Source organism: Nonomuraea sp. B5E05 (assembly GCF_039880665.1).
Taxonomy (GTDB): Bacteria; Actinomycetota; Actinomycetes; order Streptosporangiales; family Streptosporangiaceae; genus Nonomuraea.
Genome location: NZ_JBDPMJ010000014.1, coordinates 168,907 through 225,560 on the forward strand (window position 1 = coordinate 168,907; position 56,654 = coordinate 225,560).

Genomic DNA, 56,654 nt, shown 5'->3' on the forward strand with positions numbered 1-56,654 from the left:
CCTCGGTCCACAACTCGGCCACGGCCTTGGCGCGGGCCTGCGGGTCGGTCTCGTTCCAGGCGGCGATGTAGCGTTCCACGAGGGTCATGTCTTCTCCTTGGTCAGGTGGTGCGGGTCCTGCGCAGGCCGACGATCTGGAGCTCGGCGAACACGGCCACGAGCAGCGCCTGGGCGATGACCCAGACGGCGCCGGCGGTCGTGAGGTCCAGCGCCCCGGTGACGACGGCGGCGATGCTGCCGAGGGTCCAGCCGATGTTCAGGGCGATCACCGCTCTGGTGGCGGCCGGGCTGATCGTGCGGCGCAGCCCTCGGCCGGCCAGCAGGCCGACCGCGGCGCCGTACACGAGGAGGAAGGCGCCGATGCCGCGCAGCAGGGCAGCGTCGGGGCCGAGCAGGGCGCCCAGGGGTACGGCCGCGGCCAGGTAGACCAGCCCGTTGCCGCCGGTGACGACGGCGTCGGCGGTCAGGACGAGACGCAGGAACTTCGTCCGGTCGGTGGTGACGGTCAGAGCGGTCATCTCGGCTCCTCCAGTGGTCGGTGCGACACCTGAACGATGTCAGCCACGGGATAGGGGCCGCGATTACGCGTGAGGTAAGCGGGCACGCGAGCGGGCTCAGTGAAGGCGGCTCGACCTGCGGAAACTCCGGCTCTGTGAGGACCGTCACGTCGGCGGCGGACGTGACCGGGAGCGCCCGGACACCCCGGAGGAGGGCGGCCGGGCGGGCCGGTCAGGCTCCCAGGATCTCCCTGCGCAGGCGGGTCTTGAGGATCTTGCCGCCGGGGTTGCGGGGCAGCTCGGCGTCGCGGAACCACACGTGCACCGGGATCTTGAACGTGGCGATCCGGCCGGTCAGGAACGCCCGCAGCTCCCCGGCCGTGACCGCGGCGCCCGGCGCGAGGCGGACGACCGCGCCGACCTCCTCGCCCAGCTCGTCGTGCGGCACGCCGATGACGGCCACGTCGTCCACCGCCGGATGTTCGAACAAAGCCGCCTCCACCTCGGCGCAGTAGACGTTCTCGCCGCCCCTGATCACCATGTCCTTGGCCCGGTCGACGATGTAGACGAAACCCTCCTCGTCGATCCTGGCCAGGTCGCCGGTGTGCAGCCAGCCGTCGATGAACGTCTGCGCCGTCGCCTCCGGCTTGTTCCAGTAGCCCATGATGACGTTGGGGCCGCGGACGCAGAGCTCGCCCACCTCGCCGGGCGGCAGCTCGCCGCCCGCCGGGTCGACCACCCGCACGTCCACCACGGGCAGCGGGCGGCCGATGCTGTCGGGCCTGGCCTGGTAGTCGGCGCCGCCGTTGCCGATGGCCAGGGCGCTCGTCTCGGTCATGCCGTAGCCGTTGGAGGGCGCGCGGTCGGGCAGGTTCTCGCCGATGCGCTCCAGCAGCCTGGGCGGGGCGGGGGCGCCGCCGTAGCCGAGGCTGGTCAGGGACGACAGGTCGTACGTGCCGAAGTCGGGGTGGGACATCAGCTGCCAGGCGTTCGTCGGCACCCCGACCATCCCGGTGACCTTCTCCCGCTCGATCAGGGCCAGCGCCTTGCCGGGGTCCCACTTGTACATGAGCACGAGGCCGCCGCCGCTGAACATGGAGGTGGTCAGGGCCGAGAAGGAGCCGGTGACGTGGAAGAGCGGAACGGTCAGCAGGGTGACCCGGCGGGCGCCCGCCGAGGCGGCGGGGTCCTTGCCGGCCATGGCGAGCGCGCGCATGTGCCCGTAGCCGACGGTCATGGGGGACTGGCCCAGGTTGCGGTGGCTGCCCAGGGCGCCCTTGGGGCTGCCCGTGGTGCCGGAGGTGTAGAAGATCGTGGCCGGGTCCTCGGGGGACAGCTCGACGTCGGGCAGCTCGACGCCGGCGGTGACCTCGCCGAGCACCTCCGCGAACGCGCGTGCCCCTTCCGGCGCCTCGCCCCTGGTGACGATCATCGGCACGCCGGTCGAGGCCAGCCTGGCGGCTCGCTCACCGTCCGCGATCAGCACCTTGGCCCCGGAGTCGCGTACGCCGTAGGCCAGCTCGGCCTCCGTCCACCAGGCGTTCAGCGGTACGGCGACGGCCCCGGCCGCCAGCGCCGCGGAGAACGAGACCACCCACTCCGGGTAGTTGCGCATGGCCACCGCCACCCGGTCGCCCTTGCGCACGCCGTAATCGTCGACGAGGCGGTGGGCGAGGGTGGCGGCGCGGCGGAAGTGCTCCTCGAACGTCATGTGCTCGTCCTCGTAGACGAGGAAGTCCTTCTCGCCGTGGAGCCTGCTCGTCTGCAGGAGTGCGCGGAAGTGGCCTGGAGCGTGTTTCCAGGTGCGGATCCCGGTGTCGCCGATCTCCTCGATCTCGAACAGCTGGCCGGGGCCGGTGAGCTGGTCCTGGGCCTGGGCGTGCGAAAGAGACATGCGCAGAACTCCCGCAGTGGACGATTATTCCGGAAAACACAGTACCGACCGGTAGGTACGTCACGCTAGACCAGGAAAAATAGGCAGATCGGGGGTTTCTGTAGCGGCCCGATCGGGGAAAGGTGCGTGATGCCGTGGCGACCGGGAATCGGAGCGTGGCGCCTCCTGGCGATGAAAGTTTCACGTTCGCTCCGATAGTTTCTCCCTCCCAACTGCCCTTATGTGGCGGGCTCGGGCTCGGCGTTGACCGCGTGGATGCCTGTCCATACCGTCTCCGGTGCGATCCTGTCCGGGTCGAAAACTTTCGGAACCGAGTGCCTGCCTCCGGAGGTAGATGTCCGTGCGTTCGTCCTCGCTCATCAGAGCCCTCACCCTGGTGGGGATGCTCCTGACCTTCCTCCTCCCCGTCACCTCGGCCGAAGCGTCCGCGCCCCTGCGGACGCACGCGCAGAGCCGGGGCAAGTTCATCGGTGCGGCGCTCGCCACCAGCCCGCTGTCCAACGAGAGCGCGTACCGCACCATCGCGGCCACCGAGTTCAACCAGATCACCGCCGAGAACGTGATGAAGTGGGACACCACCGAGCCCAACCCGGGCCAGTTCAACTTCTCCGGAGCAGACGCCATCGTCAACTTCGCCACCCAGAACAACCAGCAGGTCCACGGCCACACGCTCGTGTGGCACAACCAGACGCCCGGCTGGGTGCAAGGCCTCGGCGCCGGCGCCATGCGCGAGGCGATGGAGAACCACATCGCCGAGGTCGTCGGGCGCTACGCCGACAACCCGGCCGTGGTCTCGTGGGACGTGGTGAACGAGATCTTCGACGAGAACGGCGGCTGGCGCTCGTCTTTCTGGTACAACACGCTCGGCCAGAGCTTCGTCGCCGACGCCTCCAGGGCCGCGCGCGAGGCCGACCCCGACGCCCGGCTGTGCATCAACGACTACAACGTCGAGAGCATCAACGCCAAGAGCACCGCGATGTACAACCTGGTCCGGTCGCTGCGCCAGCAGGGCGTGCCCGTCGACTGCGTCGGCTTCCAGGGCCACCTCTCCATCCAGTACGGCTTCCCGAACGACCTGCAACAGAACCTGGAGCGCTTCGCCGCCCTCGGTGTCCAGGTGCGCATCACCGAGCTGGACATCCGCATGCAGCTGCCCAGGAACTCCTCCAAGGACGCCACGCAGGCGACCTACTACCGCAACGCCGTCAACGCCTGCCTGGCCGTCAGCGCCTGCGCGGGCGTGACGATCTGGGGCTTCACCGACAGGCACTCGTGGGTGCCGGACACGTTCCCGGGAGAGGGAGCGGCGCTCATCTATGACGAGAACTACCAGAGCAAGCCCGCCTACGACGCCGTGCACGACGCGCTCGACGACGGCTCGGGCGGCGACGACACCACGGCGCCGAGCACGCCCGGCACACCGTCGTCGAGCAACGTCACCGCCAACTCCGCCAGGCTGACGTGGACCGCCTCGACCGACAGCGGGGGCAGCGGGCTGGCCGGCTACAACGTCTACCGTGAGCAGGGGGCCAACGACACGCAACTCGGCACGACCACCACCAACTCCATCACCCTGAGCGGGCTGAGCCCCGAGACCGAGTACGTGGTGTACGTACGGGCGCGCGACGGCGCCGGCAACCTGTCCGGCAACTCGCCCACGACCACGTTCACCACGGCCGAGGGCGGCAGCGGAGGGGACGGCTGCACCGCCACGGGCACCGTGCAGACCCAGTGGGGCAACGGGTACGTCGTGCAGCCGGTGACCGTCACCAACACCGGCACGTCCGGCATAACCGGCTGGACCGTCACCTTCACCCTGCCGTCCGGGCACACACTGGCCGGCTCGTGGAACGCCGCCGTGACCGTCAGCGGGCAGACCGTCACCGCGAGGAACGCCGGCTACAACGGCACCCTGGCACCGAACGCCAGCACCAGCTTCGGCTTCCAGGTCACCCGGCCGAACGGGAACACGCAGACGCCGTCCGGCTACACCTGCGCCTGACGGCCGCCGGATCCTCCGGGGGTGACCCCTCGGGGGATCCGGCGCGCTCACGGCTCCAGGGTGACGCCTTCGCGCCGGAGATCCTCGATGATGCCGTCGACGAGCTTCGTCGCGGCCGTGTGGTGGAGGCGGCCGTCGTCGCGCAGCTCGCGGACGGCGGGCACGGGGTCGGGGTCGGCGAACAGCCGCTCGTCGGCGTGGTCCGCGGGGCGGCCGGTCGGGTCGAGCGTCCACCAGGAGGCCTCAAGGGCGATGCCGTTGGGGTCGCTGAAGTAGATCGAGCGCAGGAAACCATGGTCGATGACGTCGGTGACCTCGCAGCCGTGCGCCTTGAGCCGGTCGCGCATCCGGTTGAGCGCGTCCTCGTCCGGCAGGTGCAGGGACAGGTGGTCGAACTGCGCCGCCCTGGCGTACGGCACGCCGGCGGGTTTGGCGAAGCTGTCGATGGGCTGGTCGGTGTATTCGAAGAAGGCGACGGTGTTGCCCGGCCCCACCTCGAAGAAGTAGTGCCTGAACGCGGGGACGGCGAGGGTGGCGACCAGCCGGGCATCGAGCACGCCGTGCCAGAAGCGCACGGTGGCGTCCATGTCCGCGGTCACCAGGGCGAGGTGGTGCACGCCGCGCCAGTGCACCGTTTCTGGGGTCGCAGCCATGCGACAACCGTACGCCTTTCAACCATCCCTGTTCGGCCAGAATGTCCTTCCGGTGGCGCGCTCGTCACGGGGCGGTGGCGCAGTGTTCGCCGCTGCCGCCGGCGTAGCTGAGGCACGCTTCGTCTCCGCTGACCAGCGGTGTCACGGGCCGGAACTCTCCTTCGATTGCCTCGCCGACGACCTGCGTGGAGACGGAGCCGGAGGCGGGGGAGCCGTTGACGGTGAAGGACAGGGCCACGGGAGCGGGGGCGTTGTTGATCTTGAACCAGAGGCGGAAGTCGCCGGGCGCCCCGCGGACCTCCTGGCAGACGGGCGTGTCCGGCAGGCAGACCAGCACCGACGAGGGGGAGGGCGGCGCGGCCAGCGCGGCCGCGGGAGAGAGCGTCGCGGCGAGAGCGAGCATCCCGGCCGCCGTGGCCGTCACGGCCCCGAGGGCTCGCGGGAGACGGGGGCTCGGACGCGAACTGGCCTGCGAGGGCATAGAAGCTCCGTTCTCTGCCGAATGGTGACACTCATGTCTAACGTTCAGTCAGTTTTTCGGCAAGAGGCCACGGACCCCCGCAGGCCGGATCGTACGCCCGGCAGGCCTCAGCCCTTCACCGAGCCGGCGAAGCTGAACGAGCCGGCCAGATACTTGTTCACCGCCACGTAGAGGATCACCGCCGGGGCCGTGTAGAGGATGGAGAACGCGGCCAGCTGGCCGTAGGCGACCTGCCCGTACTGGGAGAAGAAGGTATAGATGGTCACCGCGGCCGGCTGCTTCTCCGGTGTGTCCATCAGCACGAACGGGGCGAAGAAGTTGCCCCACTGCCCGACGAACACGAAGATCGCCACCACCGCGATGCCCGGCGCCATGAGCGGGCCCACCACGGCCGTCAGCGACCGCACCCAGCCGGCGCCGTCCACCCATGCCGCCTCCTCCAGGCTCACCGGAACCCCGTCCATGAAGTTCTTCATCATCCAGATCGAGAACGGCAGCGAGCTGGCCGTCAGGAACAACACCATCGCCGGCACGGAGCCGTACAGGTTGAAGCGGAAGAACATCGCGTAGACCGGCACCAGGACCGCCGTCATCGGCAGGCCGGTGGTGAACAGCAGCGTCAGCATGAAGTGCCGGCGGTAGCGGAGCTGGTAGCGGGAGAGCGGGTAGGCGGCCAGGCCGGCCACGAGCACCGTCAGGATCGCCGTGGACCCCGAGATCACGATGGAGTTGATCAGCGGGAGGATCAGCGTCTCCCACGTCAGCACCGCCGTGAAGTTGTCCAGCGAGAAGGTCAGGGTCGGCTGCGCGGCGAGGGTCGCCTCCGGCTGGACCGAGGAGATCACCACCCACAGGAACGGGCCGAGGAAGGCCAGGCAGATGATGAGGAGCGACAGGCCCGCCGCTGCGCGGGCCGCGAGCCTGGTCACGCGTCCTCCACTTTGATCAGGCGCAGGTAGATCAGCGAGAACAGGGCGCCGATCACCAGCATGACGAGGGCGATCGCGGAGCCGTAGCCGATCTCGAAGTAGCGGAACGCCTGCTCGTACATGTAGAGCGGCGTGGTCTGGCTGGCCGTGCCCGGCCCGCCGCCGGTGAGGGCGTAGATGAGGCCGAAGCTCGCCAGGGTCTGCAGGGTGATCAGCATGAGGTTGGCCATGATGGATCTGCGGATCAGAGGCAGGGTGATGTGCAGCAGGCGGCGGCCCGGGCCCGCTCCGTCCACGGCGGCGGCCTCCACCAGGTCCTTCGGCACCTCGGAGAGGGCGGCCGAGTACACCAGCATGGAGAACGCGGTGCCGCGCCAGACGTTGGCCAGGATCACCGCCAGCATCGGGGCCGTGTAGAGCCACTCCTGGGAGATGCCGAGCACCGAGTTGAGCGTGCCCTCCTCGGCCAGGAACGAGAACCAGCAGGCCGCCGCCACCACCTCGGGCACCACCCAGGCGGCGATGACGACGCCGTTGACGACGCTGCGCGTCACCCGGCCGCGCCCGCGCTGGAGCAGGGCGATGATCAGCCCCAGGGTGTTCTGGCCGATGACGGCCGACCCGATCACGAAGACGAACGTGAGGACGAACGAGTTGATGAAGTTCGGGTCGTTGAAGAGCCTGGTGAAGTTGGCCACGCCGACGAACTCGGAGTTGACCGAGGCCGAGCCGGTGAGCGTCTCGTTGGTGAAGGCGACGTAGACGCTCCACAGGATGGGGCCGGCGAGGAAGAGCGCCAGCAGGACGACGGCCGGCCCCAGAGGGAGCAGCCAGCGCAGCACCCCGCGCCGCGACGAGCCGCTGGGGGGCGGGCTCGTCACGGGCGGGGCCGGCGCTGTGGCGACCGTCATTTGGCCAGCACCTTGTCGGGGCCGCCCACGGCGGTGGGCAGCGCCTTCGCGTAGGTGGCGGTGGCCTCCTCAGGAGTCTGCGCCCCCGTGGTGACGGACTCCAGGGCCTCCTGGATCTGGGCCGACACCTTCGGGTACTCCTCGAACGCCGGCCGGTAGTGGGTCACCGAGGCCAGGTCGGTGAAGAACTTCACGCTCGGGTTGTCGCCCGTGTACTTCGGGTCGGCCGCGACGTCCTTGCGGGGGGCCAGGTCGCCAGAGCCCAGCGCGTACGTCAGCGAGTTCTCCTTGTTGGTGGCCACCGCGATGAAGTCCCACGCCTCCTGCTTGTTCTTGGCGTAGGAGCTCATCGCCATCACCCAGCCGCCCGACATGCTGACCGCGCCCGGCTCCTCGCCGTTCTGCGTCGGCATGGCCGTCCAGCCCATCTTGTCCTTCCACTCCGCCCACGGCTTGGTGCTGGTCGGCTTCCACGCCGAGGCGGTCCACGCACCGTCGAGCGCGATGCCCAGCTTGGCGTTGGGGAACCACTCGTAGTTCACCTTGTCGGCCAGCTTGGCGTTGTGCGCGTCGGCCTGCTTGGGCCCGAGCTCCTCGCGGTAGATGGTGTTGACGAACGTCAGCGCGTCGGTGAACTGCTTGCCGCCGGCCACCCACTTCTTCTGCGCCTCGTCGTAGAGGGTGCCGCCGGGGGTGCCGTACAGGAGCATCTCGAAGCCCTGCATGGTCGACGCCTCGCCGTGGATCTTCGTCGAGTACATGGTGAAGGGCAGAACGCCGGGCAGCTTCTGCTTGATCGTGCGGGCGGCCGTCAGGACGTCGTTCCAGGTCTTCGGCTCCCACGGGACGGGCAGGCCGGCCTTGGCGAAGACGTCCTTGTGGTACCAGAGGCCGCGCGTGTCGGTGCTGATCGGGACGCCGTAGATCTTGCCGTCGCCACCCTTGGCGGCCTGCTTGACCGAGTCGGGGAACTGCTCGCTCCAGTCGGGCCACTTGGCCAGGTAGTCGTCCAGGGGGGCCAGCTTGCCCGCCGCGACGTCGGCGTTCACCTGGAACGTGTCGTGCAGGTAGACGTCGGGAGCCGAGTCAGGAGAGCGGTTGAGCAGGGCCAGCTTGGTGTAGTAGGCCTCGTTGTTGCCCTGGACGGGCGTGAGTTTGATGGTGACGCCGGAGTGAGCGGCTTCGTACTGCTTCTTGGCGTCCGTGAGCATCTTCTCCAGATGCGGCCACGTCGGCTCGACCTTGTAGAGGACCTCGAGTTCCTTGCTGCCGGAGGCGTTCTGCTCGGTGTCGGCGCCACAGCCGGCCACAGCTGTCAGCAGCAGGAGGGAACCGGCCAGCGTACGTCTCATCACGGGCTCCCGGTGGTTCTTGGGTTGCCAGGGAAGTTTCCTTGGGGTTGCCGAGAAGCTAAATCCATTTGATTTACAAAGTCAACAGTCTGTGTGATATTGGCGACATGCAGCTGGGCACGAACCTGCCCAAGGTGGGGAGCTACAACCGGGCCGTGGTGCTGGAGGCGATCCAGGCCTCCGACGGGATCAGCCGCGTCCAGATCGCGGCCCGCACCAGGTTGACCGCGCAGACCGTGTCGGTGATCGTCCGTCGGTTGCTGGAGGAGGGGCTGGTCATCGAGGACGGCTCCGCACCGTCCAACGGGGGCAAGCCGCGTACGATCCTGCGGGTCGACCCGGGCGCCGGCTACGCCATCGGCGTGCACTTCGATCCCGGGGAGATCTCCTGCGTGCTCGCCGACCTGGCCGGGCGGCCGGTCGCGCGGCTGCGCCTGCCGGTGCGGCCGGGGCACAAGCCGGACGCCGTGGTGCGGCAGATGGCCAGGGCCGCACGGCGCATCCTCAGGGAGGCGGGGGTCGCCGACGGCAAGGTGCTGGGCGTGGGCCTGGCCTGCCCAGGGCCGCTGGACGGCGACGGCGTGATGGTGTCGCCGCCGCGCCTGCCCGGCTGGGACCAGATGCCGATCAAGAGCCTGCTGGAGGAGCACACCCGTTTTCCCGTCACCGTCGACAACGACGCGACCGCCGCGGCGATCGGGGAGCGGTGGGCCGGGACCGCGCGGGCCACGCCGAGCTTCGCCTACCTCTACCTGGGGACGGGCATCGGGGGCGGGATCTTCCTCGACAACCAGGTCTATCGCGGGCGGTCGCTGAACGCCGCCGAGTTCGGCCACATGACGGTCGAACCGGACGGCCCCGAGTGTTACTGCGGCAACAGGGGATGCGTCGAGGCCGTCTGCTGCCCGAGCGCCATCGAGGCGGCGCTGGGCGACGGGTCCGACCACGCCGCCATCTGCGCGGCGGCCGCGCGCGGCGAGCCCGAGGCCCGCGCCGTGATCGAACGCGTGGCCGGGAGGCTGGCCGACGCCGCCGTGAGCGTGGTGAACATGCTCGACATCGACCTGCTCGTGCTCGGCGGGCCCGCGCTCAGGGAGGTGGGCGGGATCTACCGCGAGGTGGTCGCGGCGGCCGTGTCGAGCAGGTCGCTGGCCAGGCGGCTGCACGCGGTCCAGGTGGAGACCTCGCCGATCGCGGCGGACGCCGCCGCGATCGGCGCGGCCTCGCTGGTCTTCCACGCCACGTACGCGCCCCGCCTGGGGGCGCTGCTCAGCGGCTGAGCGGGCCGCCCGGCCCTCGCCGGGCGGCCCTGACCTGATCACGCGGCCTGATCACGCCCGCTTGAATCGCAAGGTCACCAGCTCGAACGGGCGCAGCGTCAGCGGCACCGGGCCGTCGTGGCGCCGCGGCTCGGCCGTGGGACGCTCCAGCAGGTCCGTCTCGACCACCTGCGCCACCGGGAAGCCCGGCGTCAGCGTGGCCCGCGCCCGGCCGCCCCTCGACTCGTGGAAGCGCACGATCACGTCGCCGCTCTCGTCGTCGGCGAGCTTGACGGCGCTCACCACCACCGCGTCGTCGTCCACCGTCACCAGCGGCGCCACCTCGGCGTCGCCGGGCACGCGGCGCTCGGGCAGGTTGACGACGTAGCCCTCGCGGACCGCGTCGCCGATCGTGGCGCCCGGCACGAGCGCGTGGCGGAAGCGGTGCACCCCCTGGTCGGTCTCCGGGTCGGGGAAACGGGGGGCGCGCAGCAGCGAGACGCGTACGGTCGTGGTCGTGCCCGCGTCACCGGCGGTGCGGGTGACGTCGTGGCCGTAGGTCGAGTCGTTGACCAGCGCGACGCCCCAGCCCGGCTCCTCCACGTGCACGAAGCGGTGGTTGCAGGCCTCGAACTTGGCCGCCTCCCAGCTGGTGTTGGTGTGCGTGGCACGGAAGACGTGGCCGTACTGGCTCTCGGAGGCGTACCGGTCGGCGTGCACGTCCAGCGGGAAGGCCAGCTTCAGGAACTTCTCCGTCTCGTGCCAGTCGACCTCGGTGTCGATGTCGAGCCGCCGGCCGGACAGCGTGAACACCTGCGTCACGCTCGACGAGCCGAAGGAGCGGCGGACACGGACCGAGCCGTCCACCAGGCTCACCTCGTCGGCCTCGGTCAGGTCGGTGCCCGTGTTGCGGTAGAACTCGTCGACGTCCCAGGCGTCCCACTTGTTGGGGAAGTCGGGGTGCACCTGCAGCAGCCCGGCCACCTGGCCCGGGGCGACCGTCTCCCGGTCGGCGGCCACGTCGTGGACCGACACGATCAGGCCGCGGGCGTCGATCTCCACCCTCAGCAGGCCGTTGTCCAGAACGTGACCCCCGCCGTCGCGGTCACCCGCGGAGGTCCGCACGCCGGCCTCCGGACGTGCCGCGCCGCCTGCGGGGACGCCGCGGCGGGCGTGCGGGGCGCCGTTGAAGACGAGCGTGCCGCCGGAGGCGTCGCCGGCCAGCGCGCGCTGCGCGGTGTCGATGACGGCGTTCAGCTCCTCCGCCACCAGCTCGTACGTCCTGCGCGCCTCCCGGTGCACCCACGCGATCGACGAGCCGGGCAGGATGTCGTGGAACTGGTGCAGCAGCACCGTCTTCCAGATCCGGTCGAGCCGCGCGTACGGGTAGGGCGCCCCGGCGCGCACGGCCGCGGTCGCCGCCCAGAGCTCGGCCTCCCGCAGCAGGTGCTCGCTGCGGCGGTTGCCCTGCTTCGTCTTGGCCTGGCTGGTCAGGGTCGCCCGGTGCAGCTCCAGGTAGAGCTCGCCGGCCCAGACCGGCGGGTGGGGATATTCCGCCTCCGCCTTGGCGAAGAAGTCGGCGGGCGTCTCCCACGTGACGGCGGGTGAGCCCTCCAGGTCGCGTACCCGGGCGGCCTTGGCGACCATCTCGCGCGTCGTGCCGCCGCCTCCGTCGCCCCAGCCGGTCGGCGCGAGCGAGTGGCGGGCGATGCCCTTGTCCTTGAAGTTGCGGGCCGCGTGGGCCAGCTCGCCGCCCGTCATCGAGCAGTTGTAGGTGTCGACGGGCGGGAAGTGCGTGAAGATCCTTGTGCCGTCGAGGCCCTCCCACAGGAACGTGTGGTGCGGGAACGTGTTCGTCTGGCTCCACGAGATCTTCTGCGTGAGCAGCCGCTTCGACCCGGCCGCCTTGATGATCTGCGGCAGCCCGGCCGCGAAGCCGAACGTGTCGGGCAGCCACACCTCCTCGTTGTCGACGCCGAACTGGTCGATGAAGAAACGTTTGCCGTGCACGAACTGCCGGGCCATCGCCTCCGAACCGGGCATGTTCGTGTCGGACTCCACCCACATGCCGCCCGCCGGGACGAACCGGCCGGAGGCCACCGCCTTGGTCACCTTCGACCAGACCTCGGGCCGGTGCTCCTTGATCCACGCCCACTGCTGCGCCTGGGACATGGCGAACACGAAGTCCGGCTCGTCCTCCAGCAGCGCCGTCATGTTGGACGCGGTGCGGGCCACCTTGCGCACGGTCTCGCGCAGCGGCCACAACCAGGCCGAGTCGATGTGGGCGTGGCCGACGGCGCTGACGCGGTGCGCCGACGGCACGGCGGGGGCCGACAGCACGCCGGTCAGTTCGGCCCTGGCGGCGGCGGCCGTGCCGTTGACGTCCTGGAGGTCCACGGCGTCCAGCGCCCGGTTGACGGCCCGCAGCACCTCGTAGCGGCGGGCGCCGTCGACGGGCAGCTCGTGCATCAGCTCGCCGAGCACCTCAAGGTCCATCACGAGCTGCCACACGGTCTCGTCGAAGACGGCCAGGTCCATGCGGGTCAGCCGGTAGAGGGGGTCGCTCCCGGCCGTCTCCTTGTCGCCGAGCCGGGTCGGCTGGAACGGGTGGCGGCCGAGGATGACGGGGTTGGAGGCGGCCTCGACGTGCAGGCGCACCTGCTCGCCGCCCTTGACGGGGGCGCCGACGCGGACCCACTGGTTGCGCGGGTTGAGCCCCTTCACCGGTGTGCCGTCGGCGAGGTAGACCAGACCCTCGCACTGGAAACCGGGCATGTCCTCGTCGAAGCCCAGGTCGAGCAGGGCTTCGACGGTCCGGCCCGCCCACCGCTCCGGCACCGTGCCGGTGACGGTGAACCAGCTCGTGCCCCACGGCGCGCCCCACGCGTCGCCCACCGCGATCGGCTCAGGCGTCGCGGCCAGCCCCTCGGCGACCGGTACGGGCTCGTCCGGCGCATGCCAGACGGCCACCTCCAGCGGCACCGACTCGGGATAAAGGGCGGGGCGGATCCGCTCGTTCAGCACACGCTTCAGGCGGGCTTCGACCAGGTCGCGGTCGTCGTGCATCAGGGACTCCTAACACAAAAAGGGGGATTGTCAGCCTTTGATGGCGCCTTCCTCCACGCCCTTGAAGAAGAAGCGCTGGAGTGCCGCGAAGACGATCACGATCGGCAGGAAGGAGATCATCGTGCCTGTCGCGATCAGCCGCGGGTTGGCGCTGAACGTGCCGTTCGAATACTGCAGGCCGACCGTGAGAGTGTAGTTGGCGGGGTCGGTCAGGACGATGAGCGGCCACAGGAAGTCGTCCCAGGCTCCGATGAACGCGAAGATCGTGACCACGCTGAGCATGCCGCGCACGTTCGGCAGGCCGATGTGGCGCAGCCGCTGCCACGCCGTCGCCCCGTCGATGATCGCCGCTTCGTCCATCTCCCGGGGGATCGCCTGAAACGCTGTACGCATCAACAGCACGTTAAGCATCCCGATCGCGCCCGGCAACGCCACCCGGAGCAGGGTGTCGGCCAGACCGAGCGAGCGGACGGCCCGAGCGCCGCGCGGAGATCGCGCCGGGCAGCGCCTTCCACGCCGCGTGGGTGCGGCTGCGCCAGGACGGGCCGCTGGCCATCGTCACCGCCGCCCGCGCCGGCGACGGGCGACCACACCCAGCCGCCCGCGTCCATGAGTTCGAAGCTTGGGTCACCCGACCCCCGGCCGCATCCGCGGACAGCGTGAGGATGCGCCCAGGGGGTGGCGGATCCACGACAAGTCGGGATCTGGCCACGCCAACTTCATAGACAACGCCAGCTCAGGGCCGCTAGGAAGTCGGGTATTCGTGCTTACCGATTTCTGGAGGTCGTTCATGCTGCATGGGTTAGGGCGCGCGAGACAAGGGCGGTGGCGGCGCGGGACGGTCATGGCCGCCACGGCCGCCATGACCGCCGCGCTGCTGTCGGCCCCTGGCGCGCACGCGACCGCCGCGCCGCCCGTGGAGTTCACGAGCGACGCTGCGCGCGACGAGATCACGCTGGTCACCGGTGATCGCGTACGCGTGCGCGCCGTGGACGGCGAGCACAGGACCGTGGCGGTCACGCCCGCGCCCCGGGCGGACGGCTCGGTGCCGACGTTCCAGGTGCTGGAGTCAGGCGGAGAGCTGAGCGTCATCCCCGACGACGTCGCCGCCCTGGTGCCCGAGCGGCTCGACAGCGCGCTGTTCAACGTGACGGCGCTGGCCGAGCAGGGGTACGACGACGCCATCCCGCTGATCTTCACCTACGCGGGGAACGCCCCCAAGGCCGCGGTGCCGTCCGTGAAGCAGGTCCGCACGCTGGAGAGCATCGGCGGGACGGGTGTGTCGGTGGCCGAGCGGGACGCGGCGGCGTTCGGGGCCGAGCTGGCCAAGCTTGACGGCCCGGGCGCCCGCGCCGCCGGGCCGCTGGCGGGCGTGTCGAAGATCTGGCTCGACCGCAAGGTGAAGCCGGTCCTGGAGCACAGCGTGCCGCAGATCGGCGCGCCCGAGGCCTGGGCCGCCGGGTACGACGGCGCCGGCACCACCGTCGCCGTGCTCGACACCGGTGTGGACGCCGCGCACCCCGACCTCGCAGGCAAGGTCTCCGGTCAGCGGGACTTCACCGGCGAGAACGTCACGGGCGACCCGCACGGCCACGGAACCCACGTCGCGAGCACGATCGCGGGCGCCGGCACGGACGGCGGGGGCAAGGGCGTGGCGCCCGGCGCCAGGCTGCTGAACGGCCGGGTCCTGGGCGGCGACGGCTTCGGCCAGCTGTCGTGGATCATCGACGGCATGGAGTGGGCGGCGGGCGAGCAGCGCGCCGAGATCGTCAACATGAGCCTGGGCAGCCCGGAGCCGGGCGGCCCGCTGACCGCCGCGGTCTCCCGGCTGACCGAGCAGTACGGGACGTTGTTCGTGGTGGCCGCGGGCAACGACGGCTGCGACTCGTGCGTGGGCACCCCCGGCGACGCCGCCGAGGCGCTGACCGTCGGGGCGGTCGACCGCGAGGACCGGCTGGCCGACTTCTCCAGCAAGGGCCCGATCGTCGCCGACCAGGCCGTCAAGCCGGACGTGACCGCGCCGGGCGTGGAGATCTCCGCCGCAAAGCCCGGCGGCGGCCACGCCGCGATGTCCGGCACCTCCATGGCCACCCCGCACGTCGCGGGCGCGGCGGCGCTGCTGCGGCAGGCCCGCCCCGGTGTCACGGGAGGCGAGCTGAAGTCGCTGCTCATGGCCACCGCCAGGCCGGGCCAGGACATCCCCGTCGACGCGCAGGGCGCGGGCAGGATCGACGTGGCCGCCGCCCTGAAGAACCCGGTCGCGGTCTCGGCGGGCTCGGTCAACTTCGGCAGGCTCGCCCCCGGCGAGGAGAAGAGCCTCACCGTCACCTACCACAACCTCGGGCAGCAGCCCGCGGAGCTGGACCTGTCGAGCGGCGGCGCGTTCGCCGTCGAGCCGGCCGGGCTCACCGTGCCCGCGTCGGGGACGGCCGAGGCCACGGTCACGCTCAAGGCGGACAAGACGGGCCTCGTGCGCCAGGAGCTGACGGCCGCCGTCGCGGGCGGCGCACCCGTGCGCACGCTGCTGACCGCCGAGGTCGAGGAGAAGCGCGTCGAGCTGCGCGTACGCGGCATCGCCAGGGACGGCCGCCCGGGCCGCGGCGGCTTCACCGTGCTCGACCTGGACGAGGGCACCCTGGTCGGCCGCGTGCTTCCCGGCGAGCCCGCGCAGCCGTGCACCGAGCAGAAGTACGGCAAGGGCACGTGCCTGCTCGTCAAGCCCGGCACGTACTCGGTGCTCGGCCACATCTTCACCATGCCGGCCACCCAGGACAGCACCGCCAAGGGCACGCCGCTCAACGAGAGCCTGCTCGGCGACCCCGAGATGACGATCACCGAGGACACCGAGGTGGTGCTGGACGCCCGCAAGGCCGTAGAGGTCGAGGTCGAGACGCCCGACCACAGGACCAAGCGGAACACCGGCTCGGCCGCCGCGCTGCGGTGGTACCGGGCGGGGGAGCAGGGCAGCGCGCTGCGCGGCGGCACCCACATCGCGCCCGGCGGCCAGGTCGAGGAGCGGCTGTTCGTCCAGCCCACCAAGAAGGTCACCAAGGGCACGTTCGCCGTCTCCACCCGGTGGCGGCTGACGGCTCCCGAGATCACCCTCACCACTCCCGGGCTCGAACTGGAGCCCCAGTACGTGGACCCGGTTCAGTTCAGCGACTTCGCCACCGAATATCCGCGTCTGGACGGCACCCGGCTGCTCATGGCGGCCGACGCGGGACGAGGCGGCCCCGGCGAGATCAAGGCCCGCGACCTGCGCGGCAAACTCGCCGTCATCCGCCGCACCCCCGGAGTCCCGGTCTCCACGCAGTCCAACGCGGCCGCGGCGGCCGGGGCGAGGATGGTGGCCGTCTACAGCGACCAGCCGGGCCACGACGTCACCACCGGCGGCAACGGTGTCAAGCTCGCCGTCCCGACCGTGCGGCTGACGCACGAGGAAGGGCTGAAGCTCGTCGAGCGGCTGCGCCGGCTGCCGGTGCCGATCGTGGCCAAGGGCATCGTCGCCAGCCCGTACGTCTACGACCTGTTCCTTCAGGAGAAGGGTCAGGTGCGCGACAAGCCGCGGTACGTGGTCAGGTCGAGGTCGCTGGCGAGGATCGAGACGGACTTCCACACCCAGCTCGCCGACGACGTGACGGTGAACGAGGCCAGGTTCGTCTTCCAGCCCTGGGACACCACGTCGGTCTCCACGAACCATCCGATGGCCAAGGCGCCGCGCACCAGGACCGACTACGTCACCCCCGGGCCCGACCTGCGCTGGACAACGTCGGCCGGCGTTCCCGAGCGGCACTACAACACCATGTGGCCGCACCCGGACACGCCGCGCATCGCGCTGTCCTCGCCGGACTTCCGCCCGTACGAGGCGGGCGAGCGGGTCGGACGCTCGGTGTTCAAGCAGCCGCTGCTGCCGGGCGTCAACCCGCGCAACCCCGTGCGCAGGGAGGGCGACAAGCTGCGCGTGTCCATGCAGGGCTTCGTGGACGCCGCCCGCAACTACGGCGACACCTACACCAGCAAGTTCGAGCACGGCATGACGACCGACTTCAGGCTCTACCAGGGCGACACGCTCCTGTGGCAGACGAACTACCTGCCGTCGGGCTCGGGCACGCTCTCCCCGGAGAAGGCTGGCTACCGGATCGAGTACGACCTGGCCAACGAGGCCGGCTGGGCGAAGTTGTCCACCCGTACCAAGGGGGTGTGGACCTTCGCCTCCGAGCGGGCCGCGGAAACGGCGGTGATCCCGCTGCTGCTGGCCACGTTCGACGCGCCGGTCGACCTGAAGAACCGGGCCGGGTCGCGCAAGCTGGGCCTGTCCCTCTACCACCAGGAGGGCGCGGAGCAGAGCGCGATCAAGGACGTCTCGCTGGAGGTGTCGTACGACGACGGAGCCACGTGGAAGACCGTCCGCCTGCGGGACAAGGGCGAGCGGAGGTATGAGACGACCGTCGGCCGGTCGCCGTCCGGGTTCGTCTCGCTGCGGCTGAACGCCTCCGACGTCAACGGCAACACCCTGGCGCAGGAGGTGATTCGCGCCTACGCCACCCGCTGAGCGTCCCGCGCGAGGGTGCTCGCGCGCCGAAATGAGGGGGGAGGGCCTCGCACGGCCCTCCCCCCTCACGCGTCGCCGGGGCTCACGTCGCCTGCCGCCCGAAGCTCGTTCGCCGGGCGACAGGCGACGTGCTCACGTGACGGGCCGGAGCGTGGGCGGCGCGTCCGTGCGCTTGGTGTGCCGTGCGCGGAAGACCTGCCTGCGGCCGCCCGCGGTGAAGGCGGCACGCGCGACGATGCGGCCGCGGCGCTTGGCGGGCAGCGGGAAGCCGACCGTGATCGCCGTGCCCGGCTCCAGCCGCGCCACCCGGTGCGCCCGCCGCTTGCGTGGCCCGTCGAGTCCCAGCTCGACCCCGCGCCACGGGCGGGACGACCCGTTGTGCAGGGTCACGATGACCTGGTCGTCCGTGAGCTGCGTGCGCAGCCCGTACGGGATGCGTGGGTCGGGCCCGATGGACGCGTCGAGGGTGGCCAGCAGCTCGGCGGTCAGCTCGGGACGGTCCGCCGCCAGGTCGAGCTTCTCGCCGGGGTCGGCGGACAGGTCGTAGAGCTCGACCCGGCCCTCGGGCCCGGCTCCGGCGATGTTCGGGGAGAACCGGACGACCTTCCACCGGCCGCGCCGGATGGCCTGGGCCTTGCGCGGCCGGTTCCACACCAGGTGGTCGTGCTCGGGCGCGTCGCCGCCGGTGAGCAGGCCGCGGAACGACCGCCCGTCGAGGTGGGCGGGCACCGGCACCTCCGCCAGGTCCGCCAGCGTCGGCAGCACGTCCCAGAACGCGACCGGCTGCCGCTCGACGCGGTGGCGTAACCCGGGCGACCAGGCGATCAGCGGCACGCGGATGCCGCCTTCGTACACGTCGCGCTTGTCGGCGCGGTACGGGCCGTTGGAGTTGAACAGCCGGGGCGTCACGCCCTTCTCACGGTGGGGGCCGTTGTCGCTGGTGAACAGCACGAGCGTGCGCTCGGCGACGCCCGCGTCCCGCAGCGCCCGCAGCAGGGCGGCGACGTCGGTGTCGAGCCGTGTCACCTGTGCGGCGTGGCGGCGGTTCGCATCGCTCCACGGCTCCTTCTCGTAGACGCCCGTGTCGCCGGGGATGGCGCTGGGCGCGTGCGGCAGGTTGCTGGCGTAGTAGAGCAGGAACGGGTCGTCGTCGCCCTTGGCGATGAACTCGGTCGCCTTCTCGCGGAACAGGTGCGGCGCGTACGACCGGCCGGGGATGGACACCCTCCTGTCGTTGTGCCACAGGTAGGACGGGAAGTAGTGGTGGGCGTGCCGGTGGGTGATGTAGCCGAAGAACTCGTCGAAACCGCGCACGTTCGGATGGGAGGCCTGCTGGGGCTGCTCCGGGCCGAAGCCCCACTTGCCGATGCAGGCCGTCCGGTAGCCGGACAGGCGCAGCAGCTCGGCGAAGGTGAGGTCGGCGTCGGTGAGCGAGTGTTGCGGCCCGCCTTCGGGGTTGTCGCGCACGGTGCCGTGGCCGGCGTGCAGCCCGGTGAGCAACGCGCAGCGTGCCGGCGCGCACAGCGGCGCCCCCGAGTACGCCGTCGCGAACCGCACGCCCTCGGCGGCCATCCGGTCCAGGTTGGGCGTGTGGATCTTGCGCTGTCCCTGGCTGCCGATCTCACCCCATCCGAGGTCGTCGGCCAGGACGAGCAGGATGTTCGGCCGTGAGGGGAGGCGGCCGCGGACGGCTGCCGCGCCTGCCGCCGAGGGGGCCAGGGAGGCCGCTGAGGGCGCCGCGAGGCCGGCGAGAGTTCCGGCGAACAAGGTGCGGCGGGAAAGCCCGTTGATCACGAAGGGCAACATATCGGAGGTTGCGGGGAACAGCGGGCAAATCACCGGCGAACTCTGTCACAGCATGGCATCCACGGCGGTGAGAAAAGTCACTCACCGGAGATAGCCCCACTGGCGGCAGATCTGGTGGAGCGCCTCCGGGATCTCCCCGGCCTCGGGCAGCGGGCGGGCGGCGACGACGGTGCCGGCACGGATCTTGTCCCGCCAGTCGCCGATGCCCTTGACGAAGGCGCCGTGGTCCTGGTCGCCGTAGGCGAGCATGGCGGGTTCGTACGCGACGTCCAGGAACGCGCAGAGCCGGCGCAGCTCGGCCTCGGGGTCGGCGACCAGGTCCTCGTAGCGCAGCGTCAGGCCCTCCAGGTGCCTGCGAGCCTCCTGAAGGTAGGTCATGTAACTCAGCGTGCGCGGCACGGCCTCCTCCATGGGCCGCTTGGGCGGGTCGGCCTCGTGCCAGGACTGCACGATCGACATGGGGTGGCGCAGCAGGAAGACGAAACGGGCGTCCGGCCAGCAGGTCGAGATCCGCCGCCAGGCGAACACGTTGCTCGGCGTCTTCTCCGCCAGGATCGGCTTGCCGCTGCGGCTCAGCTCCCGGTGCAGCAGCCGGTCCCAGACGATGTGCTCGATGTCGCTGTGGGTGTGGCCGAGCAGGTCCATGGCCTGCCGTACGGGATCGGTGCCGAGGCCGACGGTGACCCGCCGGAAGTGCGTCTCGATCGGCGAGTGGATCCGCGAGTGGCTGTCGAGCATGACGCGCAGCAGCGTCGAGCCCGACCGTACGGACGACAGCAGGAAGACCGGCTCGCGCAACAACCGGTCGTGCTCGCCGTCGACGGGCGGCCGTACCGCGTCGCCCGGCAGCCGCCGCAGCTCCGGCGGCGGCTTGGGGGCCGGTTTCGGCGCCTCCTTGCGCAGGCGGCGCGTCAACGTGTATCCCGTCAGGCCTTCAAGTGTGGCGTTGGCGCGGTACCTCCAGTTCATGGGGCTACAAGCTAGGGCGGCGCAGTGAACCCCAGGTGAATCGCGCCTGTGAACCTGCGCAGGTCGATCCCGTCGACGGTACGGACCTGCGGATCAGCGGCCAGTCCGATCGCGACGCCGTCGAGGGCCAGCAGGTTGCCCAGCGAGGCCGTCGGCGGTTGCACGCCCAGCCCGGCGAAGCTCAGGCCCGCCTCCCCCTCGTCACGGAGACCCGAGTTCCGGGGGTGCTTGATCGACCATGAGCTCTCTTAACCTCCCGTTGCCTGTGAGGCTTAATGGGTAATACCTTACATACGACATGTCAATGGGCTGGACGCGCAAGGAGCGCCACATGACGAGGTCGGAGCCCCTGTTCGAGTCGCTGCCCCGCCGAAACCTGCGCGACGAGGCCGCGGCGCAGCTGCGGGGCCGGATCATCGCCGGATCCCTCACCCCCGGCGTGATCTACTCGATGTCCGCCATCGCGGCGCAGCTGGGCGTCTCCGCGACGCCCGTCCGCGAGGCCGTGCTCGAACTGGCCAAGGAAGAGCTCGTCGAGATGGTGCAGAACCGCGGCTTCCGCGTACGCGTGGCGACCGGCAAGGATCTCGACGACATCGTCGAGATCCGGCTGACCCTCGAGGTGCCCGCGATGGGCAGGCTGGCGGACCTGCGGCCGGAGCCCGAGCTGGAGAAGGTGCGGCCGATGGCCGACGAGCTCGTCGAGCACGCGGCCAACGGCGACATGGTGGCGTTCGTCGTGCTGGACAGCGAGTTCCACCTGTCGCTGACGGCGCTCCTCGGCAACCCGCGCTACGTCGAGCTCGTCCGGGTGCTGCGCTACCAGACCCGGCTGTCGGCGCTGCCGAAACTGCGCGGAGCCGCGCCGCTCGTGGAGTCCGCACGCGAGCACGTACGCCTGCTCGACCTCCTCGCCGCGGGCGACAGGCCGGGCGCCGAGGCACTGATGACCACGCACGTGAACCACGCCCGCGGCCTGTGGGCGGGGCGGCCAGAGGACGACGGGCGGACCGCGCCCGACGTCAGGTAGGAGGAGATCTCCGTGTCGACGACCACGTCCGTCACCCGGTCCGCACGCGCCGTCCACGACTCGGCGATCGTCGTGGACGGCACCTGTCCCGGCTTCCACTGGAGGGAACGGCTGCAGACCTGGATCGACGGCGGCGCCACCTGCTGCGTGGTCAGCTTCGTGGCGTTCGAGGACTGCCGCCGGGCGGTCTCCCTGCTCGCCGAGGCCTTCCGCTACCTGCGCGAACGGCCGGACCAGCTGGTGCTCGCGACCTCGGCCGAGCAGATCCGCCGGGCGAAGGCCGACGGGAAGCTCGCCGTGGTCCTGCACTTCCAGGGCACCCACGCGCTCGAGTACGAAGCCGACCTCGTCGAGCTGTTCTGGCGGCTCGGCGTACGGGTCGTGCAGCTCGCCTACAACCAGCGCAGCCCCGTCGGCGACGGTTGCGAGGAGCCGTCCGACGCCGGTCTCAGCTCGCTCGGCCGCACGGTCGTCGCCGAGCTCAACCGGCTGGGCATCGTCATCGACGTCTCGCACACCGGCGCGCGCACCAGCCACGAGGCCGTCGCCCTGTCCACCGCGCCGGTCGTCGCCTCCCACTCCAACCCCGCCGGGCTGCATCCCAGCTCCCGCAACATCTCCGACGCCCTGATCAGAGACCTGGCCGCGACCGGCGGGCTGGTCGGGATCAACGGCTTTCCCGGGTTCCTGTCCGGGCAGTCGCCGCCGACGCTCGACCGCTTCGTCGACGCCATCACCTACGTCGCCGACCTGGTCGGAGTCGCGCACGTCGGCATCGGGCTCGACTACACGATCCGCAACCCGCCGATGGAGCTCTACGAGCAGTACGTACGCGACGGCATCTGGTCGGCGGCCACCTACCCGCCGCCGCCGTGGCACTTCCCGGCCGGTCTCGACGACGCGTCGGGCCTGCCCAACCTGACCCAGCGGCTGCTCGAGCGCGGCTACACCGAGGACGAGGCCCGTGCCGTGCTCGGCGGCAACTGGCTGCGCGTCTTCGACCAGGTATGGCACGAGACAGGGAGCACGACATGACCGTCACCGCCGGTGCGCCGGCCACCATCGAGCAAACGCGCGAGACCCTGGCCGCGGCGGACACGACCGGCACCTTCCACGCCCGCCACGTCGGCGGCGGCGTGCCGGGCCGGCGCCGCGGTCGGAGCGGTCGCGCGGCTGCTCGTCGACCACCTCAGGAGCACCCGATGAGCCCCACACCGGCCCCGCGCCTGGCCGAGATGACCTGGCCGCAGGTCGAGGAGCGGATGGCCGCGGGCGCGCGGACCGTCCTGTTCGCGGCGGGCTCCACCGAGCAGCACGGCCCCCACCTGCCGCTGGTCACCGACACCATGCTCGGGGACGCCCTCGCGGACAGGGTGGCGGCACGGCTGCCCGGCGTCATCCTCGCCCCCACCGTCCCGTTCGGGGTCTCCACCCACCACATGGCCTTCCCCGGCACCGTCACCCTCGACGAGGCGACGTTCAAGGCGGTGATCCTGCGCTACTGCGAGAGCCTGGCCGCCCACGGGTTCGAGACCGTGCTGGTCCTGCCGAGCCATGGCGGCAACTTCGCCCCCTTGGGCGAGCTGTTCGCGGAGACGCAAGGCCGGGTGGGCGGCGCGCGGCTCGTCCCGTACACCGACCTGCAGGAGTTCGTGCGGGTGCTGGCGGACACCGGGCAGGAGCGCGGGTTCCCGCCCGAGGTCAGCGGCTCGCACGCGGGGGAGGCCGAGACCTCGATCGTGCTCGCGCTCCGCCCCGACCTGGTCGACATGGGCCGGGCGGCCGCCGGATTCGGCGGCCGCTTCGACGAGCCGACCGCGCGGACGCTGTTCGAGCACGGCACCAGGGCGCTGTCGGAGATCGGCGTGCTGGGCGACCCCCGGCCGGCGACCGCCCGGGCGGGGGAGGACTATCTCGCCCGCCTGACCGACCTGCTGACCGGCTTCTACGAGCCGTACGTGAGCGGGTCCTAGCCGCGCTTGTGGACGGCGCGGTCGTGCACCACCGCGTACGTGTTGCGCAGCGCCTCCATCGACGCGTCGTAGGAGGCCTGCGCGACGCCGGTGAACAGGCAGTCGACGACCATGAGCTGGGCGATGCGGCTGCCCAGGGCCCCCGAGCGGAACCTGGTCTCCCGCGCGGCCGTCGTGAGCGTCACGTCGGCCGCGCCGGCCAGCGGCGACTCGCGGAAGTTCGTGATGGCCACCGTCGAGGCGCCCGACGCGCGGGCGATCGCCAGGAACTCGACCGTGTCGGTGGTGGCTCCGGTGTGCGAGACGGCCACCGCCACGCACGTGCCGTCGAGCGTGGCCGCCGACGTCCAGGCCGCGTGCGCGTCGTGCCAATTGATCGCGGTACGGCCGATGCGCGACAGCTTCGTCTGCAGGTCGAGCCCCACCAGGGCGCTCGCGCCGACGCCGAAGGTGTCGATCCTGCGGGCCCCCAGCAGCAGCGCCACCGCCTCGCCGAGCGCCTCGATGTCCAGCGCGCGGGCCGTGTCGGCGATGGACAGCGTCTCGTTCATCGCCACCTTGGAGACGATGCCCTCCAGGCTGTCGTGGCGGTCGATGTCGCCGGACACCTCCGGCAGGCTCGAGGTGGCCAGTTCCTCCCTGGCCACCGCCCTGGTCAGGTCGATCCTGAAGTCCTTGTAGTGCGCGTACCCCATGCGCTGGTAGAAGCGCACCACCGAGGTCGTGGAGGTCTCGCAGCGGGCGGCCAGCTCGGCGATGGACAGGTTGGCGGCGGCGGCCGGGTCGCCGGTGAACTCCTCCGCGATGCGCCGCTCCGACGGCCGCAGCGCGGGCATGGCCGCACGGATGCGGATCAGTACGGTTTCGGCTTCCTCGCCCATCGTCATCCCCCGCAGAAGGAAAATAAGTACCCTGATGGTAGGGTCTGCGTAATTTTATGACCTACTCCTCCGAGGAGACCACATGCCCCGTGGCGCGCTCTCCGCGGTCGGCATCGCCGCGGCGCTGTCCATCGCACTCACCAGCTGCTCGTCGTCCTCCGGCCCCGCCGCCGACGGCGACACCCCCGCCAAGGGCCTCGTGGTCGGCGTGACCTCAGACCCCGACACGCTGTTCCCCTGGAAGGCCACGCAGTTCCAGGCCGTCAACGTGCTGCAGAACCTCTACGGCACGCTCACGGAGTTCGACAAGGACCTCAACGTGGTGCCGGGGCTGGCCGAGTCGTGGGAGACCTCGAAGGACGGCGAGAAGCTCACCCTCAAGCTCCGCCAGGGCGTGACCTTCGCCGACGGCAGCGCGCTCGACTCCAAGGACGTCAAGACGTCCCTCGAGAAGATCATGGACGAGAAGACGGCGGCGGTGGCCAGGGCGTCGCTGTCGTCGGTGAAGTCCGTCGAGGCGCCCGACGCGAGCACGGTGGTGCTGGAGCTGACCGGCCCCGACGCGGCGCTGCCCGCCAACCTCGCCACCGTCAACATGGCCATCCTCTCCTCCGACGACACCGAGCAGGAGCTCACCACCACCCCCAACGGCACAGGGCCGTTCACGCTGAGCAAGCGCGTGGCCAGCCAGTCGATCACGCTGGCCAGGAACGACAAGTACTGGGGCCCCGAGAAGCCGAAGGTCCCGACGGTCGAGTTCCGGGTGATCCCCGACGAGTCGTCCATCGTGTCGGCGATGCAGTCGGGCAACGTGCAGCTCGCGGTCTTCGACGACCCGCTCGTCGCCCAGACCGCCGAGGGCGGCGGCACCATCACGGTCGCCAAGACGCCGCAGCTCAACTACCACGTCCTGCAGCTCAACGCGAGCCACGGCGAGCTCAAGGACGTCAACGTGCGGCTGGCGATCCAGTGCGCCATCGACCGCAAGCAGGTGCTCGACACGGCCGCGCTCGGCGAGGGCGAGGTGACCGGCCCGATCACCGCGCCGGCCTACAAGTCGGACCCGGCCAAGCGCCCCTGCCCCACCCGCGACCTGGCCAAGGCGGCCGGCTATCTCGCCCAGGCCGGCAAGCCCGGCGGAGTCACCGTCAAGACCATCGTCTCCCAGGGCGAGTACGCCACCTCCGTCAACGAGGCCCAGAACCTCAAGGCGCAGCTCGCCGAGGCCAAGATCAACCTGGAGCTGGAGGTGCTGGAGTCGGGCGCGTTCGTGGACCGCTGGGTGGCGGCGGACTTCGACGCCGCCGTCGCGCTCAACGGCGGCCGGCCCGACCCCGACGGCTCCTACGGCCGCTACTTCACCAGCGACGGCAACCTCAACAAGGTCGCCGGCTACAGCTCGCCCGAACTGGACAAGCTGTTCGCCGAGGGCAAGGCGACCACCGACCAGGCCGCCCGCAAGCCGATCTACGACCAGGTCGCCGCCCATCTGGAGGACAACGCCGCCTGGATCTGGTTGTTCGCCGGCTACACCTACACCGCGACCACCTCGAACGTGCAGGGCTTCGTCCCGATGGCCAGCGGCTCGCTGCAGTACCTGCGCACCACGTCCGTCAGCTGATGCGCCGGATCGCAGGCAACCGTGCCGTCCGGCGCGTGGCGAGCACGGTGGGCACCCTGTTCGGGGTGGCCGTGTTCGTGTTCGTCATGCTCCGGGCGATCCCCGGCAACCAGATCACGGCGGGGCTCGGCACCGAGGCCGCGGCGCTCACCCCGGCGCAGAAGCAGGCACTCGAGCAGTACTACGGCCTCGACCAGCCGCTGGTCACGCAGTTCTTCGCCTGGCTCGGCAACATGTTCACCGGGAACTTCGGCTACTCGGCGCGCTCCCAGCAGAGCGTGCTCGACCTGACCCTGCACGCGTTGCCGGTGACGTTCGAGCTGGCGGTCTTCTCCATCGTGCTGGCCCTGCTGATCGGGGTGCCGCTCGGCATGCTCTCGGCGTCGAAGGCCAACGCGCCCAGGGACGCCTTCGGCCAGGTCGTGAGCCTGGCCGGGCTGTCCATCCCGGCCTTCCTGCTGGCCACCACGCTGCTGTCGGTCTTCGCGGCGTCGTTCGGGTTCAACCCCAACGGGCAGGGCTTCGCCACGCTCGTCGACGACCCGCTGCTCAACCTGCAGCAGATGTTCCTGCCCGCGCTCGTCCTCGGCTTCGGCATCGCGGCGCCGATCCTGCGCACCACCCGCACGGCGGTGCTGGAGGTGCGCTCGCACGACTTCGTGCGCACCGCCCGCGCCAAGGGCGTGCCGGAGCGGCGGCTGCAGGTCAGGCACGTGCTGGGCAACGCGCTCGTGCCCATCGTCACCATGACGGGCCTGCAGTTCGGCTACCTGCTCGGCGGCGCGGTGGTGGTCGAGCAGATCTTCTCCGTGCCGGGCATCGGCCGGCAGGTGCTGCTGGGCATCCAGCAGAAGGAGTACGCGGTCGTGCAGAGCACCGTGCTGGTGATCGCGCTGGCGTTCGTCCTGGTCAACCTGCTGACCGACGCGCTCTACCGGATCATCGACCCGCGGGTGAGGGCGTCATGACCGCGCTGCTGCGGCGCAGCCCCGCCGGGGTCGCGGGCGTCGTCATCCTCGTGCTGCTGGCCTTCGTGGCCGCCCTGTCGTACGCGGGGCTGCTGCCGTACGACCCGATCGCCCAGCATCCGCCCTCGCGCTTCCGCGCGCCGTCGGGCGAGCACCTGTTCGGCACCGACCAGTTCGGCAGGGACGTCTTCTCCCGCGTGGCGGCCGGCGTGGGCAACTCCGCGTTCGTCGCGGTCGTGGCGGTCGCGTTCGCGACCGTGGTGGGGACGCTGGGCGGGCTCGTGTCCGGCTTCTACCGCGGCGTCGCCGACGGCGCGATCGGCGGCGTCACGAACGTGCTGTTCGCGTTCCCGCCGCTGCTGCTGGCGCTGTCGCTGGCCTCGGTGCTGGACCGCAACCGGTTCACCATCGCCGTGGCCATCGCGATCGTGTACGTGCCCATCTTCATCCGCGTCACCCGCGGCCCCGTGCTGTCGCTCAGGGAGATCGAGTACGTCAAGGCGGCCGTCTCGACCGGCCTGAGCCGCTGGCAGATCATGCTGCGCCACGTGCTGCCCAACATCACCTCGATCATCGTCGTCCAGGTCGCGCTCTCGCTGTCGTGGGCGGTGCTCACCGAGGCCTCGCTGAGCTTCCTCGGCCTGGGCACGCCGCCGCCGGCGCCCTCACTCGGGTCGATGATCTTCGAGGCGCGCAGCCTGGTGTTCATCGCCCCCTGGACGCTGATCGCGCCGGGCGCGGTCGTCGTCCTGCTCGTGGTGGGCCTGAACCTGCTCGGCGACGGCCTGCGTGACACTCTCGACCCGAGGAACCGAGGCAACCGGTGAATCTCTCACACCTGATGACGGAAACGGCCGATCCCCGGTTCGCCGGGATCGACACGATGAGCGTGGGCGAGCTGGCCGCGACCATGAACGCGGCCGACGCCACGGTCCCCGCAGCGGTCGCCCAGGCGCTGCCGCGGATCACGGAGGCGATCGAGGCCACCGCCGAACGCGTGCGGGCCGGTGGCCGGCTCGTCTACGTCGGCGCGGGCACCCCAGGCCGGCTCGGCGTGCTGGACGCCTCGGAGTGCCCGCCCACGTTCGGCACGCCGCCCGAGCAGGTGTTCGCGATCATCGCCGGCGGTGAGAGCGCGATCGTGTCGCCCTGCGAAGGCGCCGAGGACGACGAGGAGGCCGGGGCGGCGGCCGTCGACGCGGCCGGTGTGGGACCGCTGGACACCGTGGTGGGCATCGCGTCCAGCGGGCGCACCCCGTACGTGCTGGCCGCGGTGCGGCGGGCGCGCGGACTCGGCGCGCTGACCGTGGGGCTGTCGTGCAACGCGGGCACCCCGCTGAGCGCGGCCGCCGCCCACGCCGTCGAGGTGCTCGTCGGGCCCGAGGTGGTCAGCGGCTCGACCAGGCTCAAGGCGGGCACGGCGCAGAAGCTCGTGCTCAACATGTTCTCGACGATCGTCATGGTGCAACTGGGCAAGACACACGGCAACCTGATGGTCGACGTGAAGGCGACCAACGGCAAGCTGCGCGAGCGGGCCGTGCGCATCGTGCGCACGATCACGGGCGCCGGGCGCGACGAGGCGCTGGCCGTGCTGGACGCCAACGGCTTCAACGTGAAACAGGCGGTCGTCGCCGCCCGCTTCGGCCTGGCCCCGCGCGACGCGGCGACGCGACTGGCCGGGGCCGGCGGCAGGCTGCGCGCGGCGCTGGAGGAGCGGGCATGAAGGTCATCGGGATGATCTCCGGCACGTCGCACGACGGCATCGACGTAGCCGTGGTGGACTTCGAGCTGACGGACGGCGTGCTGCACGGCCGGGTCGGCCACACGGCGAGCACGCCCTACCCGGAGGAGCTGCGCGCCCGGCTGATCGCGGCGCTGCCGCCCGCGGCCGCGACGCTGGCCGAGGTGTGCGTGCTCGACACGCTCATCGGGCAGTGCTTCGCCGAGGCCGCCGCCGCGGCGATCGCCGCAGGCGGCCCCGCCGACCTGATCGTCTCGCACGGGCAGACCGTCTTCCACTGGGTCGAGCAGGCGCACGCGCGCGGCACGCTGCAGATCGGCCAGCCGGCCTGGATCGCCGAGCGCACGGGGACTCCCGTGCTGTCCGACGTGCGCATCAGGGACATCACGGCGGGCGGGCACGGCGCCCCGCTGGTGTCGGTGCTGGACGGGCTGCTGCTCGGCGCGTACGACGGCGGCGCGGGAGCGCTCAACCTGGGCGGCATCGCCAACATGACCGTGGTGCGCGGCGCCGAGCTGTACGCCTACGACATCGGCCCGGCCAACGCGCTCATCGACGCCGTGGTGACGGGCAGAGGGCTGAACCCCCGCGGGTTCGACGAGGACGGGCGGATCGCGGCGTCGGGGCGGGTGCGGCCGCGGCTGCTGGAGGCGCTGCTCGACGAGCCCTACTACCGGCTGGCCCCGCCCAAGAGCACCGGCAAGGAGCTGTTCCACCCCGGCTACGTCGAGGAGGCGCTGGCCAGGACAGGCGGCGCGACGGGCGGCGCGGCGGGCGACGCGGCGGGCGGCGAGGTGGGCGACGCCGACCTGGTGGCCACGCTCACCGAGCTGACCGTGCGCACGGTCGCCCATGACGTGCGGGCCGCGGAGGTGAGCACGCTGGTCGTCTCCGGCGGCGGCTGCCGCAACCCGGTGCTCATGGACGGGCTGCGCTCGGCGCTGCCCGCCGTGGACGTGCGGCCGTCCGACGACCTGGGCGCGCCCGCCGACGACAAGGAGGCCATCGCGTTCGCCCTCATCGGCTGGCTGAGCGCGCACGGCCTGCCGGGCACCGTGCCCGGCGGTACGGGCGCGCGGGCCGCCCGCGTCCTCGGCACCCTGACTCCGGGCGCGGGTCCGCTCGTGCTTCCGGCGCCGCTCGCCGGCTCCCCCCGGGCTCTGGTGCTGGCGCGGTGAAGGCGCCAGCCGGCGTGGTCATGGCCGCGCGCACGCCCTGGTTCGACCTCACCGAGTGCACGGGCCACCGCACCGTGCGCTGGGTCGACGGCGAGCGCGAGGGCGTCGCCGCGATGACCCTCGGCACCTACCACGACCTGGCCTCGGTCACCAAGGTCCTGGCCACCACGACGGCGCTCATCCGCCTGGTGTCCGACCGGCTCGTGGACCTCGACGCGCCGCTCAGCGCGTACCTGCCGCGGTCGTACGAGGCGATCACCGTGCGGGACCTGCTGCTGCACCGGGGTGGCCTGTGGGAGTGGTGGCCGCTCTACATCCAGCCGCGGCTGCCGCCGCCGCGCTACCGTCCCGGCCGCGCGCGGCACTACTCCGACCTCGGCTTCATCCTGCTGGGCCGGATCGTCTCGGCCGTCACCGGGCTGCGCCTGGAGCGGGCCGTGGCCGAGCTGGTCACCCGGCCGCTCGGGCTCACCTCGACCACCTACGCCCGCCCGGCCGGCTCCGAGGTGGCCATGAGCGCCCTGGACGACCGGGTCGAGATGCGCATGCTGGACACGGGGGAGCCGTACCCCGTGCCGTACCGCAGCGGCGACTTCGCCGGCTGGCGCCGCGCGCCCGTGCTCGGCCAGGTCGCCGACGGCAACGCCCACCACGCCTTCGACGGGGTCTCCGGGCACGCGGGGCTCTTCTCGACGGTGCCCGACCTGCTCAAGTACTGCACCGCGATGTCCCGCTACGAGGAGCACGACCGGCTGTGGCGGCCCGAGGTGGCACGGGAGTTCTTCGCCCCCGGCCCCGACCCCGCGCAGGCGCTCGGCTTCCGCAGGTACGACCTGGCGCTCGCCGGCGAGACGGTCACCGTGCTCGGCCACCCCGGCTACGTGGGCTGCGCCGTCGGCTTCGTGCCCGGCCGCGACATCGCCCTCGTGCTGGCGAGCAACCGCCTGCTCGTCGAGGGGGTCCCGGTGCCGACCGAGGAGCTCTGGACCGGCCTGCTGCAGGCCACCACCGAACGATCGAGGACCGTATGAGCCCGCTCCTGGAGATCCGCGACCTCTCGGTCGCCTTCCGCACCCGGCGGCGGGACGTCACCGTCGTCAAGAACGTCTCGATGGAGATCCTGCCCGGCCAGACCGTGGCGGTCGTCGGCGAGTCGGGGTCGGGCAAGTCCACCACGGCGGCCGCGGTCAACCGGCTGCTGCCCGGCAACGGCCGCATCACCGGCGGCCAGGTGCTCTTCGACGGCCGCGACCTGGCCATGGCGAGCGAGCGCGAGATGACGGCGATCCGCGGGGCGGGCATCGGCCTGGTCCCGCAGGACCCGATGTCGAACCTCAACCCGCTCATGCGCATCGGCGACCAGATCGCCGAGGCCCTGGAGGTGCACGGCGTCGCCGCGGGAAAGGCCGCCCGCGCCCGCGTGGTCGAGCTGCTGGACATGGCCGGCATCCCCGACCCCGAGCGGCGGATCGGGCAGTACCCGCACGAGTTCTCCGGCGGCATGCGGCAGCGGGCCCTGATCGCCATGGGGCTGGCCTGCCGGCCCAGGCTGCTCATCGCCGACGAGCCCACCTCCGCGCTGGACGTCACCGTGCAGCGGCGCATCCTCGACCAGCTCGGGCAGCTGACCGCCGACATGGGCACGGCGGTCTTCCTCATCACGCACGACCTGGCGCTGGCCGCCGAGCGGGCCGACGTGGTGGCCGTCATGTACCAGGGCGAAATCGTCGAGACGGGGCCCGCCGCCGCCATCCTGGCCGAGCCCGGGCACGAGTACACCAGGCGGCTGCTGAAGGCCGTGCCGAGCCTGTCGTCGGTGCGCCTGCTCGAACCGCCGCGCCCGTCCGGCGACCCGTCCGGCGACCTGGCCGTCGTCGAGGACCTGCGCAAGGTCTACCCGCTCAGGGGCACCGGCGAGGAGATCACCGCGGTGGACGCGGTCTCCTTCACCGTTCCGCGCGGCAGCACCGTCTCCATCGTGGGCGAGTCGGGCTCGGGCAAGTCGACCACCGCCAACCTGCTGCTCGGCCTCGAAGACCTCACTTCGGGCCGCATCCGCTTCGACGGCACGGACATGACGGCGCTGGGCCGGCGTGACCTGTTCGCGTTCCGCCGGCGCGTCCAGCCGGTCTTCCAGAACCCGTACGCCTCGCTCGACCCCCGCTACACGGTCGGCAAGTCGATCGCCGAGCCGCTGCGCGTGCACCGCGTCGGTACGGCGGCCGACCGCAGAAAGGCGGCGGCCGAACTGCTGGAGAAGGTGTCGCTGCCGGCGTCGACGGCCGAGCGGCTGCCCCACGAGCTGTCCGGCGGCCAGCGCCAGCGGGTGGCCATCGCCAGGGCGCTGGCCCTCTCGCCGGAGCTGGTCGTGCTCGACGAGGCGGTCTCGGCGCTCGACGTGCTGGTCCAGGCGCAGATCCTGGAGCTGCTCGCCGACCTGCAGCGGGAGCTGGGGCTGAGCTACCTGTTCATCAGCCACGACCTGGCCGTGGTACGGATGATCTCGCACGCCGTGCACGTCATGCGCGAGGGGCGGATCGTGGAGAGCGGTACCGCTGAGGAGATCTTCGACCATCCGTCCGACGACTACACCCGCGAACTGCTCGCCGCCATCCCGGGCAACCGGGTCTGAGCCACAGTGTGAATGTGAAGATCCTCCTGGTTCAACCTCCCCGCTGGTCCCCTGACGGCCACGCCAACTTCGACGCGATCGAAGAACTCGTCGCCTCCCACACCGGTGACGTGATGCTGCTGCCCGAACTGGCCGGATCGAGCCTGCCCCGCGCCGGCTACCTCGACCGGGTCCGCTCGCTGGCGCTGCGGTCCGGGACGGCCGTCATCGGCGGCTCACACTACGACGCCGTCGACGGTGGCCCGGTCAACAGAGGCGCCGTGTTCGGCGCGGACGGCACGCTCCTGGCCGAGTACGACAAGGTCCACCCCTACGGGGTCGAACTGCGCTCCGGCGTGCTGCCCGGCCGGCCGGGCGCCGGCTTCGAGCTGCACGGCCGGCGCCTGCACGTCCTGCTCTGCGCCGACCTGTGGTATTCGGCGAGCCTGGCCGGGCACGGCGGGCTCGACGCGGTGCTGGTGCCCGCCTTCTCCGTCACGCGCTGGGACGGCCCCACCCCGGCGCGCGAGTTGTGGCGGCACATGAGCGTGGCGCGGGCGTACGAGTTCATGACGTACGTGGCCGTCAGCGACTGGCACCACGAGGCCACCTACCTCGGGCAACCGTGCGCCGGGGTCACCGGGTTCGCCGATCCCTGCCCACGGGCGCACGCGGGCTTCTTCTCCGGCCCTCCGCCCGCCGCCGTGTCGGCGTACGATCTCGACTTCGACCGGCTGGACGCCTTCCGGCACGACCGGGCGGAGCGGGGCTTTCGATAGCAGGGCCCGCACCTCTCGGCACCTCACCTTGTCAGGAACGCCCGGCGTGGCGGGCGGCGTGATCTCGATGACCAGGGTGTCCGGCAGGGGGGTTGCCAGAGTGGAGGGCGAGTGCTCCTCCTGGGGGCGGCCAAGAGCCAGGACGAGCGCGGCGATGAGCAGCGCCACGCCGGAACAAATCACGATAAATCGCAGCAGCCGCCGACACATGATCCGAGTCTGACGATCGGGGTGTTTCCCTCGCGTTACCTGCGAAACGGCAGGCAACCCTCACCACCGCGGCAGGCCACTGTGGTGACGATGTGTGATTTGCGCGCTACACAACGTTGGCAGGGTGATGGCTAGAGTATGCCGTTCAGGAAAGGATCTTATGAATCTGATCACCCGTGCCGAGTGGCGCGCGAAGAAGCCGACCAGTGACTACACCCGCCTCGAATCGACCAAGGGCGTGAAGATCCACTACACCGGCGGCAAGGTGCCGGCCGACCTCGCCGAGCCCGGCAACCACGACAAGTGCGGTGACCTGGTGCGAGACATCCAGAGCATGCACATGGCGGGCGGTCGCGGCGAGACCTACATCGACCTCGGCTACACCATGGTGTGCTGCCCCCACCGCCACACGTTCATGGGCCGCGGCCCTCACGCGCTGCCCGCGGCCAACGGCGCCGGCCTCAACGCCGGCCATTACGCGGTGCTCGCGCTGGTCGGCAGCTCGGGGCTCACCAAGCCCAACGACGACCTGCTCCACGCCCTCGTCGACGCCGTCGAATACCTGCGCGAGCACGGCGACGCGGGGCGCGAGGTCAAGGGACACCGGGACGGCTATGCCACCTCGTGCCCCGGCGACCCGCTCTACGACTGGGTGCGCCGGGGCGCCGAGCGGCCCTGACCTCCGCTCAGGGCAGGCAGCCGACGTGGGCCAGCGCCTGCTTCAGCAGCACGCCCTGCCCGCCCGCCATCTCCTGCTGCACCATCGGCGAGGCCGCCTCCTCCGGGGTGAACCACACCAGGTCGAGGGCGTCCTGCCGGGGCCGGCAGTCGCCGGCGACGGGCACGATGTAGGCCAGCGACACCGCGTGCTGGCGCGGATCGTGGTAGGGGGTGATGCCGGGCGTGGGGAAATACTCCGCGACCGTGAACGGCTGCGGCGAGGTGGGGATGCGCGGCAGCGCCACGGGGCCGAGGTCCTTCTCCAGGTGGCGCACGAGCGCGTCACGGATGCGCTCGTGCAGCAGCACCCGCCCCGAAACCAGCGCCCTGCTGACGGTCCCGTCCGCGGCGATGCGCAGCAGCAGGCCGACGCGGGTGACCACGCCGGTGTCGTCGACGCGCACCGGCACGGCGTCGACGTAGAGGACGGGCAGCTGGCCGCGCACCGACTCCAGTTCGTCGGGAGCGAGCCATCCAGGCGTGGTTTCGGTCTTTTCGGTCATCTGCTGATCGTACGTCGCCGGCCGGCGCCAGGCGGCCCGACCCCGTCTAAGAGGTGGAGCGGCGGAGCAGGCCCCCCGCACGGCTTCACGGCGACGCGTGCCTGCCCCTGACCCTCCCTGGCGCGGCCGGGCGGGCCGGATACGACCGGCCCGCCAGCCAGGACGCCGTGCAGATCATCAGCACGATGCCCATGAACGGCAGATATTCGACGACCTTCCGCTTCATCGCAGATCACCCTCCGCTTTCGCCTTCGCCAGCCGCCTCCGCTGCGGCTGCAGTGTGTACTTGGGATCGTTCGCCGAGGGTGGCCGCGCCCTTCGGGCACAGCCGGCCGATCCTTGCCGGTCAGCCGCCGCAGCAGCGGCCACGTGAGATCCATGAAGCCCCCCGATGCTCCCCGGTCCGACTTGTGCCCGACCCGACGAGGAAGAAAACCGGAAAGCGCAGGTCAGAGGGGATCAGAACACGCGTGCGGCGGCCTCGTTCCAGAGCCGGTCGTCGCCGGACGGCTCGTAGCGGCGCAGCGGCTGGGAGGCGGCGACCAGCGAGCGCATCTCCTCCAGATCGGAGACCAGTCCTGCCGCGCGCGCCTGCACCAGCACGTTGCCGAGCGTGGTCGCCTCCGCCGGGCCCGCCACCACCGGCAGCCCGCAGGCGTCGGCGGTGAGCCGGCACAGCAGCTCGTTGTACGACCCGCCGCCCACCAGATGGACGACCTCGACGTCGCGCCCGGACAACTCCATCGCCTGGCGCACGGCCCGCCGGTGCCCGAGCGCCAGGCTCTCCAGCACGCAGCGCGTGTAGGCGGCGGGGGAGCCGGGCGGCCGCTGGCCCGTGCGGCGGCACTCGGCCGCGATCCTGGCCGGCATGTCGCCCGGCGGCAGGAACACCGGCTCGTCGGGGTTGACCACGGCGGCGAACGGCCGCTCGGCCGCCGCGGCCGCCAGCAGGTCGCCCAGGCCGGAGCCGGGCCAGGCACGCATGCACTCCTGGAGCAGCCACAGGCCCATGACGTTGCGCAGGTAGCGGACGGTACTGTCGATGCCGGCCTCGTTGGTGAAGTTCGCGGCCCGGCTCTCCGGGGTCAGCACGGGGCCGGGCAGCTCGACGCCGGCCAGGGACCACGTGCCGCACGAGATGTAGGCGAAGGCCGGGCCCGACGCGGGCACCGCGGCCACCGCCGAGGCCGTGTCGTGCGAGCCCACCGCTCTGACGGGTGCGGACCAGCCGATCTCGGCGGCCACGTCGCGGCGCAGCCCGCCGATCGGCTCGCCGGGCAGGCGCAGCGGCGGGAAGAGGCCGGCCGGCAGCCCGAGCCGCTCGATCAGGGGCCGCGCCCACGACCTGGTGCGCACGTCGAGCAGCCCCGTCGTCGAGGCGTTGGTGACCTCCGCGCCCAGCTCGCCGGTGAGCCAGTAGCCGATCAGGTCGGGGATCAGCACCATCGTCGCGGCGCCGTCGAGCCGGTCGGCCAGCAGCTGGTAGACGGTGTTGAACGGCAGCACCTGCAGGCCCGACACGTCGTACAGCGTGTCGGCGCCGACCAGGGCGGCCACCCGCTCGGGCACGCCCCGCGTGCGGTCGTCGCGATAGTGCACCGGGTTGCCGATCAGCCCGCCCGACTCGTCGAGCAGCCCGTAGTCGACCGCCCACGAGTCCACGCCGACGGAGGAGACGGGGCCGGCGGCGCGCAGCCCCGCCAGGATCTCCCGGTAGAGGCCGAGGATGTCCCAGTGGAGCCGGTCCGCCACGCGCACCGGGCCGTTGGGAAAGCGGTGCGCCTCGGTCAGCCGCAGGCCGCCGGACAGGTCGGCCAGCATCACCCGGCCGCTGGAGGCACCCAGATCGACGGCGGCGAAACGGTGACTCACTGCGTGGACTCCCTGGCGATGAGCTCGGGCTGGAACATGATGTGCTGGTGCGCGTGCGTCTCGGGGTTGTCGCACTCGTCGAGCAGCAGTTCGGTGGCGATGCGGCCGAGCTGGTAGGTGGGCTGGCGCATCGAGCTGAGCGACACGGTGGAGGCGGCGGCGAAGTCGATGTCGTCGTAGCCCATGAGCGCGACGTCCTCGGGCACCCGCACCCCCGCCCGCAGCAGCGCGCGCAGCACGCCGAGGGCCAGCAGGTCGTTGGCGCAGAAGACGGCCTCGGGCAGGCCGCTCGCGATCAGGTCGGCGGCGGCCTTCTCGCCCGCGCGGGCGGTCATCGTCATCGCCTCGATCACCCGCAGGTCCGCGGGGTCGAGGCCGGCGGCCCGCATCGCGGCACTCGCGCCCTCCCGCCGCTCCACGCACTGCCGGATGGTCAGCGGGCCGGTCACGTAGGCGACGCTGCGCGCCCCCTTGGCCAGGAGGTGGGCGACCGCGGCCCGGCCGCCGCCGACGTCGTCCACGGCCACCGCGCACTGGTCGGGCCGGTGCGCGGGATGGTCGACGAGCACCACGCTGATGCCGTGCTCGCGCAGCCGTTCGAGCCGCGCGGGGTCCTCACCCGACGGGGTGATCAACACGCCGCGTACGCGGTGCTCGGCCAGCACCCGCAGGTTGCGGTCCTCCTTGTCCTGCGAGCCGGCCGAGTTGCCGAGGATCACGGCGTAGCCCAGCTCGCTGGCGACGTCCTCGACGCCGGCGGCGACCTCGGTGAAGAAGGGGTTGCCGATGTCGATCACGCTCAGGCCGATCGTCCTGCTGTGCCCGGCGCGCAGCGTCGACGCCGAGCCGTGGCGGACGAACCCCAGCTCGTTGATGGCCGCCTCCACCCGCTCCCTGGTGGCGGGCGCGACTTTTCCTGGCCGGTTCAGTACGTTGGAGACCGTGCCGGGCGAGACGCCGGCGTGCGCGGCGACGTCCTTGATGCTGACCATGGCCATGAGCCCTCATTAAAACGTACTAACGATGCGCGCGCCAGTCGCGGCACCGGTCGTGACGCCGATCCGCGTTGACACCGCCGGGCGACCGACCCTAACCTCCCGCGCGGGAAGTAAAACGTTCTACTACGGTGGAGCCCCGTGGTCCGTTAGCCGCCGCCAGGCGCGGCGGCGTCGCCGCGCACCGCCCGTGCCGCCCGTGCCGCCCTGCGGGCACAGCGCGCGAAAGGCCGGACGGGTGCCAAGGCGGGCGGTGCGGGGGGACCGGGGCTTGTGCCGTGCGGCGCAGAACGTTTTAATCCCTCCGTGAACCTGGCGTCACCAGCTGTGAGCGCTAACAGTATCTCGAAAGGCAGGCTTCATGCCGGATGTCATCGCCTACGGCGGCGACTGGAATCCCGAGCAGTGGCCCGAGGAGACGTGGGAGCAGGACGTCGCGCTGATGCGCGAGGCCGGCGTCAACCGGGTCAGCGTGGGCGTCTTCTCGTGGTCGCTGCTCGAGCCCGCCGAGGGCGTGTTCGACTTCGGCTGGTTCGACCGCGTCATGGACCTGCTGGCCGCCAACGGGATCGCGGCCAACCTGGCCACGCCGACCGCCTCCCCGCCGCCCTGGTTCGGCGACGCCTACCCCGAGGCGCTGCCGCTCGACTCCGCCGGCCGGCGGCTGCACCACGGCAGCAGGCAGGGCTTCTGCCCCAGCTCGCCGATCTACCGCGAGAAGGCGCTGCGCGTCACGGAGCAGGTGGCCACCCGCTACCGCGACCACCCGGCCCTGGCCCTGTGGCACGTGCACAACGAGTACGGCTGCCACAACGCCCGCTGCTACTGCGACACCTCGGCCGCCGCGTTCCGGGCCTGGCTGCGCTCCCACTACGCCTCCCTGGAGGCGCTCAACGACGCCTGGGGCACCGCGTTCTGGTCCCAGCACTACGGCGAGTGGGCGCAGATCCTGCCGCCGCGTGACACCCCCAGCTTCGTCAACCCCGGCCAGCAGCTCGACTTCCGCAGGTTCAGCTCCGACGCGCTCGTCGAGCTCTACATCGCCGAGCGCGACCTGCTGCGCGAGCTCACCCCCGCCGTGCCCGCGACCACCAACCTCATGGCGGGCGCCCACTGGGACATGGACTGCTGGGCCTTCGCCGCCGAGCTCGACGTGGTCTCCACCGACCACTACCTGATCGGCGCCCGCGCGGAGCCGCACATCGACCTGGCCTTCGCCGCCGACTACGCGCGCTCGCTCAACGGCGGTCGCCCCTGGCTGCTGATGGAGCACTCGACCAGCGCGGTCAACTGGCAGCCGCGCAACCGCGCCAAGGCGCCCGGCGAGCTGCGCCGCAACTCGCTGGCCCACCTGGCCAGGGGCGCCGACGCGATCATGTTCTTCCAGTGGCGGGCCTCGCGCGCCGGCGCCGAGAAGTGGCACTCGGCGATGCTCCCGCACGCCGGCGTCGGCACCAAGGTCTGGCGCGAGGTGAGCGCGCTCGGGGCCGAGCTGGCCGGGCTCGCCGAGGTGGCGGGCAGCAGGGTCAAGGCCGACGTCGCCATCCTCGTCGACCACTCCAGCGTGTGGGCGCAGGACCACCCCGCCCAGCCCTCCTCCGCGCTCGACCCTGTGGAGGAGGCCAAGCGCTGGCACGCCGCGCTGTGGCGGGCCGGCATCACCTGCGACCTGGCGCACCCCGAAGGCGACCTGACCGGCTACCGCCTGGTCCTGGTGCCGGCGCTCTACCTGGTGAGCGACGCGGGGGCGGCCAACCTGGAGGGGTTCGTACGGGCGGGCGGCGTGACGCTCGTCGGCCCGTACAGCGGGATCGTCGACGAGCACGACCGGGTGCGCCTCGGCGGCTATCCCGGGGCGTGGCGTGACCTGCTGGGCGTCACCGTGGAGGAGTTCTTCCCGCTGGACGGCCCGATCCGGCTGGCCTCCGGCGGGTCGGGGAGCGTGTGGAGCGAGGTCGCGCACGCCATCAGCGCGAAGGTCCTCGACACCTACGCAACCGGAGAGCCCGCCTGGACCCGCAACGTGTGGGGCGACGGCGCGGCCCACTACCTGACCATCAGGCTCGACGACGACGCACTGGCCGAGGTGATCGCCACGGTCTGCGCCGAGGCCGGGGCGAGGCCGCCCGCGACGAGCCCGCCGGGGGTCGAGGTCGTGCGGCGCTCCCACCCCGACGGCCGATCCCACCTGTTCGCGATCAATCACACGGCCGAGGACGCCCTCGTGACCGCGGCCTCGGGCGAATCCGTCACCGTGGCCGCGGGCGACGTCCGCGTGATCAGCGGCTGACCTGACGGTCCCGGCGCCCTCAACCTGCGCCGGGGCCGCGGAGGACCCGGATGCGCATTGACAGCGGGCAGCTGGAATCATAGTTTCCTGGCGAAACATTAAAACGTTTTGAGGGGAGTGTCGGTGCAACGCGTCTGCTTCCTGTTGAAAGTCCGCCCGGAGCGGCTGGCGGAATATCGCGAACGCCACCGCGAGGTCTGGCCGGAGATGCGAGAGGCGCTGTCGCGCACCGGCTGGCACAACTACTCGCTCTTCCTCAGGGACGACGGCCTGCTCGTGGGCTATCTGGAGACCGAGGACTTCGAGGCCGCCCAGAAGGCCATGGCCGGGACCGAGGTCAACGCCCGCTGGCAGGCGGAGATGGCGCCGTTCTTCGAGAACCTCGACGGCCGGCCCGACGAGGGCATGAGACCGCTGACCGAAGTCTTCCACCTGGATTGATCGGGGAGTCATGACTGACATCAAGGCCGTGCTGCGGGCGCAGCACATCGAGACACCCTCCTGGGCGTACGGCAACAGCGGCACCCGGTTCAAGGTGTTCGCCCAGAAGGGGGTGCCGCGCGACCCGTACGAGAAGCTCGCCGACGCCGCCCAGGTGCACGCGTACACCGGCATCGCCCCCACGGTCGCGCTGCACATCCCGTGGGACAAGGTGGACGACTACGCCGACCTGGCCCGGCACGCCCGCGAGGCGGGCGTCGGCATCGGAGCGATCAACTCCAACGTCTTCCAGGACGACGACTACATGCTCGGCAGCGTCACCCACCCCTCCGCCAGGGTGCGCCGCAAGGCGACCGACCACCTGCTCGAGTGCGTCGACATCATGGACGCCACCGGCTCCGACACCCTCAAGCTGTGGTTCTCCGACGGCATCAACTACCCGGGCCAGGACGACATCAGGGCCCGCCAGGACCGCCTGGCCGAGGCGCTGGCCGAGGTCTACGAGCGGCTCGGCGGGGGCCAGCGTTTCCTGCTGGAGTACAAACTGTTCGAGCCCGCCTTCTACGCCACCGACGTGCCCGACTGGGGCACCGCGTACGCGCACTGCGCCAAGCTCGGCCCCAAGGCGCAGGTGGTCGTCGACACCGGGCACCACGCGCCGGGCACCAACATCGAGTTCATCGTGGCGTTCCTGCTGCGCGAGGGGAAGCTCGGCGGCTTCGACTTCAACTCCCGCTTCTACGCCGACGACGACCTCATGGTGGGCGCTGCGGACCCGTTCCAGCTCTTCCGGATCATGTACGAGGTCGTCCGGGGCGGAGCCCTGGACGACGGAAGGGACGAGCAAAGCACCGAGCCTGCAGGGGGGGATGCGGGGGGCGCAGCCCCCCGCAGGGTGGCGTTCATGCTGGACCAGTGCCACAACATCGAGCCCAAGATCCCGGGCCAGATCCGCTCGGTCATGAACGTCCAGGAGGCCACCGCCAAGGCGCTGCTGGTCGACCGCGAGGCGCTGTCGGCCGCCCAGGGCGAGGGCGACGTGCTGGGCGCCAACGCCGTCTTCATGGACGCGTACAACACCGACGTGCGCCCGCTGCTGGCCGAGGTGCGCGAGGAGATGGGACTCGCGCCCGACCCGATGAGCGCGTACGCCAAGTCCGGATATTTCGAGAAAATCGCCGCCGAGCGCGTCGGCGGCGAGCAGGCCGGCTGGGGGGCCTGAACCACCATGGACGTCGTGAACGAACTGCTCGGACGCTCACACCGCCTGGGCGCCGACCCGCGCAACACCAACTTCGCGGGCGGCAACACCTCGGCCAAGGGCGCCGCGCCCGACCCGGTCACCGGCGAGGACGTCGAGTTGCTCTGGGTCAAGGGCTCCGGCGGCGACCTGGGCACGCTCAAGGAGTCCGGCCTGGCCGTGCTCCGCCTCGACCGGCTGCGCGCCCTCAAGGGCGTCTACCCGGGCGTGGAGCGCGAGGACGAGATGGTGGCGGCCTTCGGCTACTGCCTGCACGGCAAGGGCGGGGCCGCGCCGTCGATCGACACCGCCATGCACGGGCTCGTGGAGGCCGCGCACGTCGACCACCTCCACCCCGACGCGGGCATCGCGCTGGCCACCGCCGCCGACGGCGAGGAGCTGACCGGGCGCGTGTTCGGCGACCGGGTCGTGTGGGTGCCGTGGCGGCGGCCCGGCTTCCAGCTGGGCCTGGACATCGCCGCCATCAAGGAGGCGAACCCGCGGGCCATCGGGTGCGTCCTCGGCGGCCACGGCATCACCGCGTGGGGCTCGACGTCCGAGGAGTGCGAGGCCCGCTCGCTGGAGATCATCAGGACCGCCGAGGCGTACCTCGCCGAGCACGGCCGCGCGGACCCGTTCGGCGCGGTGATCCACCAGACGCTGCCGGAGGAGGAGCGGCACGCCCGCGCCGCCGCGCTGTTCCCGCTGATCCGCGGCCTGGCCTCCACCGACATGCGCGTCGTCGGCCACTACACCGACACGCCCGAGGTGCTCGACTTCGTCTCCCGGGCCGAGCATCCGCGGCTGGCCGCGCTGGGCACGTCCTGCCCCGACCATTTCCTGCGTACGAAGGTCGCGCCGCTCGTGCTCGACCTGCCCCCGGACGCGCCGCTGGAGCAGGCGGCGGAACGGCTGCGGGAGCTGCACGCCGCCTACCGTGCCGACTACACCGCCTACTACGAGCGCCACGCCACCCCCGCCTCCCCTCCCATGCGCGGCGCGGACCCGGCGATCGTGCTCGTGCCGGGCGTCGGCATGTTCTCGTTCGGCAAGGACAAGCAGACCGCCCGCGTGGCCGGCGAGTTCTACGTCAACGCCATCAACGTCATGCGCGGCGCGGAGTCCGTCTCCACCTACGCCCCCATTCCCGAGTCGGAGAAGTTCCGCATCGAGTACTGGGAGCTGGAGGAGGCCAAGCTCCGCCGCATGCCCAGGCCCAAGCCGCTGGCCACGCGCGTCGCGCTGGTCACCGGCGGCGGCTCCGGCATCGGCGCGGCCACCGCGCGCAGGCTCGCCGCAGAGGGCGCGTGCGTGATCGTCGCCGACCGCGACGTGGCCGCCGCCGAGAAGGTGGCCGCCGAGCTGGGCGCGGGCGCGTACCGCGAGGCGGACGTCGCCGTGGCGGTCGCGGTCGACGTCACCTCGGAGGAGCAGGTCGTGGCGGCCGTCCGCGCGGGCGTGCTCGCCTTCGGCGGCGTGGACCTGGTGGTCAACAACGCCGGCCTGTCGTTGTCGCGCGCGCTGCTGGAGACCACCCTGGCCGACTGGGACCTGCAGCACGACGTCATGGCGCGCGGCTCGTTCCTGGTCTCCCGCGAGACCGCCAAGGTCATGATCGACCAGGCCATGGGCGGCGACATCGTCTACATCTCCTCCAAGAACGCCGTCTTCGCCGGCCCGAACAACGTCGCCTACGGCGCCGCCAAGGCCGACCAGGCGCACCAAGTGCGGCTGCTGGCCGCCGAGCTGGGCGGGCACGGCATTCGCGTCAACGGCGTCAACCCCGACGGCGTGGTGCGCGGCTCCGGCATCTTCGCCTCCGGCTGGGGCGCCAACCGTGCGGCCGTCTACGGGGTGGAGGAGGAGAAGCTGGGCGAGTTCTACGCCCAGCGCACCCTGCTCAAGCGGGAGGTCCTGCCCGAGCACGTGGCCGCCGCGGTCTTCGCGCTCACCGGCGGAGACCTGACCCACACCACGGGGTTGCACGTCCCGGTGGACGCGGGCGTGGCGGCCGCCTTCCTCCGCTGACACGGACCCGGGCGGGCCCCGGAACAGGCCCGCCCGGTACGTCCCCTCCTGGGAATCCGCGACACCCAGGATTAACATCGCGGTCGCCGGGTCATAGGTGAAGGCATGCAACGAGCCGCCCGGCGCCTCTCATGCCGGCAGCCGCGTGCCGGGTCCGCCCTGCCCGGGCCGTCCCATGCTTCCGTCGCCCGGCCCGCCCGCGGGAATGCCGGGCGGCCCGCTCCGGCCCTCTTCCCCGGCGTCCACGTGTCCGGCCACGTCATGACCCTTGCGGGGCGGTAGCGCTGGACGCGGCACCCAGAGGCCGCCGGGTCTCACGATGTGGTCGCCCGGGCTCATCGCGGCTTGCATATTCATCCTCGCCAGTGCATCATTTTCACCAGCAAGGTCATGAGCTAGGATGCATGAATATGCAGGAGGCGGCAGGATGAGAGCGGCGATCGCGGGAGCCAGCGGTTACGCGGGCGGTGAGCTGCTCCGCCTCCTGCTGGGCCATCCGGAGTTCGAGATCGGGGCGCTCACCGCGGCCTCGAGCGCGGGCAGCCGACTCGGCGCCCACCAGCCCCACCTGCCCCAGCTGGCCGACCGCGTCCTCGACGACACCACCGCCGGCACGCTCGCCGGGCACGACGTGGTCTTCCTCGCGCTGCCGCACGGCCACTCCGCCGCCGTCGCCGCCGCGCTCGACGAGGAGACGCTGGTCGTCGACTGCGGCGCCGACCACCGGCTCGCCGACCCCGCCGCCTGGCAGGAGTTCTACGGCGGCGAGCACGCCGGCACCTGGCCCTACGGCCTGCCCGAGCTGCCAGGACAGCGCGAGGTGCTCAGGCAGGCCACCAGGATCGCCGTCCCCGGGTGCTACCCGACCTCCGTCCTGCTCGCCCTGTCGCCCGCGTTCGCCGCCGGGCTGGCCGGGCCCGACGTGGTCGTCGTCGCCGCCTCCGGCACCAGCGGGGCGGGCAGGTCGCCCAAGCCCCACCTGCTCGGCAGCGAGGTCATGGGCTCGGCCGGCGCCTACGCCGTGGGCGGCGTCCACCGGCACACGCCCGAGATGGAGCAGGGGCTGTCGGCGGTCGCCGGCGCTCCCGTGCGCGTCTCGTTCACCCCGACGCTGGCCCCCATGAGCCGTGGCATCCTCGCCACCTGCTCCGCCCCGGCCGCGCCCGGCGTCACCAAGGAGTCACTGCGCACGGCGTACGAGGTCGCGCTCAAGAGCGAGCCGTTCGTCAGGCTGCTGCCGGAGGGCGTCTGGCCGGCCACCGCCATGACCTACGGCGCCAACACCGCGGCCCTGCAGGTGGCGCTCGACGAGCGCGCGGGCCGCGTGGTCGCCGTCATCGCCATCGACAACCTCACCAAGGGCACGGCCGGGGGCGCCCTCCAGAGCGTCAACATCGCCCTCGGCCTGCCGGAAGAGCTCGGCCTTCCCCTGACAGGAGTTGCACCTTGAGCAAGCGCAGCGCATCAACCGACGAGCACGGGAGCTCATCGTTCCCGTCCCCGCGGAAGGCGGTGTCATGAGCGTCACGGCACCCCTGGGTTTCAGGGCCGCGGGAGTCGCCGCAGGGATCAAGCCCGGCGGCGCCCGCGATCTCGCTCTCGTCGTCAACGACGGCCCCAGCCGCGCCGCCGCGGGCGTCTTCACCGCCAACCGCGTCAAGGCCGCCCCCGTGCTGTGGTCGCAGCAGGTCCTGGCGGGCGGGCGGCTGCGCGCGGTCGTCCTCAACTCCGGCGGAGCCAACGCCTGCACCGGCCCCGAGGGTTTCCAGGACACGCACGCCACCGCCGAGAAGGTGGCCGCGCTCCTGGAGGACTCCGCGGGCGAGGTCGCGGTCTGCTCGACCGGCCTCATCGGCGAGCGGCTGCCGATGGACGAGCTGCTGGCGGGCGTCGAGACCGCCGCCGCCCAGCTCGCCCGCGACGGCGGCCTGGCCGCGGCCGACGCCATCCGCACCACCGACACCGTCTCCAAGATCTCGTTCAGACGCGGCGGCGAAGCCGCTGCGGGGGAGGAAGCCTCTTCCCTGCAGCCCGGGGGGTCCTCGGGGGCCCGGGGATACATGGTCGGCGGGATGGCCAAAGGAGCCGGCATGCTCGCCCCCGCCCTGGCCACCATGCTCTGCGTGATCACCACCGACGCCGACCTGACCGGCGACGAGCTCGACACCGTGCTGCGCAGGGCCACGGCCGTCACGTTCGACCGGCTCGACACCGACGGCTGCATGTCGACCAACGACACCGTGCTCCTGCTGTCCAGCGGCGCCTCCGGGGTCAGGCCCGACCTCGACGAGTTCGAGCAGAAGGTCACCGAGGTCTGCGCCGACCTGGCCAGGCAGCTGCTCGTCGACGCCGAGGGAGCCTCCAAGGCCATCGCCATCGAGGTGGTCGGCGCGGCGGACGAGGACGACGCGGTGAAAGTGGGCCGCGCGGTCGCCCGGTCCAGCCTGCTCAAGTGCGCCATCCACGGCGAGGACCCCAACTGGGGCCGCGTGCTGGCCGCCGTCGGCACCACCGACGCCGAGTTCGAACCCGACCGCCTCAACGTCGCCATCAACGGCATCTGGATCTGCCGGGGCGGCGCGGTGGGCGACGACCGCGACAAGGTGGACATGAGTGCCCGGGACGTGACGATCACCATCGACCTGTCGGCCGGGCCGCACACCGCGACCGTCCACACCACCGACCTGACGGTCGCCTACGTCCACGAGAACTCGGCGTACTCCTCATGAGGCTGACCACCGCGCACACCAAGGCCGGGGCGCTGATCGAAGCCCTGCCGTGGCTGACCCGCTTCCACGGCGCGACCGTCGTCATCAAGTACGGCGGCAACGCGATGACCGACGAGGCGCTCAAGTCCGGCTTCGCCGAGGACGTCGTCTTCCTGCGCCACGCCGGCCTGCGCCCGGTCGTCGTGCACGGCGGCGGCCCGCAGATCAGCAGCGCGCTCGACCGGCTGGGCATCGAGTCCACGTTCACCGCCGGGCTGCGGGTCACCACGCCCGAGGCCATGCAGGTCGTCAGGATGGTGCTGGTCGGCCAGGTCAACCGCGACATCGTGGGCCTGGTCAACCGGCACGGCCCGTTCGCCGTCGGCATGTCCGGCGAGGACGCCCACCTGTTCACCGCGGTGCGCAAACACGCGGTCGTCGACGGTGAGCCGGTCGACATCGGCCAGGTCGGCGAGATCATCAAGGTCGAGCCAGGCGCGGTCGGCGCCCTGCTCGACGACGGCCGCATCCCGATCGTCTCCAGCGTGGCGCGGGGAGACGACGGAGAGATCTACAACGTCAACGCCGACACCGCGGCCGCCGCGCTCGCCGTGGCCCTGCAGGCCCGCAAACTGATCGTGCTCACCGACGTGGAGGGCCTGTACGCCAACTGGCCCGACGACACCGACGTGATCGACGAGCTGAGCGCCGACGAGCTCGCGACCATGATGCCCACGCTGTCCAGCGGCATGGTACCCAAGATGGAGGCCTGCCTGACGGCCGTGCAGGGGGGCGTTCCCCGGGCCCATGTGCTCGACGGCCGCGTCCCCCACTCGATGCTGCTGGAGATCTTCACCAACGAAGGGATCGGAACGATGGTGATGCCCTGATGAACCTGTTCCAACGGTTCGAAGAAGCCTTCATGGGCAACTACGGGGTCCCCCCTGTGGCATTGGCCCGAGGCGAGGGCACCCGCGTATGGGACGTCGACGGCAGGGAATATCTCGACTTCATCGGCGGCATCGCGGTCAGCTCGCTCGGCCACGCCCACCCCGCCCTGGTCGAGGCCGTCTCCCGGCAGGTCGCCACGCTCGCCCACACCAGCAACCTGTTCCTGCACGAGCCCGAGGTCCTGCTCGCGGAGAAGCTCCTCGGCATGCTCGACGAACCGGCCAGGGTCTTCTTCGCCAACTCCGGCACCGAGGCGAACGAGGCCGCCTACAAGCTCGCGCTCAAGCACGGCAGGCGGGAGGGCCGCTCCTACTTCGTCGCCGCCGAGAACGGCTTCCACGGCCGCACGATCGGCGCGCTCTCCCTGACCGGCAAGAAGGCGATCCGCGACCAGTTCGGCCCGTTCCCGGTGGAGGTGCGTTTCGTCCCGTACGGCGACGCCGACGCGCTCAAGGAGACCATGACCGGCGACTGCATCGCGCTCTTCCTGGAGCCCACCCAGGGCGAGGCGGGCGTGGTGCCGCCGCCCGACGGCTACCTCCAGGCGGCCCGCGAGATCTGCGACTCGACCGGCGCGCTGCTGGTCGCCGACGAGATCCAGTCCGCCATCGGCCGCACCGGCCACTGGTTCGCCCACCAGACCGACGGCGTCACCCCCGACATCCTGACCCTGGCCAAGGGCCTGGGCGGCGGCCTGCCGATCGGCGCCTGCGTAGGCTTCGGCGACGTGGGCAGGTTGTTCGAGAAGGGCGACCACGGCTCGACGTTCGGCGGCAACCCGGTCTCCTGCGCCGCGGCGCTGGCCGTCCTCGACAACCTCGACCTCGGCCACGTCAGGTCGGTGTCCGCACGGCTGCGCGAAGGGCTGGAGGCCATCGACCACCCGCTGCTGGAGGGCGTGCGCGGTCGCGGCCTGTGGCTGGCCACGGTGCTGCGCGAGCCGCGCTCTGCCCAGGTGCAGGAGGCCGCCGCGGCGGCCGGCTTCCTGGTCAACGCGCTCCAGCCGGACGCGGTGCGCCTGGCGCCGCCGCTCGTCGTGACGGCGGACGAGGTGGACGCCCTCGTGGCGTCGTTCCCGCGGATCCTCACGGAGGCGGCTGCATGACCATCCGTCACTTCCTCAGAGACGACGACCTGTCGCCCGGCGAGCAGGCGGAGGTTCTGGAGCTCGCCGCCGCGATGAAGAAGGACCGGTTCGGCTACCGGCCGTTCGAGGGGCCGCGCACCGTCGCGGTGTTGTTCGACAAGCCGTCCGCCAGGACCCGCATCTCCTTCCACACCGGCATCGGCGAGCTCGGCGGCCTGCCGCTGGTCGTCGACAACGTCTCGGTGCTGATGGGCCGCGGCGAGCCCACCGCCGACCTGGCCAGGGTGCTGGACCGGCAGGTCGCCGCCATCGTCTGGCGCACCTCCGGGCAGGAGCTCATCGACGAGATGGCCGCCCACTCCCAGGTGCCGGTCGTCAACGCGCTCACCGACGAGTTCCACCCCTGCCAGATCCTCGCCGACCTGCAGACCGTCCACGAGCGGCTGGGCCGCACGGCCGGGCTCACGCTGACCTACCTGGGTGACGGCGCCAACAACATGGCCCACTCCTACCTGCTCGGCGGCGCCACGGCCGGCCTGCACGTACGGGTCGCCGCCCCGGCCGGCTACCAGCCCGACCCGGTCATCCTCGGCCAGGCCGCCGCCATCGCCGCCAAGACCGGCGGCTCCGTCGTCGCGCTGACCGACCCGGTGGCCGCCGTCCACGGCGCGCACGTGGTCGCCACCGACACGTGGGTGTCCATGGGGCAGGAGGGGAAGGAGGAGCGGGTCGCCGCGCTCATGCCGTACCAGGTGAACGCCGAGCTGCTCCGCCACGCCGCGCCCGGCGCGATCGTGCTGCACTGCCTGCCCGCCTACCGCGGCAACGAGATCACCGAGGAGGTCCTCGAAGGTCCGCAAAGCGTCGTGTGGGACCAGGCGGAGAACCGCCTGCACGCCCAGAAGGCGCTGCTGCACTGGCTGGCCACGCACGCCGACCCGATCAGGGTGCCGGAGGACGCGTGATCATCCCGATGACCAAGGCGGCGCGGCAGGCGAAGATCACCGACCTGCTGCAGCGGCAGGCCGTGCGCTCCCAGCCCGAGCTGGCCAAGCTGCTCGCCGAGAGCGGCGTCGAGGTCACCCAGGCCACGCTCTCGCGCGACCTCGACGAACTCGGCGCGCTCAAGCTGCGCGCCGAGGACGGCTCGCTGGTCTACGCGCTCCCCGGAGAGGGCGGCGGCCGCATCCCGCTGGCCAGGCTCGGCACCGGCGAGACCCCGGCGGCGCGGCTGCACCGCGTCGCGGAAGAGCTGCTGGTCGCGGCCGAGGCCTCGGCCAACCTGGTCATCGTGCGCACTCCTCCGGGCGCGGCCCAGTTCCTGGCCTCCGCCATCGACCATGCCGACTGGGAGTCCATTCTCGGGACCGTGGCGGGTGACGACACGATCCTCGTCATCAGCCGCGCTCCGATGGGCGGCGAGGCGGTCGCCGACGCGCTGCTGAAGGTGGCCGACCGACGTAGTTAGCCCACTCCGCGTGAGTGGGCTCCGCCGTACCGGACATCCTGACATTCAGCACTGGAGACGAAGCACAATGCCCGACAGAGTGGTTCTCGCATATTCCGGCGGCCTCGACACCTCGGTCGCCATCCCCTACCTCGCCGAGAAGATGAACGCCGAGGTCGTCTGCGTCGCCGTGGACCTCGGCCAGGGCGGCGAGGACATGGAGCTGATCCAGAAGCGGGCGATGGACTGCGGCGCGGTCGAGTCGGTCGTCGTCGACGCGAGGGAGGAGTTCGCCGCCGACTTCTGCGTGCCCGCGCTCCAGGCCAACGCCCTCTACATGGACCGCTACCCGCTGGTGTCGTCGCTGTCGCGACCGCTCATCGTCAAGCACTTGGTGTCGGCGGCCAAGCGCTTCGGCGGCACCATCGTCTCCCACGGCTGCACCGGCAAGGGCAACGACCAGGTCCGCTTCGAGGCCGGCCTGGCCGCGCTGGCCCCCGACCTCGAGATCATCGCGCCCGCGAGAGACTTCGCCTGGACCCGCGACAAGGCCATCGAGTACGCCGAGGCCAAGGGCCTGCCCATCGAGACGTCGAAGAAGAACCCGTTCTCCATCGACCAGAACCTCTGGGGCCGCGCCGTCGAGACCGGCTTTCTCGAGGACATCTGGAACGGCCCGACCGAGGAGGTCTACTCCTACACCGCCGACCCCAAGCAGCCGCGACCGGCCGACGAGGTCGTCGTCACGTTCGAGCAGGGTGTCCCGGTCAAGGTCGACGGCCGGGCGCTCACGCCCTTCCAGGTGGTCGACGAGCTCAACAAGCGCGCGGGCGCGCAGGGCGTCGGCCGGATCGACATGGTCGAGGACCGGCTGGTCGGCATCAAGTCGCGCGAGGTGTACGAAGCGCCCGGCGCGATCGCGCTCATCGCCGCCCACAAGGAGCTGGAGAGCGTCACCGTCGAGCGGGACCTGGCCCGCTTCAAGCGGGGCGTCGACCAGAGGTGGAGCGAGCTCGTCTACGACGGCCTGTGGTTCTCGCCGCTCAAGAACGCGCTCGACGCCCTCATCGCCGACGTCCAGAAGCACGTCAACGGGGAGATCAGGATGACCCTGCACGGCGGCAACGCCACCGTGACCGGCCGCCGCTCCGACGACTCCCTGTACGATTTCTCGCTCGCCACCTACGACACCGGCGACACATTCGACCAGTCGCTGGCCAAGGGCTTCGTCCAGCTCTTCTCCCTCCCGGCAAAGATCGCGGCCGCGCGCGACGCGAAAAGGCGTTGAGTTGCACTAAGGTCGCGGCCGGAGCGCAGGAGCTCGGGGGAGCGCGAGACACGATGCCGACGACCACGAAGCGGGCGCGATCAATGAACACGGCACGGAGGAGATGACGGTGAGTGATGGCAAGCCGATGCGGCTGTGGGGCGGACGCTTCGAAGGAGGTCCGTCCGACGCGCTGACCCGGCTGTCGGTGAGCGTGCACTTCGACTGGCGGCTCGTCCCGTACGACCTGGCGGCGTCCAGGGCGCACGCCCGGGTGCTGCACAGGGCGGGGCTGCTCAGCGAGGAGGAGCTCGAGCGCATGATCGGCGCGCTCGACGACCTGGAGCGCGCCTGCAAGGCGGGCGAGTTCCGGCCGACGGTCGCCGACGAGGACGTGCACACCGCGCTGGAGCGCGGCCTGCTTGAGCGGCTCGGCTCGCTCGGCGGCAAGCTGCGCGCCGGCCGCTCGCGCAACGACCAGATCGCCACCGACCTGCGCCTCTACCTTCGCGATCACGCCCGTACGATCGTCTCCCGCCTGGTCGAGCTGGAGACGGCGCTGATGGCGCAGGCCGAGCAGCACGCCGGCACGGCCGCGCCCGGCATGACGCACCTGCAGCACGCGCAGCCGGTCTCGTTCGGCCACCAGCTCCTGGCCCATGTGCACGCCTTCGCCCGCGACATCGACCGCATCACCGACTGGGACAAACGCGCCGCGATCTCCCCGCTCGGGGCCGGCGCGCTGGCTGGCTCGTCGTTGCCGCTCGACCCGCAGGCCGTGGCCGAGGAGCTGGGTTTCTCCGCCGCCGCGCCCAACTCGATGGACGCCGTCGCCGACCGCGACTTCGCCGCGGAGTTCCTGTTCGACGCGGCCATGATCGGCATTCACCTGTCGCGGCTCGGCGAGGAGATCGTCCTGTGGGCCTCGCAGGAGTTCCGCTGGATCGAGATGGACGACGCCTACTCCACCGGCTCGTCGATCATGCCGCAGAAGAAGAACCCCGACGTGGCCGAGCTGGCCCGAGGCAAGTCGGGACGGCTCATCGGCGACCTGACGGCGCTGCTGACCACGCTCAAGGGCCTGCCACTGACCTACAACCGTGACCTGCAGGAGGACAAGGAGCCGGTGTTCGACGCGGTCGACACGCTGCTGCTGGTCCTGCCCGCGATGGCCGGCCTGGTGGCGACGATGCGCGTCAACACCGCCCGCATGGAGGCTTCGGCCCCCGACGGTTTCGCGCTGGCCACCGACCTGGCCGAGCTGCTCGTGCGGCGTGGTGTGGCCTTCCGCGAGGCGCACGAGGCCGTCGGCCATCTCGTGGTGTGGTGCCAGGTCAACGACAAGGACCTGGGCGAGCTGACCGACGACGAGCTGGTCAAGGTGTCACCGCACCTGACCCCGGACGTCCGCGACGTGCTCAGCGTGCCCGGCGCGCTGGCCGCGCGCAAGGCCCACGGCGGCACCGCACCCGACCGCGTACGCGACCAGCTCGTCGCGCTGCGCGAGTCCGTCGACGCGCAGGCGGCATGGGCGGCGGGCAGCTGAGCTCCGCCCCGTTGCCGCGGAGCTTCTTCGACCGGCCGTCGCCCGAGGTCGCGCCCGACCTGCTCGGGCGCGTCCTCGTGCACGGTCCCGTCGCCGTGCGCCTGACCGAGGTCGAGGCGTACGGCGGCCCGGGCGAGGATCCGGCGGCCCACACCTATCGCGGCAGAACTCCGCGTAACGCCGTCATGTTCGGCCCGCCCGGCCACGTCTACGTCTACTTCACCTACGGCATGCACTTCTGCGCGAACCTCGTGTGCCTGCCGGAGGGCTCGGGCTCGGCCGTGCTGCTGCGGGCGGGCGAGGTGGTGGCGGGCGCGGACGTCGCCCGCGCCCGCCGCACGGGCAATGCGGCCTCCGCGCCCGCGGGAGGCGGCCGGCGGGTCGCCGATCGTGATCTCGCCCGCGGGCCTGCCCGGCTGGCGGTCGCCCTCGGCCTGCTCCGCGAGCACAACGGGATCGACGCGATCTGGCCGGGCGCGCCGCGCGAAACGGAGACGCTCTTAACGCATGACCACCGGCTCACCGGTGTCCCGCACGGCGCGGTGGTCTTGCTGGAGGGCAGCCCCGCGGACCCGTCCGCCATCAGGTCGGGCCCCCGTACGGGCGTCTCGACGGCCAAGGAGACGCCGTGGCGGTTCTGGATCGACGGCGACCCGGCCGTCTCGCCGTACCGCGCTCACGTGCCCCGGCGCCGCAACGCCGCGGCCACCTCCGTGGGGGAGGCGCCCAGCTCGTGAGGGCTGAAGATGTGCAGGAAGTCCCCGGTGTCGATTTCCAGCATCTCGCTGCGCAGACCCCACCGCCTGCGGACGTCGACCTTGATGTCGCAGATCGCCTCCCACGGCACGTGCCGCCTGCCCGCGAACCCGTGCACCACGGTGATCCCGCTCTCGTCGGCCGCCAGCCGTACGGGAACGAGCAGGTCGCGCAGGCCCATCACGCCGATCAGCACGGCCGCGGGAACGGCCAGGATCACGCCGCCCACGTCGGCTCCCACCCACCAGTAAAGGGCGAGTCCGGCGCATGCCAGAGCCCCTAAGATCTTCAAAACGGCCAGCTCGCGACGGACCCTCCACATGGACACGAAGCGTATCCAAGTGGCGGCCTGCCCGAGCGATCAGGCACGCTTGTATCGAATCAACCTCAACCCGTCTACTGGAAAGCCGGCACCGTGACCGACATTCTCGACGACCTCGCGTGGCGAGGCCTGATCGCGCAGTCCACCGACCTCGACGCCCTGCGCGCGTCCATGGCCAAGGGACCGATCACGGTCTATTCCGGTTTTGACCCCACCGCTCCTTCGCTGCACGTCGGCCATTTCGTGCCGCTGCTGACGTTGCGCCGCTTCCAGCTCGCAGGGCACCGCCCGATCGGCCTGGTCGGCGGCGCGACCGGCCTGATCGGCGACCCCAGTGGGCGCAACACCGAGCGCGCGCTCAACTCCAGCGACATCGTCGCCGAATGGGTGGAACGTCTGCGCGGCCAGGTCGGCCGGTTCCTCGACTTCGACGCGCAGCCGAACGCGGCGCTCATGGTGAGCAACCTCGACTGGACCGGCGAGCTGACCGCGATCGACTTCCTGCGCGACATCGGCAAGCACTTCCCGGTCAACCGCATGCTGGCCAGGGAGGCCGTGTCCGCGCGGCTGTCGGGTGAGGGCCTGAGCTACACCGAGTTCAGCTACCAGATCCTGCAGTCCAACGACTACCTGGAACTGTTCCGTCGCTACGGCTGCACGCTGCAGATCGGCGGCAGCGACCAGTGGGGCAACATCACGGCCGGCGCCGATCTGGTCCGCCGCATCGAGGGCGCGCACGTTCACGCGCTCACCCTGCCGCTGATCACCAAGGCCGACGGTACGAAGTTCGGCAAGACGGCGGGCGGCGCCCTCTGGCTCGACCCCGAGATGACCTCGCCCTACGCCTTCTACCAGTACTTCCTCAACTCCGACGACCGTGACGTCGTCCACTACCTCAAGGTGTTCACCTTCAAGAGCCGCGAGGAGATCGAGGAACTGGAGAAGGCCGTCGCCGAGCGGCCTTTCGCCCGCCAGGCCCAGCGCGCACTGGCCGAGGACCTCACGGAGCTCCTCCACGGCAAGCACGAACTCGACGCGGTCGTGGCCGCCTCCAAGGCGCTGTTCGGCCAGGGCGCGCTGGAGGAGCTTCCCGCCGCCACGCTCGGGGCCGCGCTCGCCGAGGTGCCGAAGGCCAAGGTCGACTCGCTCGGAGCGGCGTTCGTCGACCTGCTGTCCGACAGCGGCCTGGTGGAGTCGAAGTCGGCGGCCAGGCGGGCGGTCAAGGAGGGCGGGGCGTACCTCAACAACGTGAAGATCACCGACGAGTCCTACGTGCCGACCTCCGATGACCTGCTGGCGGGGCGCTACCTGGTCCTGCGCCGCGGCAAGAAGTCGATCGGCGGCGTCGAGGTCGGCTGACCGGCCGCGTGAGGCGGGCCCTACCCGTTCGGGGAGGCCCGCCTTCTTCTTGGGCGGCGTTCACGGCCGGGTGAACAGCGTCACCGTCAGCCCGGGCAGATCGCCGGAGTGCTTGGCGAGGCTGAGCTCGAAGCCCGCCTCCCGCACCTCCCCGACCCGGTCGACGCCGTCGCCCTCCAGCCCTGACTTCTTCGTCCCGCGCCAGACGACCCACACCCGATCGTGCTGCTCCAGGGCCGCGGAGACATCGGAGCGCTCCGGATAGCCGAACCCGCCGAGGTCGGGGGCGTCGCCCGTCCTGAGCACGTCGACCGGCATCAAGGAGTCGGCGTAGTAGTCGAAGCCCGCGCGCAGTTGGCTCTGCCCGTACACGATGGCGTCGTCGGGCTCGGCCTTGATCACGCGCAGCGCCCACGGGATGTTCTCGAAGCGCCCGTTCTCTTCGCGTACGTCCACATGCTCCTGGACCGACAGCAGGCACCCGAGCAGCACGACCACCACGGCGGCCACCACGTGGAACCGGGGGAGAGCGGCCACGGCCATCCCGGCCAGCAGCGCCAGCGCGGGAGCGGTCACGAACAGGTAGCGGTCGACGTAGACCGGCGTCACCAGGTGGGACACCGCGAGCAGCAGCACCGGCGGCAGCACGAGCCACCCCGCCAGCGCGAACACCCACGGGCCGGCGGCCACGCCCGGGGCCCGCCCGCGCGCCGCCGCCCACAGCAGCACCGCCCCGGCCACGGCCAGCACGAACAACATCACGCCGAGACCGGTCGTCCCCGCCGCCATCTTCGGGAACTTCAGCCAGACCTCCGGCCCTCGCTGCGGGATCCAGCTGATGGCGTGCCGCTCGCCGTACCCGACGAGCCCCAGCACCGCGGCGGGAACGCACCCGACGGCCAGCGCCGCGGCCATCCGCGCCAGCGTGTCGCGGCGGGCCAGGAAGAGCTGGGCGGGCAGCACCAGGACCGCGAACAGGTGCGTGGAGCACACGAGCGCGACCGCCACCCCGTAGAGCACCCACCGCCGGGCGGCCGGCCGCTCGAGCGCCCGGTGCAGCGCCCAGAACGAGAGCACGACCGCGGCGGCGGCGAAGGCGTAAGACCTGGCGAAGGCCCCGTAGTAGGAGACCGTCGGCAGGATCGCGAAAACGGCCGCGCCGGCCACGCCGGCCCGGACGCTGTGCAGGCGCCGGCCCAGGTCCGCCAGGAACCAGGCCGCCACGGCGATCGCCACCGCCGACGGGAACCGCAGCCACAGCTCCGCCGTGCCCGCCTTCACCCAGAAGTGCATGAACAGGTAGTAGGGCAGGAAATGGCCGTCGATGTGCTGGGCCAGCTCCCACAGGCCGGACAACGACCGGGAGGCGGCGCTGACGGTGGCCAGCTCGTCGCCGTTCAGGGTGGCGGAGCCCGTGCCGGACAACGCCGCGATCCCGGCGAGGGACGCCATCCACCAGGGCGCTGACGTGCGGACACGCGCGGCGGGGCGAACAGGGGGAGCAAGCGTGGCGGCAGTGGTCACCGGGGCAGGATACGCGCCGTAGGGTCGGGCGTATGGCCAATGTGATGGTGTTCGACCTTTATGGCGTGATTGCCCGAACCCAGAGTCCGGAGAGCCGGCGGCGGCTCGTCGAACTGGCGGGTGTGCCGGAGGAGCGGTTCTGGGAGGCGTACTGGGCCTGCCGGCCGCCCTATGACGAGGGCCAGAGCGGTGTCGCGTACTGGGGCGCGGTGGCCGAGCGGCTGGGGACGCGCTT

General features: G+C 71.5%; 50 protein-coding genes (2 of these 50 only partly in view). 30 read left to right on the plus strand and 20 right to left on the minus strand.

The window, feature by feature from the left end:
• From ABGB01_RS25730 to ABGB01_RS25740, 3 genes are all read right to left on the minus strand, one after another.
• Positions 1-88 carry the 5' end (the start) of a nuclear transport factor 2 family protein gene (locus ABGB01_RS25730; RefSeq protein ID WP_347776100.1) on the minus strand. Its footprint begins 266 nt before the window's first position, so the window shows 88 of its 354 coding nt (coding positions 1-88); its start codon is at positions 86-88; the stop codon falls past the left edge of the window.
• A gap of 13 nt (positions 89-101) precedes the next feature.
• Positions 102-518, minus strand: a complete 417-nt coding sequence (locus ABGB01_RS25735; protein ID WP_347776101.1) for a hypothetical protein — start codon at positions 516-518, stop codon at positions 102-104.
• A gap of 211 nt (positions 519-729) precedes the next feature.
• Positions 730-2,391: an AMP-binding protein gene (locus ABGB01_RS25740; protein WP_347776102.1), complete on the minus strand. Its 1,662-nt coding sequence runs from the start codon at positions 2,389-2,391 to the stop codon at positions 730-732.
• 334 nt (positions 2,392-2,725) lie between these two features.
• Between ABGB01_RS25740 and ABGB01_RS25745 the strand changes: the two genes are divergently transcribed.
• Entirely contained in the window at positions 2,726-4,393 is a 1,668-nt protein-coding gene (locus ABGB01_RS25745) for an endo-1,4-beta-xylanase (RefSeq protein WP_347776103.1), read from the plus strand.
• A gap of 47 nt (positions 4,394-4,440) precedes the next feature.
• Here ABGB01_RS25745 and ABGB01_RS25750 read toward each other — a convergent pair whose 3' ends face one another.
• The 5 genes from ABGB01_RS25750 to ABGB01_RS25770 form a co-directional block, all read right to left on the minus strand.
• The gene (locus ABGB01_RS25750) at positions 4,441-5,046 is read right to left on the minus strand and encodes a VOC family protein (protein WP_347776104.1); all 606 of its coding nucleotides are present in this window, start codon (positions 5,044-5,046) and stop codon (positions 4,441-4,443) included.
• Positions 5,047-5,110: 64 nt separating this feature from the next.
• Positions 5,111-5,470, minus strand: a complete 360-nt coding sequence (locus tag ABGB01_RS25755) for a hypothetical protein (protein WP_347776105.1) — start codon at positions 5,468-5,470, stop codon at positions 5,111-5,113.
• Positions 5,471-5,634: 164 nt separating this feature from the next.
• Positions 5,635-6,456, minus strand: a complete 822-nt coding sequence (locus tag ABGB01_RS25760) for a carbohydrate ABC transporter permease (protein ID WP_347776106.1) — start codon at positions 6,454-6,456, stop codon at positions 5,635-5,637.
• On the minus strand, positions 6,453-7,367 hold the full coding sequence (locus ABGB01_RS25765) for a sugar ABC transporter permease (RefSeq protein ID WP_347776107.1): 915 nt from the start codon (positions 7,365-7,367) through the stop codon (positions 6,453-6,455). Before ABGB01_RS25765 ends, ABGB01_RS25760 begins: the two co-directional genes overlap by 4 nt.
• Positions 7,364-8,719 carry an extracellular solute-binding protein gene (locus ABGB01_RS25770; RefSeq protein ID WP_347776108.1) on the minus strand — a complete coding sequence of 452 codons (1,356 nt, stop codon included), beginning with the start codon at positions 8,717-8,719 and terminating at the stop codon, positions 7,364-7,366. Before ABGB01_RS25770 ends, ABGB01_RS25765 begins: the two co-directional genes overlap by 4 nt.
• Before the next feature lie 107 nt (positions 8,720-8,826).
• On the opposite strand from ABGB01_RS25770, the gene ABGB01_RS25775 reads away from it, so the two are divergent.
• Complete coding sequence (locus ABGB01_RS25775; protein ID WP_347776109.1) at positions 8,827-9,999, plus strand: ROK family transcriptional regulator; 1,173 nt, start codon at positions 8,827-8,829, stop codon at positions 9,997-9,999.
• Positions 10,000-10,050: 51 nt separating this feature from the next.
• Here ABGB01_RS25775 and ABGB01_RS25780 read toward each other — a convergent pair whose 3' ends face one another.
• Positions 10,051-13,044, minus strand: coding sequence for a glycoside hydrolase family 38 C-terminal domain-containing protein (locus ABGB01_RS25780; protein ID WP_347776110.1), 2,994 nt, complete (start codon positions 13,042-13,044; stop codon positions 10,051-10,053).
• Positions 13,045-13,074: 30 nt separating this feature from the next.
• Positions 13,075-13,479 carry a carbohydrate ABC transporter permease gene (locus ABGB01_RS25785; RefSeq protein ID WP_347776111.1) on the minus strand — a complete coding sequence of 135 codons (405 nt, stop codon included), beginning with the start codon at positions 13,477-13,479 and terminating at the stop codon, positions 13,075-13,077.
• Positions 13,480-13,834: 355 nt separating this feature from the next.
• Between ABGB01_RS25785 and ABGB01_RS25790 the strand changes: the two genes are divergently transcribed.
• Positions 13,835-17,596: a S8 family serine peptidase gene (locus ABGB01_RS25790; protein ID WP_347776112.1), complete on the plus strand. Its 3,762-nt coding sequence runs from the start codon at positions 13,835-13,837 to the stop codon at positions 17,594-17,596.
• 132 nt (positions 17,597-17,728) lie between these two features.
• Here the strand turns inward: ABGB01_RS25790 and ABGB01_RS25795 are convergent, their stop codons facing one another.
• The 3 genes from ABGB01_RS25795 to ABGB01_RS25805 form a co-directional block, all read right to left on the minus strand.
• Entirely contained in the window at positions 17,729-19,390 is a 1,662-nt protein-coding gene (locus tag ABGB01_RS25795) for an arylsulfatase (protein WP_347776113.1), read from the minus strand.
• A 93-nt stretch (positions 19,391-19,483) separates the two neighbouring features.
• A complete protein-coding gene (locus ABGB01_RS25800; RefSeq protein ID WP_347776114.1) occupies positions 19,484-20,371 on the minus strand; it encodes a sulfotransferase in 888 nt (295 codons plus the stop codon).
• Positions 20,372-20,382: 11 nt separating this feature from the next.
• Positions 20,383-20,535, minus strand: coding sequence for a hypothetical protein (locus ABGB01_RS25805; RefSeq protein WP_347776115.1), 153 nt, complete (start codon positions 20,533-20,535; stop codon positions 20,383-20,385).
• Between the two features lie 167 nt (positions 20,536-20,702).
• Here ABGB01_RS25805 and ABGB01_RS25810 point away from each other — a divergent pair, with 167 nt between their 5' ends.
• From ABGB01_RS25810 to ABGB01_RS25820, 3 genes are read left to right on the plus strand one after another with little or no spacing between them, the layout of a single operon-like run.
• Entirely contained in the window at positions 20,703-21,401 is a 699-nt protein-coding gene (locus tag ABGB01_RS25810) for a GntR family transcriptional regulator (protein ID WP_347776116.1), read from the plus strand.
• Between the two features lie 12 nt (positions 21,402-21,413).
• Complete coding sequence (locus tag ABGB01_RS25815) at positions 21,414-22,436, plus strand: dipeptidase (protein ID WP_347776117.1); 1,023 nt, start codon at positions 21,414-21,416, stop codon at positions 22,434-22,436.
• Positions 22,433-23,374, plus strand: coding sequence for a creatininase family protein (locus tag ABGB01_RS25820; protein ID WP_347776118.1), 942 nt, complete (start codon positions 22,433-22,435; stop codon positions 23,372-23,374). Before ABGB01_RS25815 ends, ABGB01_RS25820 begins: the two co-directional genes overlap by 4 nt.
• Here ABGB01_RS25820 and ABGB01_RS25825 read toward each other — a convergent pair.
• Positions 23,371-24,255 carry a MurR/RpiR family transcriptional regulator gene (locus ABGB01_RS25825; RefSeq protein WP_347776119.1) on the minus strand — a complete coding sequence of 295 codons (885 nt, stop codon included), beginning with the start codon at positions 24,253-24,255 and terminating at the stop codon, positions 23,371-23,373. The genes ABGB01_RS25820 and ABGB01_RS25825 overlap by 4 nt on opposite strands.
• 82 nt (positions 24,256-24,337) lie before the next feature.
• On the opposite strand from ABGB01_RS25825, the gene ABGB01_RS25830 reads away from it, so the two are divergent.
• The 9 genes from ABGB01_RS25830 (at position 24,338) to ABGB01_RS25870 (ending at position 34,042) form a co-directional block, all read left to right on the plus strand.
• Positions 24,338-25,876: an ABC transporter substrate-binding protein gene (locus ABGB01_RS25830; protein ID WP_347776120.1), complete on the plus strand. Its 1,539-nt coding sequence runs from the start codon at positions 24,338-24,340 to the stop codon at positions 25,874-25,876.
• Between the two features lie 35 nt (positions 25,877-25,911).
• The gene (locus ABGB01_RS25835) at positions 25,912-26,844 is read left to right on the plus strand and encodes an ABC transporter permease (RefSeq protein WP_347776121.1); all 933 of its coding nucleotides are present in this window, start codon (positions 25,912-25,914) and stop codon (positions 26,842-26,844) included.
• Complete coding sequence (locus tag ABGB01_RS25840) at positions 26,841-27,671, plus strand: ABC transporter permease (protein ID WP_347776122.1); 831 nt, start codon at positions 26,841-26,843, stop codon at positions 27,669-27,671. The genes ABGB01_RS25835 and ABGB01_RS25840 overlap by 4 nt, the downstream gene beginning before the upstream one ends.
• Positions 27,668-28,567: an N-acetylmuramic acid 6-phosphate etherase gene (murQ, locus tag ABGB01_RS25845; RefSeq protein WP_347776123.1), complete on the plus strand. Its 900-nt coding sequence runs from the start codon at positions 27,668-27,670 to the stop codon at positions 28,565-28,567. The genes ABGB01_RS25840 and murQ overlap by 4 nt, the downstream gene beginning before the upstream one ends.
• Positions 28,564-29,763, plus strand: a complete 1,200-nt coding sequence (locus ABGB01_RS25850; RefSeq protein WP_347776124.1) for an anhydro-N-acetylmuramic acid kinase — start codon at positions 28,564-28,566, stop codon at positions 29,761-29,763. The genes murQ and ABGB01_RS25850 overlap by 4 nt, the downstream gene beginning before the upstream one ends.
• On the plus strand, positions 29,760-30,794 hold the full coding sequence (locus tag ABGB01_RS25855; protein WP_347776125.1) for a serine hydrolase domain-containing protein: 1,035 nt from the start codon (positions 29,760-29,762) through the stop codon (positions 30,792-30,794). Before ABGB01_RS25850 ends, ABGB01_RS25855 begins: the two co-directional genes overlap by 4 nt.
• Positions 30,791-32,395 (plus strand): ABC transporter ATP-binding protein, encoded by a 1,605-nt coding sequence (locus ABGB01_RS25860; protein ID WP_347776126.1) that lies wholly within the window; start codon positions 30,791-30,793, stop codon positions 32,393-32,395. Before ABGB01_RS25855 ends, ABGB01_RS25860 begins: the two co-directional genes overlap by 4 nt.
• Positions 32,396-32,409: 14 nt before the next feature.
• A complete protein-coding gene (locus ABGB01_RS25865; RefSeq protein WP_347776127.1) occupies positions 32,410-33,153 on the plus strand; it encodes a carbon-nitrogen hydrolase family protein in 744 nt (247 codons plus the stop codon).
• A gap of 370 nt (positions 33,154-33,523) precedes the next feature.
• Positions 33,524-34,042: a hypothetical protein gene (locus tag ABGB01_RS25870; RefSeq protein WP_347776128.1), complete on the plus strand. Its 519-nt coding sequence runs from the start codon at positions 33,524-33,526 to the stop codon at positions 34,040-34,042.
• Between the two features lie 7 nt (positions 34,043-34,049).
• Here the strand turns inward: ABGB01_RS25870 and ABGB01_RS25875 are convergent, their stop codons facing one another.
• The 4 genes from ABGB01_RS25875 to ABGB01_RS25890 all read right to left on the minus strand — a co-directional run bounded on the left by ABGB01_RS25875 (position 34,050) and on the right by ABGB01_RS25890 (position 37,456).
• On the minus strand, positions 34,050-34,586 hold the full coding sequence (locus ABGB01_RS25875) for an NUDIX hydrolase family protein (protein WP_347776129.1): 537 nt from the start codon (positions 34,584-34,586) through the stop codon (positions 34,050-34,052).
• Between the two features lie 85 nt (positions 34,587-34,671).
• Positions 34,672-34,812, minus strand: coding sequence for a hypothetical protein (locus ABGB01_RS25880; protein WP_347776130.1), 141 nt, complete (start codon positions 34,810-34,812; stop codon positions 34,672-34,674).
• A gap of 233 nt (positions 34,813-35,045) precedes the next feature.
• Positions 35,046-36,407 carry a rhamnulokinase family protein gene (locus ABGB01_RS25885; protein ID WP_347776153.1) on the minus strand — a complete coding sequence of 454 codons (1,362 nt, stop codon included), beginning with the start codon at positions 36,405-36,407 and terminating at the stop codon, positions 35,046-35,048.
• Between the two features lie 47 nt (positions 36,408-36,454).
• Positions 36,455-37,456 carry a LacI family DNA-binding transcriptional regulator gene (locus tag ABGB01_RS25890; protein WP_347776131.1) on the minus strand — a complete coding sequence of 334 codons (1,002 nt, stop codon included), beginning with the start codon at positions 37,454-37,456 and terminating at the stop codon, positions 36,455-36,457.
• A 358-nt stretch (positions 37,457-37,814) separates the two neighbouring features.
• On the opposite strand from ABGB01_RS25890, the gene ABGB01_RS25895 reads away from it, so the two are divergent.
• The 13 genes from ABGB01_RS25895 to ABGB01_RS25955 all read left to right on the plus strand — a co-directional run bounded on the left by ABGB01_RS25895 (position 37,815) and on the right by ABGB01_RS25955 (position 53,195).
• Positions 37,815-39,743 (plus strand): beta-galactosidase, encoded by a 1,929-nt coding sequence (locus ABGB01_RS25895; protein ID WP_347776132.1) that lies wholly within the window; start codon positions 37,815-37,817, stop codon positions 39,741-39,743.
• 123 nt (positions 39,744-39,866) lie between these two features.
• Positions 39,867-40,184 (plus strand): L-rhamnose mutarotase, encoded by a 318-nt coding sequence (locus ABGB01_RS25900; RefSeq protein ID WP_347776133.1) that lies wholly within the window; start codon positions 39,867-39,869, stop codon positions 40,182-40,184.
• A gap of 10 nt (positions 40,185-40,194) precedes the next feature.
• Positions 40,195-41,406: an L-rhamnose isomerase gene (gene rhaI / locus ABGB01_RS25905; RefSeq protein WP_347776134.1), complete on the plus strand. Its 1,212-nt coding sequence runs from the start codon at positions 40,195-40,197 to the stop codon at positions 41,404-41,406.
• 6 nt (positions 41,407-41,412) lie between these two features.
• Positions 41,413-43,452 carry a bifunctional aldolase/short-chain dehydrogenase gene (locus ABGB01_RS25910; protein ID WP_347776135.1) on the plus strand — a complete coding sequence of 680 codons (2,040 nt, stop codon included), beginning with the start codon at positions 41,413-41,415 and terminating at the stop codon, positions 43,450-43,452.
• Positions 43,453-43,879: 427 nt separating this feature from the next.
• Positions 43,880-44,902, plus strand: a complete 1,023-nt coding sequence (argC, locus tag ABGB01_RS25915; RefSeq protein WP_347776136.1) for an N-acetyl-gamma-glutamyl-phosphate reductase — start codon at positions 43,880-43,882, stop codon at positions 44,900-44,902.
• 67 nt (positions 44,903-44,969) lie between these two features.
• On the plus strand, positions 44,970-46,181 hold the full coding sequence (argJ, locus tag ABGB01_RS25920; RefSeq protein WP_347776137.1) for a bifunctional glutamate N-acetyltransferase/amino-acid acetyltransferase ArgJ: 1,212 nt from the start codon (positions 44,970-44,972) through the stop codon (positions 46,179-46,181).
• Positions 46,178-47,050, plus strand: coding sequence for an acetylglutamate kinase (gene argB, locus ABGB01_RS25925; RefSeq protein ID WP_347776138.1), 873 nt, complete (start codon positions 46,178-46,180; stop codon positions 47,048-47,050). The genes argJ and argB overlap by 4 nt, the downstream gene beginning before the upstream one ends.
• Complete coding sequence (locus tag ABGB01_RS25930; RefSeq protein WP_347776139.1) at positions 47,050-48,216, plus strand: acetylornithine transaminase; 1,167 nt, start codon at positions 47,050-47,052, stop codon at positions 48,214-48,216. Before argB ends, ABGB01_RS25930 begins: the two co-directional genes overlap by 1 nt.
• Positions 48,213-49,163: an ornithine carbamoyltransferase gene (argF, locus tag ABGB01_RS25935; protein WP_347776140.1), complete on the plus strand. Its 951-nt coding sequence runs from the start codon at positions 48,213-48,215 to the stop codon at positions 49,161-49,163. Before ABGB01_RS25930 ends, argF begins: the two co-directional genes overlap by 4 nt.
• Positions 49,164-49,171: 8 nt before the next feature.
• A complete protein-coding gene (locus ABGB01_RS25940) occupies positions 49,172-49,666 on the plus strand; it encodes an arginine repressor (RefSeq protein ID WP_347776154.1) in 495 nt (164 codons plus the stop codon).
• Between the two features lie 67 nt (positions 49,667-49,733).
• Positions 49,734-50,933 (plus strand): argininosuccinate synthase, encoded by a 1,200-nt coding sequence (locus ABGB01_RS25945; protein WP_347776141.1) that lies wholly within the window; start codon positions 49,734-49,736, stop codon positions 50,931-50,933.
• A 103-nt stretch (positions 50,934-51,036) separates the two neighbouring features.
• Positions 51,037-52,458, plus strand: coding sequence for an argininosuccinate lyase (argH, locus tag ABGB01_RS25950; RefSeq protein ID WP_347776142.1), 1,422 nt, complete (start codon positions 51,037-51,039; stop codon positions 52,456-52,458).
• Positions 52,440-53,195, plus strand: a complete 756-nt coding sequence (locus tag ABGB01_RS25955) for a DNA-3-methyladenine glycosylase (protein WP_347776143.1) — start codon at positions 52,440-52,442, stop codon at positions 53,193-53,195. Before argH ends, ABGB01_RS25955 begins: the two co-directional genes overlap by 19 nt.
• Here the strand turns inward: ABGB01_RS25955 and ABGB01_RS25960 are convergent.
• Entirely contained in the window at positions 53,135-53,536 is a 402-nt protein-coding gene (locus ABGB01_RS25960) for a PH domain-containing protein (protein ID WP_347776144.1), read from the minus strand. The genes ABGB01_RS25955 and ABGB01_RS25960 overlap by 61 nt on opposite strands.
• Positions 53,537-53,629: 93 nt before the next feature.
• Between ABGB01_RS25960 and tyrS the strand changes: the two genes are divergently transcribed.
• Positions 53,630-54,895: a tyrosine--tRNA ligase gene (gene tyrS / locus ABGB01_RS25965; RefSeq protein ID WP_347776145.1), complete on the plus strand. Its 1,266-nt coding sequence runs from the start codon at positions 53,630-53,632 to the stop codon at positions 54,893-54,895.
• 60 nt (positions 54,896-54,955) lie between these two features.
• On the opposite strand, the gene ABGB01_RS25970 is transcribed toward tyrS, so the two are convergent.
• A complete protein-coding gene (locus tag ABGB01_RS25970) occupies positions 54,956-56,419 on the minus strand; it encodes a glycosyltransferase family 39 protein (RefSeq protein WP_347776146.1) in 1,464 nt (487 codons plus the stop codon).
• A gap of 44 nt (positions 56,420-56,463) precedes the next feature.
• Between ABGB01_RS25970 and ABGB01_RS25975 the strand changes: the two genes are divergently transcribed.
• Positions 56,464-56,654: the start of an HAD family phosphatase gene (locus ABGB01_RS25975; protein WP_347776155.1), read on the plus strand. It continues 403 nt past the right edge of the window; 191 of the gene's 594 nt are visible here — the first part of the coding sequence; it begins with the start codon at positions 56,464-56,466; the stop codon falls past the right edge of the window.

What these genes read in the sequence shown, in the direction of transcription:
- ABGB01_RS25735 (WP_347776101.1), bottom strand. Translation starts at nt 518, where the DNA reads ATGACCGCTCTGACCGTCACCACCGACCGGACGAAGTTCCTGCGTCTC.
- ABGB01_RS25740 (WP_347776102.1), bottom strand. Translation starts at nt 2,391, where the DNA reads ATGTCTCTTTCGCACGCCCAGGCCCAGGACCAGCTCACCGGCCCCGGC.
- ABGB01_RS25745 (WP_347776103.1), top strand. Translation starts at nt 2,726, where the DNA reads ATGTCCGTGCGTTCGTCCTCGCTCATCAGAGCCCTCACCCTGGTGGGG.
- ABGB01_RS25750 (WP_347776104.1), bottom strand. Translation starts at nt 5,046, where the DNA reads ATGGCTGCGACCCCAGAAACGGTGCACTGGCGCGGCGTGCACCACCTC.
- ABGB01_RS25765 (WP_347776107.1), bottom strand. Translation starts at nt 7,367, where the DNA reads ATGACGGTCGCCACAGCGCCGGCCCCGCCCGTGACGAGCCCGCCCCCC.
- ABGB01_RS25770 (WP_347776108.1), bottom strand. Translation starts at nt 8,719, where the DNA reads ATGAGACGTACGCTGGCCGGTTCCCTCCTGCTGCTGACAGCTGTGGCC.
- ABGB01_RS25775 (WP_347776109.1), top strand. Translation starts at nt 8,827, where the DNA reads ATGCAGCTGGGCACGAACCTGCCCAAGGTGGGGAGCTACAACCGGGCC.
- ABGB01_RS25780 (WP_347776110.1), bottom strand. Translation starts at nt 13,044, where the DNA reads ATGCACGACGACCGCGACCTGGTCGAAGCCCGCCTGAAGCGTGTGCTG.
- ABGB01_RS25790 (WP_347776112.1), top strand. Translation starts at nt 13,835, where the DNA reads ATGCTGCATGGGTTAGGGCGCGCGAGACAAGGGCGGTGGCGGCGCGGG.
- ABGB01_RS25800 (WP_347776114.1), bottom strand. Translation starts at nt 20,371, where the DNA reads ATGAACTGGAGGTACCGCGCCAACGCCACACTTGAAGGCCTGACGGGA.
- ABGB01_RS25810 (WP_347776116.1), top strand. Translation starts at nt 20,703, where the DNA reads ATGACGAGGTCGGAGCCCCTGTTCGAGTCGCTGCCCCGCCGAAACCTG.
- ABGB01_RS25820 (WP_347776118.1), top strand. Translation starts at nt 22,433, where the DNA reads ATGACCGTCACCGCCGGTGCGCCGGCCACCATCGAGCAAACGCGCGAG.
- ABGB01_RS25825 (WP_347776119.1), bottom strand. Translation starts at nt 24,255, where the DNA reads ATGGGCGAGGAAGCCGAAACCGTACTGATCCGCATCCGTGCGGCCATG.
- ABGB01_RS25830 (WP_347776120.1), top strand. Translation starts at nt 24,338, where the DNA reads ATGCCCCGTGGCGCGCTCTCCGCGGTCGGCATCGCCGCGGCGCTGTCC.
- ABGB01_RS25840 (WP_347776122.1), top strand. Translation starts at nt 26,841, where the DNA reads ATGACCGCGCTGCTGCGGCGCAGCCCCGCCGGGGTCGCGGGCGTCGTC.
- ABGB01_RS25850 (WP_347776124.1), top strand. Translation starts at nt 28,564, where the DNA reads ATGAAGGTCATCGGGATGATCTCCGGCACGTCGCACGACGGCATCGAC.
- ABGB01_RS25860 (WP_347776126.1), top strand. Translation starts at nt 30,791, where the DNA reads ATGAGCCCGCTCCTGGAGATCCGCGACCTCTCGGTCGCCTTCCGCACC.
- ABGB01_RS25870 (WP_347776128.1), top strand. Translation starts at nt 33,524, where the DNA reads ATGAATCTGATCACCCGTGCCGAGTGGCGCGCGAAGAAGCCGACCAGT.
- ABGB01_RS25875 (WP_347776129.1), bottom strand. Translation starts at nt 34,586, where the DNA reads ATGACCGAAAAGACCGAAACCACGCCTGGATGGCTCGCTCCCGACGAA.
- ABGB01_RS25880 (WP_347776130.1), bottom strand. Translation starts at nt 34,812, where the DNA reads ATGAAGCGGAAGGTCGTCGAATATCTGCCGTTCATGGGCATCGTGCTG.
- ABGB01_RS25885 (WP_347776153.1), bottom strand. Translation starts at nt 36,407, where the DNA reads ATGCTGGCCGACCTGTCCGGCGGCCTGCGGCTGACCGAGGCGCACCGC.
- ABGB01_RS25890 (WP_347776131.1), bottom strand. Translation starts at nt 37,456, where the DNA reads ATGGCCATGGTCAGCATCAAGGACGTCGCCGCGCACGCCGGCGTCTCG.
- ABGB01_RS25895 (WP_347776132.1), top strand. Translation starts at nt 37,815, where the DNA reads ATGCCGGATGTCATCGCCTACGGCGGCGACTGGAATCCCGAGCAGTGG.
- rhaI (WP_347776134.1), top strand. Translation starts at nt 40,195, where the DNA reads ATGACTGACATCAAGGCCGTGCTGCGGGCGCAGCACATCGAGACACCC.
- ABGB01_RS25910 (WP_347776135.1), top strand. Translation starts at nt 41,413, where the DNA reads ATGGACGTCGTGAACGAACTGCTCGGACGCTCACACCGCCTGGGCGCC.
- argC (WP_347776136.1), top strand. Translation starts at nt 43,880, where the DNA reads ATGAGAGCGGCGATCGCGGGAGCCAGCGGTTACGCGGGCGGTGAGCTG.
- argJ (WP_347776137.1), top strand. Translation starts at nt 44,970, where the DNA reads ATGAGCGTCACGGCACCCCTGGGTTTCAGGGCCGCGGGAGTCGCCGCA.
- argB (WP_347776138.1), top strand. Translation starts at nt 46,178, where the DNA reads ATGAGGCTGACCACCGCGCACACCAAGGCCGGGGCGCTGATCGAAGCC.
- ABGB01_RS25930 (WP_347776139.1), top strand. Translation starts at nt 47,050, where the DNA reads ATGAACCTGTTCCAACGGTTCGAAGAAGCCTTCATGGGCAACTACGGG.
- argF (WP_347776140.1), top strand. Translation starts at nt 48,213, where the DNA reads ATGACCATCCGTCACTTCCTCAGAGACGACGACCTGTCGCCCGGCGAG.
- ABGB01_RS25940 (WP_347776154.1), top strand. Translation starts at nt 49,172, where the DNA reads ATGACCAAGGCGGCGCGGCAGGCGAAGATCACCGACCTGCTGCAGCGG.
- ABGB01_RS25945 (WP_347776141.1), top strand. Translation starts at nt 49,734, where the DNA reads ATGCCCGACAGAGTGGTTCTCGCATATTCCGGCGGCCTCGACACCTCG.
- argH (WP_347776142.1), top strand. Translation starts at nt 51,037, where the DNA reads ATGACGGTGAGTGATGGCAAGCCGATGCGGCTGTGGGGCGGACGCTTC.
- ABGB01_RS25955 (WP_347776143.1), top strand. Translation starts at nt 52,440, where the DNA reads ATGGGCGGCGGGCAGCTGAGCTCCGCCCCGTTGCCGCGGAGCTTCTTC.
- ABGB01_RS25960 (WP_347776144.1), bottom strand. Translation starts at nt 53,536, where the DNA reads ATGTGGAGGGTCCGTCGCGAGCTGGCCGTTTTGAAGATCTTAGGGGCT.